This window comes from Streptomyces sp. NPDC002446 (assembly GCF_053595675.1).
The window spans coordinates 1-57,218 of sequence record NZ_JBSFYC010000009.1 but is presented as its reverse complement, the minus strand read 5'-3'; the positions used below and the strand labels follow the sequence as shown (position 1 = coordinate 57,218).

Here is a 57,218-nt window from a genome sequence, read left to right as displayed (position 1 = left end):
CAGCGCCGCCAACTGCTCGATGGCCGGGGCGAGTACGGGGTGCGGGCTGATCTCCACGACGTGGGTGACGCCGTCGTCGAAGACCTTGTCCAGCGCGTCGGCGAACATCACCGGGCGGCGCAGGTTGTCCACCCAGTAGCGGGCGTCCAGCTCCGGGCCGCGCAGTCCGGCCAGCCGCACCGTCGACATCAGCTCGATCTCGCCCTCGCGGGGCCGGACCGGCCCCAGCGCCGCCAGCAGGTCCTCCTCCAGCTCGTCCATCTGCGGGCTGTGCGAGGCGTAGTCCACGTTCACCAGGCGGCAGAACGTGCCGTCCGCCTCCAGGATCTCCTTGAGGACCTCGATCAGTTCGCTGTCGCCGGACAGCACACACGAGCTGGGGCCGTTGTTCACCGCGAGCGACACCCCGTGCTCGAAGCCGGCGATGGCCGCCTTGGCACCCTCGACGTCCAGGTCCACGGCGAGCATCAGGCCCTTGCCGGAGGTACGGCGGGCGATCGCGCTGCGCCGGGCCATGACCAGGGCGGCGTCCTCGTACGAGAGGGCCCCGGCCACCGTCGCGGCGGTGACCTCGCCCTGGCTGTGGCCGATCACCACGTCCGGGCTGACGCCCGCCTGGCGCCACACCTCGGCCAGGCCGACGGAGACCGCCCACAGGGTCGGCTGCAGCATGTCGATACGGGTCAGCCACTCCTCACCGGCCTCACCCGACACGATCTTGACGAGGTCCCAGGGGAAGTGCGGCTCCAGTGCCTTGGCGCAGCGGTGGATCACCGCCGCGAACGTCGGGTCGCAGGCGAGCAGTTCGCGTCCCATGTCGGCCCACTGCGAGCCCTGCCCGGGGAAGACGAACGCGGTACGGCCACGGGCCCCGGCGGCCCGGCCGGTGACCACGCCCGGTATCTCCTCCTCGGGGTCCGCCGTGAACCGCGTGAGCCGGTCGCGCACCGCGTCGGCGTCGGCGCCGGTGACGGCCGCCCGGAAGGGGAAGTGGTCGCGCTGCCAGGCCAGGGTGCCCGCCAGGGCGGTCAGCGGCGCGGCGCCGTCGGCGAGGACGTCCGCCACCTCGCGGGCCCGCTGCTCAAGGGCCGCCTGCGAGTGCGCGGACAGCGGCAGCAGCACGGGCCCCTCGGCGTCCGCGGCCTGCGGGGTCCGGCCGGTCGCCGGTTCGGGCCCGGCGGCGGGCGGCGCGCTCATCACCGACACATGCGCGTTGGTGCCGCCCCACCCGAACGAGCTGACACCCGCGAACATCCGGTCGTCGTCCGGCAGCCGCAGCGTCTCGCGCACCACGTGCAGATTCAGCCCGTCGAAGTCGATGGCGGGGTTGAGCTCCCGGGAGTGCAGGCTCGGCGGGACCACGCGGTGCTTGAGCACCAGCATCGCCTTGACCAGGCCCGCCATGCCCGCGCAGGCCTCCAGGTGGCCGATGTTGGTCTTGACCGACCCGATGGGCAGCGGCCCCTTGGCGCGGTCGCGCGGCTGCCCCAGCACACGGCCGATGACGCCGGCCTCGATGGGGTCGCCGCGCTTGGTGCCGGTGCCGTGGGCCTCCATGTAGGCGACCTCGTCGACGGGGATGTCCAGCCGCTCGTACACGCTGCGCAGCAGGTCTTCCTGGCCGGCCGGGTTCGGCGTCACCAGGCTCTCCCCGCCGCCGTCGTTGTTCACGGCCGTACCGGCGATGACGCCGTGGATGCGGTCGCCGTCCTCGATCGCCCGGGCGAGGGTCTTCACGTACAGCGCCACGACGCCCTCGCCGCGGACGAAGCCGTTGGCGGCGGCGGAGAAGGTCTGGGAGCGGCCGTCGGGGGAGAGCCCGCCGAAGTGCGTCAGGCCGATCATGACCTCGGGCGTCAGCATCAGATTGACGCCGCCCACGATCGCCGCGTCGATCTCGCCCTGGCGCAGGGCCTGCCCGGCCAGGTGCAGCGCCACCAGCGAGGACGAGCAGGCGGTCTCCACGGCCATGCTCGGCCCGATCAGGCTGAGGAAGTAGGACACGCGGGCCGCGATGACGTCCAGGGCGGCGCCGACCGCGCTGTGCTGGGTGGTGCCCGCGCCGCGGTTCCTGCGCAGGATCTCGTAGTCGTGCCACTGGGCGCCGACGTAGACGCCGGTGCGCGATCCGGCCAGTGAGCCGGCGGGGACTCCGGCGTCCTCCAGAGCCAGCCAGGTCTGCTCCAGCATCAGCCGCTGCTGCGGGTCCAGCGCCTCGGCCTCGCGTGGGGAGATCCCGAAGAAGGTGGCGTCGAACGCGTCGATGTCCTCAAGGAAGCCGCCGACCGCCTGGATGCGCTTCTCGGGGTCCAACTGGGCGGTGGCGTCCCAGCGTTCGGCGGGTACGGGCCCGATCGCGTCATGCCCGTCGAGCAGCCGCTGCCAGAAGCGGTCGATGTTCTCAGCTCCCGGAAAACGCCCGGCCATACCGACGACGGCGAGGAGCCGGGACGGGTCCTGAGTCACTTGGTCTGCGTGCATTTCCTCTTCCTCGGCTATCGCGCTGGGCCGTCCCGGGGCGGCGGCGGCCTCGCTCGGCTCACGCGGCGCACGGCGGTGTCCGGGTGGGCGCGGGACGTGCGGGTCCTCGGCCGCGGGGCAGCGGGCGGCCGCCGGTGCGCAGCCGCCTCGGCTCGGAGTGCGTCCGGAACCGCTCCGCCCGGCGTCGGTGTGCGGACGGGACGGACCGTCCGCACACCGGACATGCGCGGAGAGATGGGTGATGGGGGGTGACAGCAGGTGCGGCACCTGCTGGACAGAAGGCGGCGCGGCACATCGGCCAGGCGCCTCGGACAGGCTCACAGAAGAATCCGGTGGCCGACCCGGACGTTGCCCGACCCGGAAGTGGCCGACCGGGGCCGGCGGCCGCCTCGAAGAATTCCTAAGGCGCCGTACGGCCGGCCCGGAATCCGCTTATGCGCGCCGGGGTGCCGGCACAACGGAATCCCGGCGGCGGAGAGCCGGAGGCCGCCTCATCAAACACCACATCATCCCCCTCGTTTTAGTGGTCAACAACTCCGAAGCCGTACGCGAATTCAGGAGTGAGCGGGACAAGGGGCGGGCGAAGCCCGGCACCCCCGTCTCGGTCACCCGCGTCGGAATTCGGTCAGCCGGTACGCAGGTGGCCACTCGCGCTCGCCATCGAGCATGCCTGGCAATCCGAGCACTGACAACTGCGAAACGATCAAACCGAGTTGGCCGCGGAGCGCCTGCCGCGTGGTCGTCGCTTGATGGCGCCGCTATCCCGACTTCCGCTGTGCAACTATCCACTGTGGTCAGTTGAACAGTTCGCCCGAAGTCGCCCGGACACCGGTGAAAACGCCTGCCCAAGAGGTAGGCCATCGGCCGTGAAAAGAGAGAAGGAAATAAGCCGTTCCCCACGGGCCGTCAGGGCCACCGGCTCCGCCCTTGCCCGCAGGACTTGCCCCCCGGTTCCGGCGCCGCTGGTATTGTCCTCCGCCGGAATTTCCCCTTCTTCCGGACGGGAAGCACAGTTTGTTCTCCCGTCACCTCGATGTGATGTCACCTCGATGTGACGGGAGAACAAGGGGAGAGCGGCCATGGCGCGGACGCCGCTCACCTGCCTTCCGGAGCCCCTTTGATGAGGGTGGCCAGGAGCGCCCCGGCCACCGCGATACCGCCGCCGACGGTGAAGGCCAGCCCCATTCCGGAGAGGAAGACGTCGTGCGCGAGGGAGGTCACCTTCTCCGCGAGGGCGGCCGAGGAGTGCGGCAGCACGGGGACGTTGCCCACCGCCACCGTGTCGCCCGCCTGCTTCAGCTGCTGGTGCGACAGCGGCGGCAGACCCGCCGAGGCCCACCTCTGGGGGAGTGAGCCGTCCACCCGCATGGCCATGACGGCGCCCAGGACGGCGGTGCCCAGGCTGCCGCCGAGCTGCAGGGCGGCCTGCTGCAGACCGCTGGCGACGCCGGACAGCTCCAGCGGGGCGTTGCCGACGATGACACCGGTCGCACCGACGATGACCGGGGCCAGTCCCAGGCCCAGCAGGCCGAACCAGACGGAGGTGGCGACGGCCGAGGAGCCGGTGCCGAGGAGGGACATGCCGAACATGCCGGCGGCGGTGAGCAGCATGCCGCACACCATCGGGACGCGTGGCCCGAACCTGGTGATCAGCGTGCCCGCGAGCGGCGAGGCGACGATCATCACCCCCGTCAGCGGGAGGAGGCGCAGACCGCTGGCCGCCGGGCCCATGCCATGCACGTTCTGCAGATAGAAGGTGATGAAGAACAGCCCGCCGACCAGCGCGAAGGCCATCAGCATCACCAGGATCGTGCCGGCCGTGAGCGGCACGGAGCCGAAGATCCGCAGCGGGAGAAGCGGTTCGCGGACCTTGGACTCCACGACCGCGAACGCCGTGAGCAGGGCCGCGGCGGCGACCACGAAGAGCCAGGTCCCCCCATCGCCCCGGCGCAGGCCCTCGGCGTTGATCAGCGACCAGAGCAGGCAGAACATCGCTGCCGACAGCAGAACCATGCCCGGGACGTCGAAGGACCGGGGTGCCTTCTCGGCGCGGTGGTCCTTGAGGACGGCCAGACCGAGGGCCAGGGTCAGCACGCTGACCGGGACGTTGACGAAGAACGCCGACTGCCAGTTGACGTGCTCCACGAGCAGACCGCCGACCATCGGCCCGACCGCCGTGGAGGCGCCGATGACCATGCCGTAGATGCCGATCGCCGTCGTGAGCTTCTCGGGCGGGAAGGAGGCCCGCAGCAGAGCGAGCGCGGCGGGCATCAGCAGCGCGCCGCACAGGCCCTGCAGCGCACGGAAGAAGATGATCAGGCCTATCTGGCCGGACAGCCCGATCGCGGCCGAGCAGAGCGCGAAACCGGTCACCCCGACGAGGAAGACCTGGCGGTGACCGAAGCGGTCGCCGAGCTTGCCCGCCGGGATCAAGGAGATGGCCAGGGCGAGCAGATAGCCGTTGGTGACCCACTGGATGCTCGCGAACGAAGCGCCCAACTCCTGTTTGATCACGGGGTTGGCGACCGCGACGATCGTCATGTTCAGGTCCGTCATCATCACGCCGAGCCCGACGACCAGCAGCGTCAGCCAGGGGTGTCCACGCAGCTTCGGCAGGGACTGCGGGGTCTGGGGACCTAAGTCGGCCTTTCCGGCGGTCCCTGCGGACGGACGAGCACTCATGGCGCGCTCTGCCTCCTTCGTTCTGCGTGCGGCCGGCGCCGGGCTGCCCGCCGGCGAGCGGAGACCAGGGCGCCACGGGGTACCTTGAGACCCGAAGTCCGCAACTCCGGCCTTGGAGCCGGGACTTGGGACACCGTATTCGGAATATGGGGAGGCGGCCAGCGTGACCGGCCACAGGGCCACGGGCACCGGGCTGTCCCGGCGGCGCCGGTTCTCGGACGAGGAGACCGCGGAGCGGATGCTGCGCGCCGCGATGGACATGGTCAACAACACCGGGCTCACCGTGAGCCTGGAACACATCAGCTTCGAGGACGTCATCCGCGACGCGGGCGTCTCACGCAGCGCCGTCTACCGTCGCTGGCCCTACAAGGACCTCTTCTTCAGCGACCTGATCGAGGAACTCGCCAGGGGAGCCAGCCCGGCCCTCTCCGGGAGCAACCCCCGCGCGGTCGCCGCCACCAAGCGCGTCATCCTGCAGCACCTGGACTGGCTGCGGGACCCCGGCCGGCGCCCCGCACTCGTCGCGGAGGTCCTGCGCCAGGGAGCTCTCAAAGAGCTGCAGATCCACTGCGGTTCGGCCGAGTGGCGGACCTACATAGCGCTGCACGCCACATTCCTCAGCCTGCCCGACGGTGAACTGCGCACCCGCGTCCAGACATTGCTGGAGGAGTCCGAACGCGACCGCGCCGCCATGCTCGCGGACGCCCACCGGGACGTCACCGAGCTGCTGGGCTGCAGGCTGCGCCCCGAACTCAACGCCGGCTTCGCCGACATCGCCCGGCTGACCAGTGCCACCATGCGCGGCATGGTCATCATGGCCCCCGCCAGCCCGAGCCTGGCCACCCACACCGTCCACGCCAACCCGTTCGGTGCCCCGCGGCCCGCCGACTGGTCCCAGCCCGCCCTGGCGGTGGCCGGGATCGTCACGACCTTCATCGAGGCCGACCCTGCCGTCGAGTTCGACGACGAGCGCATCGCGTCGGTCCGCGCCGCCCTCACCTCGCACACCACGGGACCGTGCCAGTGAGCCGGATAAGGCACCCGGTCTCCGCCGTGTTCAACTGCTCATAACGGCCGGTTGCACACGCGCCCATGACCACTCGCGAGGAGCGGCTGGACAGCGGCCGGATCTGACGCTTTCATCAATTCCCAAACCGCCGGGTCGATGACACGGATCTTCGCGCGGCAGGTGCTGTGTTCCACGAGAGGCTGCTCAGTGAAATGAGCCGGCGCACGGAGGGAAACAACATGGCTGAAATCAAAGTCGTTCTGGTCGGTGGTCCGTCCTACTTCCCCGATGACCAACGGGTGCAGTACACGGCAACGCTCACGGAGACCTTCAAGAAGCGTTTCCGCAACGGCTATGAACACTTCGTGCACCAAGGCTCCTTCCACACCGTGGACGGTGAGGAGATCCCGGCCCTGGAATGGACGGCCCGCACCGCCATCGCCGAATAACCCGGCGCGGTACGATGAGGCGCATGGCAGACCAAGATCTTGCGTTGGAAAACGCCTCTCGGAAGCCCGCGGTCGAGAGAGTGGTGGACGTCCGACTGCCCACAGAATACGGAGATTTTCTGGCCATTGGCTACCTGGACCATCTCTCCGGGTACGAGCAGATGGTGCTGGTCTACGGGGACGCGGCGGAGAACGCGGCGCTGACCCGGGTCCATTCGGAGTGTCTGACCGGCGATGTCTTCTCCTCCAAGCACTGTGAGTGCGGCGACCAGCTCTCCGCGGCCCTGCGGGCCATCGTCGCGGAGGGCGCCGGAATCCTCATCTACATTCAGGGCCATGAAGGGCGCGGAATCGGTCTGCTGGCGAAGCTGAAGGCGCTGAAGCTCCAGAACGAGGGGCTCGACACCGTCGAAGCCAACCTGGCCCTGGGACTCCCCGTCGATGCCCGGGACTTCCGCCTGGCCGCCGAAATCCTGCACGACTTGGGCGTACGTTCCGTCCGCCTGCTCTCCAACAACCCCAGGAAGCGCGAGGCGTTGGAGGAGCACGGCATCAAAATCACCGAGCGGGTCCCGCTGCTGGCGCATCCCAACGAGGAGAACCTCCGCTATCTGCTGACAAAGCGAGAGCGCCTGAACCACCATCTGCCCCACCTGGACGGCCTGGTGGGCTAGCCCACCGCAGGTCGTACGACGCGGCGCCAGGGTCGGCGGTGTCGAGGATCTCGGCCTGGAGCCGCTGCAGATCCCCCGAGGGCTTCAAGCCCAACTCCCGCTTGAGAATGCCGTAGAGGTTCTGATACGCCTGCAGAGCCTCGCTGCGCCTACCCGAGTGGTACAGCGCCGCGATGAGCTGGCCGTGAAACCACTCGTTGAGCGGGTAGTCCACGACCAGTGTGCGCAGTTCCGGAAGGTGTTCGCGCTGTCTGCCCCGTCGGTTCGCTATCTCGATGCGCAGTTGCAGCGCGCGGATCCGCCATTCTTCGACCCGGCCGATCCTCCCCGCCAGCACACTGCCCACCGGGACATTGCTGAGAATCGTTCCCCGCCATAACTCCAACGCCCTGCCGGTCATTTCAGCGGCCTCGTCCAGTGCGCCCGCGTCGAGATTCCGCTGCGCCTGCTGCACAAACCGCTCCAGGTCCAGGAAATCGACCTCGGTATCGGCCACTTCGACGCGGTAACCTGGCGGGTCGGTCACCACAATGCGCCGGTCGTCGTTGGTGACCCGCTCATCGGAGAACATCTTGCGCGCGTGGTAAACGTGCGTCTGCAATGTCCTCAAGGCACCCCCCGGCGGGCTCTCCCCCCACAGTTCCCGGATCAGCGTATCCGTCGCCACCGTCTCCCGGGGGGTGAGCGCCAGCAAAGCGACCAGCTGCGAGACTTTCGGCGCTTTGGGCGTGTACACCCGGCCGTCGTCCGTGATGATTTCGAACGGCCCGATCAGATGGAATCGCACTGCGCATACTCCCGTTCTGGCGGAGGGAAGGAGAGCCGGCGACCGCGTGGTGCGGCGCACTGGGGCCCCGATTCTGCCCCCGTACGCCGCAACTTGTAACGCGCAAAGCAGTGTTCAACAACCCGCCAGGCCAAAACCGTTGCCGCCCGCCACACCGCAATTGACGGTACGCCGTATATCGCGGACCGCGCCGGCCGGTGGCGGTCCGGCCCCCGGCACAACGCGGCTGATACCTCCGTCAACCAGCCATGGCGGGCGCGTGCAGAGCCGCCGTCACGGTCCTGGCCACCTCCCGTAGACGGTGGTCGAGGTAGAAGTGACCGCCGTCGAAGACCTTCACGTCCGTGGCCGCCGTCGTCAACGCGCTCCACGCGGACGCCCGCGCCACGCTCGCCACCGGGTCGCTGACGCCGAGCATCACCGTGAACGGAACGCTCAGCGGCTCCCCCTCGCGCCACCGGTACGAGCCGATCGCGCGGTAGTCGGCACGCAGCGCGGGCATCGCCAGCTCCAGCAGCGCCGGGTCCTCCAGGATCGCCGAGACGGTGCCGCCGAGCCTGCGCACGGTGGCCAGCACATCGGCGTCGTCGTGCATCTGCTCGTTCCTGCTCGGCGTGGACGACGGTGCGTTCCTGCCGGACAGGAAGAGCCGTACGGGGCCGCGCTCACCCCGCTCCTGGAGCCGGCGCGCGACCTCGTACGCCAGGACGGCACCCATGCTGTGCCCGAAGAAGGCACAGGGCCGCTCGTCCAGGCCGAGCACCTCCTCGGTGAGGGCGTCGGCCAGCTCGGCGATGTCCGCGACGGGCCGCTCCCGCAGCCGGTTCTGCCGGCCGGGGTACTGCACGGCCAGTACGTCGATCGCGGGCGCCAGCGCACGGGACAACGGGAGATAGGTGCTTGCCGCTCCGCCCGCGTGCGGGAAGGCGATCAGCCGCATGCGCTCTCCGGCCCCTGAAGCCTGGCCGTCGGCAGGGCTGAACCTGAAGAACCACTGGCTGAGCACACCGTCCCCCGTTCGTCGTCCGCACAGCACACCGCCCCCGGCGGAATCGCTCACCATCGTGCGGGCCGTCACTCAAATCCCGCCCAAAGCACGCACAAACCTGACCGCTCTCGAAGCAAAGCACCTGGTCACAGCCCCGCACTGTGCAACTGACCATCGAGGAGGCGCCCACCCGCCAGCTGTGTCCGCACCGGCGTCCACGCGCCGTCAGCGGACCAAATCCGCAGCCGGTTGAACGCGCCCGGCCACATTCCCGTACTTCCCCGGCAGGTGGCCCCCCGGCCCCGGCGTCCCGTCAGGAAGGAACGGCCCGAACCGTGCCCACTGCACATCAGCCGACGGCATACCCAGACCACCGCGTCCGGACTCAGCGTGCAACCGAAGGATGGACCTTCTTGGCTGAATCCATAAGGAACCATCGCACGGTCGGTTCCATCGCCCCCAGCAGTAAGTCGCTGGCCAACCTGCTGGCTGACCCATTGCTGGAACGAGCGCCGCGGAATTCGGACGTCCTGGAAGTAGGTGCGGGTACCGGCTCGGTCACGCGGGTCCTGCTCCCCTGGATGCCTCGGGGAAGCCGACTGGACATCGTAGAAGCCAACGCCCATTTCGCCGCACACCTGCGTCGCCTGGTCCGCGGTCACCCGAACCTGCTGGAAAAGCAGGAGCAAGTGCGCGTCCATGACGTATTCGTCGAACAGCTCGCCACTGACCGCCGCTATGACGTGATCGTCTCTGGCCTGCCGTTCGCCAACTTCTCCCCCCGGCAGGTCGAGGACATCATGGGGCGTTACTTGGAACTGCTCCGCCCCGGGGGCACTCTCACCTACTTTTCCTATTGCGGAAGTCGCTGGGTCCGCACCTTGCTGGCATCCCGCCCAGAGGCCCGCCGCCAACGCGGCGTCAAAGATCTCTTGAACCAATATCACCAGAAGTACGCGGTCGGCTGTTGGACCGTATGGGGAAATCTGCCACCCGCGAAGGTGTGGCAACTGCGCCGACCGGTCGACGCTGTCAGCGCCTCCGGCGTGTTGACCGTCCAGCCGGAAATATCGCGGTGAATACCCTCACCGGTCCGCTGCTCGCGAAGACAGCGCTGCGCGGCCGGCCTCACTGACTACTTGCCGACGGATGGCCCCGGCTTCGCCCGGAGCTCGTCGAGCCGCAGAAAGGCCACCGCGCGGCGCATCAGATCGACGAGTTCCTCGGGCTCGTCCTGCCAGGCCCAGTGCTCCATGGTGACGGTGAACGCATCCAGCACCGCGGTGGTCAGCAGGCGCACTTCGAGGCTGTCGACAGGGGCGTCCATGCGGGACGCCAGCGCGGGCGCGAGCCGTTCCTGCATCTCCCGCCCCGCGGCGAGCCAGCGCATCTTCAGGACGGGGACGGTCCCCAGGACCCGGACCAGCCGACGGGCCCGGTCGGCGTCCTCAAGGCGCCGCTCGGCCGTCGCCGTTCCGAAGGACGCCTCGATGGCGGCGCTGAGCGGTTCTTCGGCCGGATGTTCCGCGAGGACGTCCACGAGCTGGCCGACGCTGGAGGAGAAGAGGGGGGTGAGGGCGTCCTCCTTCGCCGGGCAGTAGCGGTAGAAGGTGCGCAGGGAGATGCCCGCGGCCGAGGCGATGTCCTCGACCGTCGTCGTGTCGTAACCGCGGTCCGCGAACAGGGTCGCCGCGGCCTCCGCGATCTCCAGCCGGGTCTGAAGGCGCCGATGGTCCGTCAGGGACGGACGGCCCCGCGCTGCCGCCATTGTGTGCTCCTTGCCGTGCTTCACCTCGGCCTTCATTGTCACAGACATAATTTTTGGCACGTCATGCCAAAAAAGCGTATGTTGATCAACGACTGATCGCGAGCCGATCGGCCAGTGGTCGATTCGCCCGCTACGCCCGTGCCATGGCGCTCTCTCTGCATGCCCGCGTACCGGTGGGGCCCAGGCCGTGATCAGTGACCGGTGAACGTACAGCGTCAACGAAGGAGCCGACCGTGTCCCGCACTTACCTCATCACCGGAGCTGCCTCCGGCATCGGCAAGGTGACCGCCGCCCGGCTCAAGGAGCAGGGGCACACGGTCATCGGAGCCGACATCAAGGACGCCGATATCGTTGCGGACCTCGCCACCCCCGACGGCCGGGCCCATCTCGTCGAGCGCGCAGGCGAGTTGAGCGGTGGGCGGCTCGACGCCGTGATCGCGGGCGCCGGCCTCGCCGGTTTCGACCCGCGCGCCGTCAGCGTCAACTACTTCGGCGCGGTCGCCACCTTGGAAGGGCTGCGCCCCCTGCTGGCCGCCGGTGCGGACCCGCGCGCCGTCGTCATCGCCTCGGTCGCCTCCGTCCACCCTCATGACACGGCCATCGTCGACGCGGCGCTCGCCGGTGACGAGGAAGCGGCGCTGGCCGCCGCCCGGGCAGCGGTCGACCGGGGAGAGGGCTATGCGATCTACGGTTCGACCAAGGCCGCCGTCGCCCGATGGATACGCCGCACCGCTGTCACCGCCGACTGGGCGGGCGCCGGTATCCCCCTCAACGCCATCGCTCCCGGAACCGTCGTCACCCCCATGACCGAACCCATGCTGGCCAGCCCCGAGGTGCGCAAGATCGTCGACGCGACCGTGCCCATGCCGCTGCACGGCCACGCCCAGCCCGCACAGATCGCGCCCCTCCTGGCCTGGCTCACCTCTCCCGAGAACGAACTGGTCACCGGCCAGGTCGTCTTCATCGACGGCGGCGCCGACGCCGTACTGCGCGGTGACGGCACGTGGTGAACCGCCGAGGGGAGCGACCGGTCACAGACAACCCGCAGCCATCGCAGTCCGCAGCCATCGGAGGCGCCTCCATGCACACGCTCAGCCGTACGACCGTGGTCACCGCCGACCCCGATACCGTCTGGCAGATCATCGGCACGTTCGGCGGCCTCGCCGACTGGCACCCCCTGCTGCCGCCGTCGGTGATCGAGGACGGCGCCGATCCCGAGACGCCCGGGGCGGTGCAGGCGTTCTCCCTCAACGGCCAAGTGCTCATTCGGGAACGCCTCCTGGAGAAGGACGACTCGCGCCGGATGCTCCGTTACACCATCCATGAATCCGCCGTCCCCGTCTCCGACTATGTCTCCACGCTGTCCGTGCACCCGCACGACGCGGGCGCCGAGATCCGCTGGGCCGCGACATACGAGGCCGCCGACGAACTCGTCCCCGAGATCGAGCAGCACTTCGGCGACCGCATCTACGCCACCGGCCTGGACGCCCTCAAGGAACGCTTCGCCCGGCCCTGACCCATCGGACGGGCCCCGGGTTCCGTTCCGTCTGGCGGGTTGCCGAAATCCCAGAAGTTCATGTCGGCATATTCAGGGGGATTTCGGTAGCTCGGGGTGCCGCTTTCAACACGTTCAACAAGTCGGTCCACCGCCTGTTCTTGCCTGCCGCGAACTGCCGGCCCTTTGCTGAAAAGGGCCGCATCGTGGCGCTCAAGAATGGGGTGAACGGCGGATGGCATACGGATTCGTCCAGGATGACCGAGCCGTGGCGATCGTGGGGGCGGCCTGCCGACTGGCCGGTGGGATCAATTCACTCGACGGGTTCTGGCGCGCTTTGGCGGCGTGGCAGGACCTGGTCGGTGAGGTTCCGCCCGATCGCTTCGATCCCGCCGAGTTCGTCGATCCCGACCGGGAGCGTCCCGGGAAGACCTACACCGCGGCCGGTGCGTTCCTGGACGATGTCGCCGGATTTGACGCGGACTACTTCGGGCTGTCGCCGCGCGAGGCGTCCCGCATGGACCCGCAGCACCGCCTGCTGCTGGAGACGGCCGTGGAGGCCCTGGACGACGCCGGACTGGCCCGGGACGAGCTGGCCGGCTCGAACACGGGGGTGTTCGTGGGGGTTTCGGGCCACGACTACGAGCAGTTGCAGCTCGCGCGGCCCGAAACCGTGAACAACTACTCGATGTTCGGCGTGGGTACGACCAGCGCGGCGAACCGCATCTCGCACGTCATGGACTGGCACGGGGAGAGCGTGGCGCTGGACACGGCGTGTTCGTCCTCGCTGACGGCGCTGCACCACGCCTACGAGTATGTGCGCGACGGCCGGGGCCCGGTGGCGCTGTCCGGTGGGGTGCACCTCGTGCTGGGCCCGTTCGAGTACACGGGACTGGCGGCGGCGTCGATGCTCTCTCCGACGGGGCGCTGCCGCGCGTTCTCGGCGGATGCCGACGGGTTCGTACGGTCCGAGGGCGCCGGCATGCTGGTGCTCAAGCCGCTGGACCAGGCCGTCGCGGACGGCGACCGGATCCACGCGGTGATCGTGGGCTCGGCGGTGAACAACGACGGCCACACGGCGGGACTGGCGCTCCCCAACACCCGTGCGCAGGAAGCCCTGCTGCTGGACGCCTACGGCCGCGCCGGGGTGGAGCCGGACCAGATCGGATACCTGGAGGCGCACGGCACCGGCACCTCCGCCGGAGACCCCCAGGAATGCGGCGCCATCGGGCGCGGTCTGGCGCGCAAGCGCACCGTGGGGCCGTTGCCGATCGGGTCGGTCAAGACCAACATCGGCCACCTGGAGGCCGCGGCCGGGGTGACCGGCGTGGCCAAGGCCCTGCTGATCCTGCGGCACCGCCGGATTCCCGCCACGCTGCACACACACCCGCGCAACCCGGACATCGACTTCGCCGGGCTGAACCTGCGGGTGACCGACGAGCCCGAGCCGCTGCCGGACCCCCGTGCGGTGATCGGGGTGAGCTCGTTCGGGTACGGCGGTTCCAACGCCCACGTCATCCTGGGCCCGGCACCCGAAAGGACGTCGAATCCGGTGCGGGAGCCCGAACGCGGGTGCTGGCCCCTCGTGGTGTCGGGGCAGGGGGAGGCCGCCGCCCGGGGCGCCGCCCTGCGCCTGGCCGACCGGCTCGCGGCCGCCGACCCGGCGGAGCTTCCCGACATCGCCTATACCGCCTGCCGCCGACGCGGCCGGCGGGAGCACCGTGTCGCGGTGCTGGCCGAGAGCACGGACGACGCCGCGCGCAGGCTGCGGGACGCCGCCGTCGGGGCGGACTCCGCCACGGCCGGTGTGCTCGCACCCGGCGTGCGCAACGGCCGGGTGGGCTTCGTCTTCAGCGGCAACGGCTCCCAGTGGGCCGGTATGGGCGCGGACCTGCTGCGCCGCGAACCCGCCTTCGCCGCGGCGGTCGGCCGGGCGGACGCCGCGCTGGAACCGTTTCTGGGCTGGTCGGTGGCGCGGCGACTGGCGGATCTGGGCGAGGACGACATCGCCGACACCGAGGTCGCCCAGCCGGCGCTGTTCGCCGTCCAGGTCGGGCTGGTCGCCCTGCTCGGCGCATACGGAGTGCGTCCGTCGGCGGTGACGGGCCACAGCGTCGGGGAGACCGTGGCGGCGTACGTCTCGGGTGCCCTGTCGCTGGAGCAGGCCGCGCGGGTGGTGGCCGCGCGCAGCCGCGCCCAGGGCGCGACCGCGGGGGCCGGGCGGATGGCCGCCGTGGGACTGTCCGAGGAGCAGGTACGCAAGGAACTGGCGGACGGCGCCGTGCCCGTGGAGATCGCCGCGGTCAACAGCGCCTCGGACGTCACCGTCGCCGGGGCCGCCGATGCCGTGGGCGATCTGGTCCGGATGTGGGAGCAGCGCGGCGTGTTCGCCCGCGAGCTCAAGCTGGACTACGCCTTCCACACCGAGGCGATGGCACCGGTGGAACAGGCGTTGCGGACCGCCCTCGACGGGCTCCGCCCCGGCACGGGCGAGGGCACGTACTACTCCACGGTGACCGGTGGCGGCCTGGACGGCACGGAGCTCACCGCCGGGTACTGGTGGCGCAACGCGCGCCGGCCGGTGCGCTTCGCCGACGCCGTCGAGGCGATGCTGGACGACGGTGTCGACGTGGTGGTCGAGGTCGGGCCGCACCCGGTGCTCAGGCCGTACCTCACACGCATCGCCGCGGGCCGGGACGAGCGGGTGGCGGTGATCCCGACCTGTTCCCGGCGCGGCGACGGGCCGGTGGACCTTCGCCGCACCGTGGCGCACCTGCTGGCCTGCGGTGCCCGCATCGACTGGCGCACGTGGTTCCCCGAAGCGGGCCGGGTGGTGGACCTGCCGGCCTATCCATGGCAGCGCGAACGGCACTGGAACGGCGATCCGTCCTGGTGGGAACGCGGCAGCCGGAACGGGACCGACAGCGGACATCCGCTGCTGGGCAAGCGTCTGGCCGCCAGTGTGCCCACGTGGTCCGCCGATCTCGACCGGGCCTCGCTGGCCTGGCTGGCCGACCACCGCGTGGGCGGTGCGGCGGTGCTGCCCGGCGCCGCGCTCGTGGAGCTCGGACTGGCCGCGGCCCGGCACCTCGGCGACGGGCCGGTGGAACTGCGCCGGCTCGCCGTCGAGCGGGCGCTGCCCACAGACCGGGACCGGCTCCCCGCCGAGGTGCAGACCACGCTGTCGGCCGAGGACGGCAGACTGACCGTCACCAGCCGTGCCGACGAGGACACCGAGTGGCAGGAGCACGCCCGCGGGCACGCCCGGCGCCTGCTCGCCGACGCTCCGGAGCCCGTCGACCTGGACGCGCTGCGGATCCGCGCCGCCACCCCGGTCGACGTCGAGGAGCACTACGCCCGGCTGGCCCGGTGCGGCCTGGACTACGGGCCCGCCTTCCGGCTGCTCACCGAGATCCGCGTCGGCGGCGGAGAGGCCGTCGCCGCATACACCGCCGGCCAGGACGGCGACGGCTACCTGGTGCATCCCACCGTGCTCGACACCGCCGCGCAGGCCGGGGCGGCCCTGCTGCCTCTCGCGGACGGCAGCGCCTACCTGCCCGTGGAGGTCGCCGCCGCCCAGTGGTGGCGGCCGCCGCCGGAGCGAGGCTGGATTCATGTCCGCCGCCGTGCCGCCGCCGCGTGGGAGGCGTGCTGGGACGTGACCCTCGTCGACGCGCAGGGCGGTGTGGCACTGCGACTGCACAAGATCCGGCTCACCCGGTTCGAGGCCGCCGGCCGTGTCCCGCTCCGCTCCTACGAGACCGTCCTCCGCGCCGCGGCGCACCCGCAGGAACCCGTACGGGACAGTGTGCTCCCCGCGCCCGGCGATCTGCTCACCCCGGCCCCGCTCACCGCACGGACCCGGCGCGACCACGACCTGATCGAGCGGTACCAGGACCTCAGCGCACACTTCACCACGGCCGCGCTCCCTCAACTGCTGGGAGAATCAGACGAGTTCACGCTTACCGACCTGCTCCGGGCCGGCGTACAGAAGAAGCATCTGCCGCTGATGCGCGTCCTGCTGGCCGGCGCCTGCGACCGCGGCCTGCTGGAACGGGCCGTCGACGGCTGGCGCGTCGCGGCGTCGCCCCACCCGCGGGAGCGGTTCCAGTCGGTACTCCGCGACTTCCCGGAGTACGTCTTCCAGACGACGGTGACGGGCCGGTGCGGACTCCACCTCCCCGAGGTCCTGCGGGGTGCGCGTGATCCGCTTGAGCTGTTGTTCGGCGACGCGGACCGGCACCTCGTCGAACGGATCTACACCGGCCTCGTCGGCAGTCATGCCGCCCTGCGCGCGGCGCGGGAGACGCTGCGCTCCGCCGTCGCGGCGTGGCCGGCCGACCGTCCGCTGCGGGTGCTGGAGGTCGGCGCCGGCACCGGCGGCACCACCGCCCACCTCCTCGACGTACTGCCGCCCGAACGCACGCACTACGTCTACAGCGACATCACCGCCGCGTTCTTCCCAGAGGCCCGTGCCCGGTTCGCCGCGTACGACTTCCTCCACTACCAGACCTTCGACCTGGAACACGACCCCGCCGAGCAGGGCCTCCCGGAGGCGGGCTTCGACCTCGTGATCGCCAGCAACGTCGTGCACGCCACGTCCGACCTCGCCGCCACGGCGGGCCGGCTGCACCGGCTGCTCGCCCCGGCCGGGCAGCTCATGGCGGTGGAATGCCACCACACCCCGTCCCTGGCGCCCGTCTTCGGACTGCTGGACGGATTCTGGGCCTTCACCGACACCGAACTGCGCACCGATTCACCGCTGCTCCCCCCGGCGACCTGGCGCTCCTTCCTGGATTCCTGCGGATTCACCGACGTCCACGTCAGCGGTGACGAGACCGACGACCACGACGCGACCTGCTCGCTGGTACTGGCCACGCGCCCCGGCACCTCCGACGGCACCGCGCCGCCCCCGGTCATCCCCGCCGACGACGCTCCGGCCTGGTGGTGCGTCGTGGCCGAAGACACCGGCGGCGACCTCGCACGGTCGCTGGCCGCCGGCCTCCGCGCGCACGGCCACCTGGTGGAGCTGTGTTCGCCGGACTCCGAACCGGACCCACCGGCTCCCGGCCACGCCGTGCGCGCGGTGTTCCTGCTGGACCGTCAGGACGACTCCGCCCCGGACGCCGTGACCGAACGGGCCATCCGGCGCATCGCCACCTGCACCGCCCTGGCCGCGGTCTGCGCGGCCGCGGACGCCGCCGGGCGCCCCGGCCTGTGGCTGGTGACCCGGCCCAGCGGCGCCCTGCCCGCCCCGGAGACGCCGGACCATCCCGAGGACGCCGCGGTATGGGGCGCGGCTCGCTGCCTGGCCAACGAGCACCCCGGGATCACGGTGCGCCGGATCAGCCTGGACCGTACCGGCGCGCCGGCACACGCGGCCGCGCGGCTGCTGCGAGAACTGCTGGCGCCCACGGCCGAGGACGAAGTCGTGCTGACGGAACACGGCCGCTTCGTCGCCCGGTTCACCACCTGCCCGGCGCTTCCGCCGACCGCGACCGCCGACCCGGACGAGGGCTACGCCCTCGAAGTCCGCAACCCCGGCCTGACCCCGGACCTGGCCTGGGCCCCGCAGACCGGACCCGAGCCCGCCGCAGGGGAGATCCGCATCGCGGTCCGCGCCGCCGGCCTGAACTACCACGACGTACTCCAGGCCGGCGGAATGCTGGCGTGCGAGCCCGGATCCGGCACCGGCCATCGGCTGGGCCTGGAATGCGTCGGCACGGTCACCGCCGTCGGATCGGCCGACACCGGATTCCGGCCCGGAGACCGCGTACTCGCCCTCGCCGCCCACGGCGCCCTGGCCTCGCACGTCGTGGTTCCCGCAGCACAGGCCGCACGCGTTCCCGCGCAGGTGCGCGACACGGACGCCGCCACCCTTCCGCTGGCGTACTTCACCGTCAGCCACGCGCTCGACACGCTCGCCCGGCTGGCACCCGGGGAGACCGTGCTCATCCACGCAGGCACGGGCGGCATCGGCCTGACCGCGCTGCACCTCGCGCGCGCCCGCGGCGCGCGGGTGATCGCCACGGCCGGCACCCCGGCCAAACGCGACCTCCTGCGCCTGTACGGGGTCCAGGACGTGCTGGATTCGCGCAGCCTGACCTTCGCCGAGGAGGTGCTGCGGCGCACCGGCGGCCGCGGGGTGGACGTGGTGCTCAACTCGCTGGCCGGTGAGTCCCTGACCCGCAGCCTGGAACTGCTGGCACCCGGCGGGCGGTTCGTCGAGCTCGGCAAGCGGGACATCGAGGCCGACAGCGCGCTGCCGATGCGGCCGCTGGCGGACAACATCAGCGTGTTCGCCGTGGACGCCATCCCCCTGATGTCGGACGCCGGCACCGTCCGCGGCCACCTGACCGCCCTCACCACCGGCCTGGCGAACGGGGACCTCCACCCGCTGCCGCACCACACCTACCCGGCGCCCCGCCTGACCGACGCGTTCCGTTCCCTCCAGCACGCCCGGCACATGGGCAAGGTCGTCATCACTTTCGACGACGCACCCGCCCTCACCCGCACCCCCACGCCCCGGCTCGACCCCGAGGCCACCTACCTCATCACCGGCGGCCTGTCCGGACTGGGCGCGGCCACCGCACGACACCTCGGCGACCTCGGCGCCCGGCACCTGGCGCTGCTGGGCCGGCGCGGCGCGGACACGCCCGAGGCACCCGCGCTGCTGGACGATCTGCGCGCCCGCGGCATCCAGGCCGTGCCGTACGCCGTCGACGTCACCGACAGCGCCGCCCTGCGCGCGCTCATCGCCGCCGTCGACGCCGGCGACCACCCCCTCAAGGGCGTCATCCACGCGGCCATGGTGCTCGACGACGACGCACTCACCGAACTCACCGCTGACCGCATCCGCACCGCCCTGGCCCCGAAAATGACCGGCGGGCTCCTCCTCGACAGCCTCACCCGCCACCACGACCTGGACTTCTTCGTCACCTACTCGTCGATCGTGGCCTCCATCGGCCTCTACCGCCAGGGCAACTACGTCGCCGGGAACCTGGCACTGGAGGCGCTGACCCGGGCCCGCCGCCGGCACGACCGCCCCGCCGTCACCCCTGCCTGGGGCCGCATCGGCGACATCGGCTATGTCGCCCGCAACCTCGGCGACACCATGAGCGGCTTCGGCGCCTACCCGATGACCCCCGCCGAAGCCGGCGCCGTCCATGACGCACTGCTGACCGGCACCGTCCCGGTCGCGGTGGTCGGCCGGTTCGACTTCTACCGAACCCGCGGCATGCTGCCCGCCTGGAACACGCCGCGCCTCAACCAGATCACCCCGGACGACGAAACCGCCGCGGCGACCGCACCCGACCTGTTCCGCCGGTCGCTGGCGACCGCCGACGACTCCGAGGCCCTGCCCCTGGCCGTCGAGGCCGTCACCCACATCGCCGCCCAGGTCCTGCAGGCCGACCCCGAACGCCTGGACCCCACCCGCAGCCTCGACCAGCTCGGCATGGACTCCCTGCTCAGCACCGAACTGGCCGTCGCCCTGCGCAACCGCCTCGACTGCGACCTGGCCGCCCTCGAAATCACCAGCGCCACCAGCCTCACCGACCTCGCCCGCCGCGTACTCATCCGCCTCAACGCCAACGCCGCCCACCCTGCCGAACAGCCCGCGACCACCCCCTGAAGCGCCTTCAGGAGAATCCGATGGACCGACAGCCCTGCCCGTACACGATCGACCCCACCGGCCGCGACATCTACGCCGAGGCCGCCGGCATCCGCGAACGAGGCCCGATAACGCAGGTGGAACTCCCAGGCGGAGTGGTCGCGTGGGCAGTGACCGGCCACCATCTGCTCAAGCGGCTGCTGAGCGACTCACGGGTCTCCAAGGACGCCCGGCAGCACTGGCCGGCCTTCATCAACGGTGACATCACCGAAGAGTGGCCCATGTACGTCTACGTCTCGGTGACGAGCATGTTCACCGCCTACGGCAGCGAGCACCGGCGGTTGCGCTCGCTCATGTCCAAGGCCTTCACCCCACCCCGGGTCGCCGAACTCCGCCCCGCCGTCGAGCAGATCACCGCAGAACTGCTCGACGACCTCGCCCTGACCCCACCCGGTGACGAGACAGATCTCCGCAAGAAATACGCCTACCCGCTGCCGGTCGAGGTGATCTGCCAGCTGTTCGGCGTCCCCGACGCCGCACGCCCAGTCCTGCGCCAGTGCGTCGACGGCATCGTCAACACCGCCGCCACTCCGGAAGAAGCCGCAGCCAATCGGCAGACCCTGTACGACGGCCTGACCGAACTCGTCGCCGCCAAACGGAAGACACCCGGCGACGACATGGCCAGCGCGCTCATCGCCGCCCGCGACGACGACGGTTCCCGGCTCGAAGAGAGCGAGTTGGTGGACACCCTGTTGCTGATGCTCGCGGCAGGTCACGAAACCTCGGCCAATCTCATCGACCACGCCGTCACGGCACTGCTCACCCACCCCGACCAGCTCGCCCTCGTCCGGGACGGCGGCAGCTCCTGGAACGACGTGGTCGAAGAGACGCTGCGCTGGCAGGCACCCATCGTGAACCTGCCGCTGCGGTACGCCGTCGAGGACATCGAGATCGACGACGTGGTCATTCGGAAAGGCGAAGCGATCGTCGCCTCCTACGGTGCCGCCGGCCGCGACCCCGCCGCGCACGGCGAGAACGCCGAACACTTCGACATCACCCGTCCCAACAAGGACCACATCTCCTTCGGTTACGGGGCCCACTACTGCTTCGGCGCCCCCCTGGCCCGGCTGGAAGCCCTGGTCGCCCTCCCCGCCCTGTTCGCCCGCTTCCCCGATCTCCGCCTGTCCGTCCAGCCGTCCGAGCTGCGGCCGGTACAGTCCTTCGTCACCAACGGCCACCGGGCGCTACCGGTCGTGCTGCAACCGGCGGGATAGGCACACGGGCCCACACGCCACGGCGGGCACCGACAGGACACCCCACCGACAGGACACCCACCCCGAGCGACCCGTTCATCCGAATATCCCTCTATTGAAAGATATCGCCTTCGTAGTTTCCCTGAATAAGGAGCCGGGAAATCTCGATCCGTGAGCCCGGCAGGGCAAAACGAATACGAGACCGAAGGGGTGGGGTTTCTTATGGTGGACCGGTTTATCGAGGGTGATCTGCTGGAGCGCAAGATCGACGTCTGTTTCGGACATGTGGACGTCGACGGAGACGGATTCTTCGACGAGGCCGATGTGCTGGCAATGGCGGCCAGGATCATCGCGCACCAGAACATTCCCATCGATTCGGAACCGGCGGTGGGCCTCTTCAAGAGCTACCAGGAGTTCATGCACAGCATCCTGCCGCATCTCGATATCGACGGCGACGGAAGGATCAACCCCGGGGAATGGCGCAAGGGCATCATCGGTGTGTTCGGTGACCACCCCGAGCGGTTCGACGCCCTGTTCCGTCCGCTGGCCGAGGCCATCTGGCGTGTCTGCGACCGCGACGGCGACGGCACCGTCAGCGCCGAGGAATTCCTCTGCTTCCAGAAGGCCATGGGAAGTTCACCGGAAAACCGGCGGCTCGCCTTCGAGAAACTCGACGTCAACGGCGACGGATCGCTGTCCGTCGACGAAATCCTGAGCGCCTACCGGGAGTACTACACCAGCCGCGACCCACAGGCCCGCGGCAACTGGCTGTACGGCGACGTGTGGGAGACCGAAGTCCCGGGGGCGGCGGCGAAGGCCGGTCTGTGAGCTCTGAGTTCATCGGGCGGAGCGCCCTGGCCCGGTCGTCCGGGGGTGAGGCCGGGCGGTGCACCACCGTCGCGGTGAGCCACGGGACCCTCGAGCCGTTTCTGCACGCCGCCTTCGAAGCGTACGAGGGGTGCTCGCCCGCCGAGCCCCCCTCGTCCTTCGCCCTCCTCACGGGCACCCTCCGCAACGGCCGGGCGCTGATCGCCGCGACGGAGTTCGCGCGCAACGTCCGGTCCGCGGACCGGACAGCCACGGAAGAGTTCCGCACGACGATCGCCCCGCGTTTCGGAACGGCCTACGACAACATCCACCGCGGATTCTGGTGCGATTCGCGCGATCTGCTGCGCATCCACCGCCAGGCGGCCGAACAGGGCCTGGAGGTGCTCGGTTCGATCCATCTGCATCCCGACTGGCACCGAATCGGCCCACCGAGCGAGCGCGGCCTGCAGATCAGCGAAGCACCGACGCCCATGGACGCCTATATGTTCGCCAGCACCGGCTGGCTGGTGAACATGATCTGCTACGTGGAGCGCCAAGAGGGGCTGCTCTGCTACACGCTGGGAGCCTGGGGCCCGGCGGGCAGCCCCGACACGACGGCCTGCGTGCCACTGCGCATCCAGCTCCACGAGCACCGCGAGAGGGGCGTTCCGGCATGACCGCGGCCGATGCCGACATGCCGGAGGTGCGGTCCGCTTTCGCGGCCCTGGAGAGGGCGTGGGCCCAGTCCGACGCCGATGCCTTCGCCCGGGTCTTCTCCGCCGACGCGGATTTCACCTCCGTACGCGCCGACCACTACTGCGGCAGCGCGCAGATCGCGGCGGCGCACCGGCGCCTGTTCGCCACGGTCTATGCGGGAACCCGTCTGACGGTCACCGTTCTGCGGGTGACCCGCCTCCGACCGGATATCGCCGTGGCGCGGCTGGAGAACAAGGTGCACGCTCAGGAATCGGACGCCGCGCTCGTTCTGCACGCCCAGGCGGTATTGGAGCGCCGACCGGAGAACTGGAACATCGTCGCCTTCATCAACATGCTGCCGATCGCCAGTAGTGGCGAATAGCGGCGAATAGGGGCGAATAGCAGCAGACGCAGTAGACGACAGACACACAAGGCCGACCGAAGTCGACGACGACAGGCACACAAGGCCGACCGGCATCGGCAAAGAACCGACATCGGCAAAGAAAGGAACACCCTCTCGTGCCTCGGCCTAGAATTCGTCATCTGGCCCTGTACGCCCGCCAGCCCGCAGAACTGGCGCGCTTCTATGGCGAGCGCTTCGGCATGGAACTACTCGCCACCGACCAGGCAGGCAATCATTTCCTCCACGACGGCTATCTCACCCTGGCCCTGCTCAAACTCGATATGGGCGGCGAGGCTCCCGCCGGAATAAACCACTTCGGATTCCACGTCGAAGACATCGGCCGACTCTGTACGGAACTGGCGAACGAACCCGTCGAGCAACCCGAGCGCCGGGCATCCCCGCGCCCGTACGCCGAATTCCGGGCCATCGATCCCGAGGGAAACTGGTTCGACCTGTCCGAGCACGGCTACGGGGTTGACTAGGGCGAGACGGAACTCGCGCCCGGCGACGCCCAGTAAGGCCGCTCCGCCCACCTTGGCAGGTCCGCCAACCCAACCCTGACCGGATACGGCGCGGCGGTCCTTCCTGAGCCCCGGACAGATCGCCACGTCACCGGGAGGTGATGGGATGGGGATCATGATGAGGACTCACACAATCGTGGTGCCGGGACTGTACGTCGGCTATCCCGGGGTGGCCTTCGGCGGCTACGTCGCCGGCGTACTGGCAGAGCGGTCCGAGGCGAAGACGGTACGGGTGGACTTCCGCGGGCCGGTGCCGACGGACGTGCCCGTGCGGATCGCCGAAACGGCAGGAGGGGGCGTGGAGCTGGGCGAGGCCGAGAGGCCCCTCGCCGCTGCGCGCCCCGCCGAGCTGCTGCTCGACGCACCGGCCGCGCCCTCCTGGGACGAGGCGGTTGCCGCGGCCGAGGCCTTCCGGGCGGCGCCGCCGTCGGGTGTGGTCGACTGCTTCGGCTGCGGTCTGCGCACCGCTGACCGTGGCCTGCGTATGCACTGCATGCCGGTGCCGGGTCGCGACCTTGTGGCCTCCGCCTGGATCCCGTCCCCCGCTTTCGCCGACCCGGACGGCCACCTCCCGGCTCGACTGGTCTGGGGCGCCCTGGACTGCCCGGGAAACTGGGCGGGCCGCCTTCTCGGCACCCAACGTCCGGGCGCGGTCACCGCAGCCCTCACGGGCACCATCCTGCGGCCAGTCACCGCAGGTGAGCCGTACATCGTGTACGCGTGGCTGCTGTCGGAGTCCGGCCGTAAGCACATGATGGGTGTGGCGCTCACCACGGCGGAGGGCGAACTGTCCGCCGTCTCCGAGGCGCTGTGGATTGATCCCAGGCCCGCGCCCTGAACAAAGGCGCCGTCGACGCCGTACGGGGACGGGGACAGCACGTCGCGAGCACCTGACCACCCGACCCGGGACGCGGCTCCCCGGGTGACGGACTCCGGCCCGGCGGAGACGGGCTGAACCACGCGGCCTAGCCGCCAAGTCTCTGGGGGAGGGGCGGCATACGCGGCCCCTCCGCCCGACCACGAACGACGCGTCCGGCTAGTGAGGGGGCCCGGCCCCGTGATCGGACGATGCACTGTCCGCGCTGGGAGAACCCAGTGATGGTCACCGGGTGGTGAAGTGCGTGCCGCCGTGTCAGTCCGTCCGCCTACCCTGCTGAGATGTACGGCTGGAGGGCCACACGAACCGGGTTGGGCATCTCCTTCTTGCTGCCCGACGCAGTATCGACAAACACGTGTCGCACTTCGCCTTCCGCGATGAGCCGTTCACCGACCTTGAATACCGGGCGCACGATCATGCTCGTCGTTCCGAGATGGGTGAGGAGCATCTCAATGTCGAGCAGCTCATCGAAGCGCGCCCCCAGACGGTAGAGCAGCCGCGCTTCAGCCACGACCAGGTCGGTTCCACCCTCGACCGTGGACGCGTAGTCTCCGATGACTTCTCGCCACAGCTCGGTCAAAGCAACGTCGTAATAGAAAAGGTAGTGACCGTTGAACACCACGCCCTGCTGGTCACACTCGCTGTAGCGCACTCGCAATCGGTGCGTGAATAACTTGGCCATGGCGAGATCATAGTGACGCCCCCAGTGATGTCCGAGGCTGCAGGAGAGCACGCAGCTCCGGAAGCTTCCGCGGGAAGTCATCTGGCCTGGCATCGGGTCGTCGGCCGGGGCGCAAGCGTGGCTGCTTTTCAGAACATGCCATGCACAACGGTGTGTTGAGGCGGCGTTTGCCGACTCGGCAGAGGGGGCTCTGGAACGGAGCCACTGTCAGCGGCGTTCGGTACGGTTCCGCGCATGCCTGCACCCCGTGAAAGCTACGACTCGACCCGTCACCCCGATCTCCTGGCGTGGCTGACCGAACGGCAGACCGGCTTTGAACACTGGGCCCACGAAGCCGGAGGCGTCACCCCGTTCGACTTCTCCAACGCCTCCCTGGACGCACTGGAAGACCTGGTGAGGGAGGCGTACACGAAGACGGAGGAGATCACTCAGCAGCGCCGTACCCCCTTCATCCAAGGCGCTGTGTGGTACATCGGCGAAGTCGTGTGCCGCCGCAAGGGGTGGGTATGGAAGTTCGAGCCGGACTTCGACACAGGCGAAGTACCGCCGTTCTACGGCGAGACGGAAGCGCCGGGACTCCTGGACACCCCCTGCGTGGGCGCACCCGAGGCCGGTCCCTGAGCACTGGTTCCCCCTGAACGCGCTACGCCGCCTGCTCGCCGAGCACGACGAGGTGGGCAATCCGATTGATGAACGGCTCGTCGGGATGGTCGAAGGCTGGTACGACGGCGACTACGAAGAAGACGACGAGGACGAGGACGACGAGGACCAGTAGGACAACGAGCGCTGGTGCCGCGCACAGCCGGGAGGGGGCCGCCCTCATCGCCGTCGCCGCTCTCGACCTCATAGGCCTCATGGGCCTCGTGGGCCTCATCCTGGTCGGGCTCGCGGTGCGGCCTGATTCGACTTCGACGTCTGACCAGCGGCGGAACTCAGTTTGGTCAGTTTGGTGCATCCGTGGTTCATGGTGATACTCCGGCATGAGCAGAATCGCTGAAGTCATCGTGCTGGCGCAGGAAGCAGACGAGGTCATGGAGCCGCTGACGCGGCGTGACGACACACGCACCTGGGGCGGCACCTTCTTCGAGATGCGGCCAGGCGGAAACTGGGGGTTCGGCTGGGGCGCAGAGTTCGTACGGATGGGCAGCAGATCCGGGCTGCTGAGACACCTGGAGTCCCTGCCATGGCCCCGGCCGGAGACGGTGCAGGTGCTGATCCATGACGAGGAGGACGACTGCTTTGGGTTGTGGATGATCCACGACGGCAAGCTGGGAGAGATACCGCTTCCACGTACCCGGCGGGCCTACTGGAGCGGGCCGCACAACGACGAGTTCCCGCCCGACCCCGGGATCCTCAACAGGACGGACATCCGCCCCATCGACTGGCCGGAGGAGATCGAGGGTGGCGACCAGTCTCGGCCGCTGGCCTGGTGAGGGCGCTCAGCGAGCGCCTTGACCCGCACCGCCTCCACTCCACTCCGCTCCACTCCGCCTGCGGCCAGCGCCCTAATTAAGCCCCCTCCTCGACCCACCTCTCGCGTGGTGTGCGCAATGCGCCCATCTGTGGCTCACCTCACCCCGTCAGACTCCGTTAGACCTGTTGTACGGCCTCGTATAACAGGGCTAGCCTCGTCTTGTACGGCACCGTACAAGACGAGAGGGGACACCTCATGTCATTTGGTTTCGTTGCCTTCCACTACCCGGCCGCCGAGCACGTCGAGGAGTTCGTTGCCGAGTGCCACCAGGTCGCCGAGGCGGCGCGGCGGCAGCCGGGCTTTGTGTCCGTCGGGGTCTGGGTCACGCCGGCCGGCGACGCCGTCGTCACCACCGGCGCTTTCGAGTCCGAGGAGGCATTCCGGGCGGCGGCCGACGTCGGCCGCGAGATGGGCGCGACCCCCGACGGGTTGAGCGACCTGGAAGTCAGGCCCCGTGAGGTCCACTTCCTTGTCTCGCGCTGACGATCTCGGTGAGGCCAACTCTCCCGTTGGGGTATGAGCTTTGGCGGGAGTAGTGGTGATGCCTAAGCTTCTGACGGTGGAGTTGACGCCTGAGTAGCAGATTGAGCTGCGGCATCGGCTAACTGGCTGGCTAGGATCGGAGGTGCCCGTTTGCGGCTGGCACATCGCGGGTGCCGTACATCGAGGCGCACCTTGAGGAATTGCTCCGCGTGGCGGATGTCGCGACTCAACGGAATTCGACGACCGCCACGCGTGCCGCAGTTGCGGCGCTCTCCGTCACGGATTCCCCGAGATTTGTCGCCCACCATCCCCTCTGATGCCGTTGCCAGCCTCAGGCCTCCATCTCCCAGAGGAGTGCCGCCGGACACGCGGGCACCGTGGCCCGGCCTCCGACGGCGGTGCCGATGATGATGGCGGCGAATCCGATGATGGCGGCGTATAAGGCCGCTTTCCCCTATGGCCGCTTTCTTCTCGCCCATGATCCCCCCCCGGGTGTGGCGCGTGACGGGAGGCTATCGGGTGTGGGGTGGCCAGCGGGATGAACCGCCAAGCCAAGCGCCGGCGCGAGGAAGCCATCTGGGTCTACCCGGACAGGAAGACCCGGCGCGATGAATGGCACACCTGCAGGGCGGGCGGCGAACCGTCGGCGAGACGTCGGAGTGAACTCAGAGCCAAGCATCGTGTGGACCGATTGCTAACGACTTTTCGGTGAGGCTCCGGGATCCTTGATACACACGGAGCCCGACGAAATGGGGCGTCGAAACAACCCACGACACAGGGGGATTTCCTTGCAGATGCGACTCACTGCCACAACGATGAAGCGCGCTATTGCCACTGCGGCCGTATGTGTTGCTGCGTTCACCATCCCGATGGCTGTGGCTGGACCAGCCGTGGCAGACAGCACTCAGCCGGTTGTGGCGGGCGACAGCCACCAGCCGGTCGCGGCGGGCGACAGCCACCAGCCGGTTGTGGCGGGCGACAAGCACGCGCCGGTCGCGGCAGGTGACAACCACACGCCGTGACGGTGATCAAGCTGCGTTGGCGGCTGACGGTCGACCGGCGGAGCAGGAGACGCTGACTGACCCGGCCGCCGGCTGCCCCAACGAGCCGGTGGAGGCCGTCACCGCGGATTGACCAACTGGCCGTTCCCCCCGCCCGGATCCGAGGCAGGGGGAACGGCCAGTCTGCTGCGTCTGCGGCCGGCCGTGTCAGCTGTCGGCGTCGTCGTCGGCGTCAATGTACTTCCGCCAAGAGCCGCCCCTCGACGAAGCGAAGCGCGTATCTCTCAACCCGCGCGACGGAACAGCTTGTGCGGCGCGAGGGTCCAGTAGACGCGTGAACCCACCAGACTCACCTTGGGGCGGGTACGGCGAAACTCCACCGGGGCTTGCCGCCCGCCCACACCTATGATCCGGCCATAGACGACGTCTGAGCCAGCATCAGCCGCGGTCCGACCGGATTCAGCAGCCGGCTGCCCGTGCTCGCGGACGGAAAAGGTCACCTCGATACGACTGATGCGGCCGTCGCTCGGCACCGTCCGGCGCGCGGATATCTGACGGACAAGCAGTGGGCGTTGCTGAAACCGCTGGGCCCAGGAGTAGGAGGCCCGGCCGTCCGCCGCGGCGAAGGATGCTTCGCTGCCCAGCCGGCCGGGGTTGTCGCCGGCAGCCGTCAGCAGTGCGGCGGCAGTGTCCGGGCCTACTCCGTCGACGTTCAACAGCTTGGGTGCGTAAGCGTCGGTCGCGGTGGTGATTCTGGCTGTGAGGTCGGCGATCTCCTCGGTGAGATGCATGACCCGCCGGGCCAAGAGCCGGAGCGTGTGGCGCGTAGCCGCCTCCGGGCTGGCGTCCTGCGCGGCATTCAGTTCCGAAAGCTGGCGGATGGACTTGAGATTTCTCAGGCCGGCCAGCGACTCGCGCAGGGCCGGCTCTGCGGCGACCGGGACAGCCTTCAACTGGTCGATCGCCTGCGAGCGCGACGTGACCGCAGCTGTCTTGGCCTCTTGAACAGCGGTTCCAGGCGATTCCCGCGCAGATCGCCCAGGCGATCCGTGGCAGGACGTCCTGGGTCGTGGACAGCCACGCGGACGAGATCAGAGACTGGGACCAGCGGTCCAGGGTCGTCTTTCAGGCACGCGCCGCCGCCCCGAGCGGTAATGGCGAGGTGTGGCAGAAGCGCCGTGAATCTGACCGGAACGGGGCCGCCCCACCGCTTGCCGACGTGGTGGCCGGCGTAGAAGGTGACGCGTGCCTCGTCTCCGAATCCATGGGCGTCAAAGGTGAAGTGGACGTTGTCGCCCGGCTGGCGCTTGAGCTTGGCCGACCCCTTAAGCAGCGGTTCCTCAAGCAGCGGTTCCTCGACGGTGTGCCGGGCGGCATGCGCCCCGGTCGCGGCGGGGGCTCCGGCAGTGGACTCGGCCGCAGTGGCCGCGCCCGTGGCGCCCAGGGCGAGTACGGTCGCCGCACCGGCGGTGAGTGCCGTGGCAGCGACGATAAATGGGTGCCGAACGCGGGCGCGGGTGCGGGTGCGGGCGCGGGTGCGGAGCATTGCTCCCTCCAACGGAAGTCAGGTCGACCACTGGATGCCGCCCCGCCGAGGTTGATCCCCTGACTGTTCGTCGACGCGGTCGAGGGACCAGACGGTCGTCGCCGCACGGGCCTTTCCGCCGAGCTCACCGCCCTCGTCCGCGCCGCCCGCACCGCCCGCGCATCAATTCGCTGTTCACGGGGCCTCCCGCACACCACAATCAAGGGTCACTACCAGGAGGAACCGAGAGACACATGAGCCAGGCGACCCCGACACTTCAGGAGCTGCTGCCGTCGCAGGAGCTGACGGCCGCCCTCGACGCCGGGCACGTCACCCGCAAACGGCACCCCGAACTGCCGCTGTCCATCTACACGTACACCAGGACGGCCCAGTACGAGCGCGTGTGGAACCGGGTGACCATGCGCTGCCGCGGCCTGGTCGCCGACGACGCCACCGGAGAGATCGTCGCGCTGCCGCTGCCCAAGTTCTTCAACGTCGGTGAGCACGAGGCCGGTCAGCCGTACGCACCCGCTCTCCCGGAAGAGCCGTTCGAGGTGTACGACAAGGTCGACGGCAGCCTCGCCGTGGTCTTCCACTACGCCGACCGGTGGCACGTCGCGTCCAAGGGCTCGTTCGTCAGCACCCAGGCGACCTGGGCCCAGCGGCTGCTCGACGGCAAAAACACCTCCGCGCTGGTACCCGGAATCACCTATCTCGCCGAGATCCTCTACCCGCAGAACCGCATCGTCGTCGACTACGGCGACCGCCGGGACCTGGTGCTCCTCGCCGCCCTCGCCAAGGACGGCACGGAGATACCCCTGGCCGACGCCGCGGCGTGCTGGCACGGCATCGGCTCGGTCGTCACCGTCTGGCCCGGTATGCCGCTCGCCGAACTGCTCGCCCTGACCGAGGCCAACCGGCTGCCCGGTGGCGGCGCCGCCACCGGTACGAACGCCGAGGGCTTCGTGCTGCGCTTCGCCTCGGGCGTACGGGCCAAGGCCAAGCTCGCCGAGTACATACGGCTGCACAAGGTGCTCACCGGCGTGACGGAGCGGGACATCTGGCGCGGCCACGGCATCCAGCGCTTCGCCGGTCTGCCCGCCAAGCAGGTGGCCCAGGCGCTGGGCTGCTCGGCGGCCGACATCGAGGCGTCCGGCGGTCGGCCCCTGGACGCGCTGCTGGAGCAGGTGCCCGACGAGTTCGACGCCTGGGTGCACGAGGTGATCGCGCGGATCGAGAAGAACGTGGCCGACCGCGAGCACGCGATCGACGAGGCGTACCGGTCCCTGGCCCACCTCGCCGGTGACCGCGGCGCCTTCGCCCGCGCCGCGAAGGCGCTGCCCGACGCCGCCGTCCGCCCCGCCATGTTCCAGCGCCTGGATGGGCGTCCCACCGAACTGGTGACGTACCGTTCCTTCCGGCCGGAGGCATCCGACCCTTTCAAGAACGACGAGGAGAACTGACCGTGCCCGAAGTACACGTCATGACGGGGCTGCCGGCCTCGGGCAAGACGACCGCCGCGCGCAAGCTGCAGGCGGAGTCCGAGGGCCGGATGCGCCGGGTGAACCTCGACGACCTGCGGAACATGCTCGACATCCCGGCCCCCGAGCGCCGGTCGTATGCGCACGAGCAGACCGTGCTCGCGATCCAGGACGCGGCGGTTCGGGCCGCCGTCGACGACGGCTTCGACGTTGTCGTGGACAACACACACCTGACGCCCCACATCCCCAAGCGCCTCAAGGCCGCCGTGGCCGGACAGGCCGCCTTCGTCGTGCACGACTTCACCGACGTCCCGGTCGAGGAGTGCATACGCCGCGACGCCGAGCGCGACCGCACGGCCGGTGAGGACATCATCCGGCTCCTGGCCGACAAGCACGCGAAGGCCAGGCAGGGCGGCTGGCGGCTCACCGCGGAGTGGCTCAACGACGAGGTGCCGGTCGAGCCGTACGCCGCCGACCCGGCCCTCCCGGCGGCGGTGCTGTGCGACATCGACGGCACGCTCGCCATCAGGGGCGACCGCGGCCCCTACGACTTCTCCCGCTGCGGCGAGGACCTGCTCAACGTCTCGGTGCGCGACGCCCTGCGCTCCTTCCAGCGCGCCGACGACGACGTCGTCGTCCTGCTGTCGGGGCGCGGCGAGGAGCACCGCGAGCGGACCGAGGAGTGGCTGCGCCGGCACGACGTCCCCTACGACGAGCTGTGGATGCGCGCCGCCGGCGACGGCCGACGTGACGACGTGGTGAAGGCCGAACTCTTCGACCGTCATGTCCGCCACCGCTTCGCGGTGCGCGTCTCCCTGGACGACCGCGACCGCGTCGTCGCCGTCTGGCGCCGGATGGGCCTGCCGACCTGGCAGGTCAACTACGGCAACTTCTGAGGGGAACGCCGCGATGTGCGGGCCGGACGCCGCAGGCCACGGAGATCGAAGAGACACGCCCTGGTGATCTGAGTCAGAGATTCGTCGTTGATCCGGCATGAGTCGTCCGGGTCCGAAGATTCCGCCGTTGTAGGTCACTGATGCCCAGCGGAGGGTGCTGTAGGGCTGGTTGCGTCGCCGTACGACGGCCCAGGCTTTGGTTCAGCGGTCGCGGATCGTGCTGGAGTGCGTTGAAGGCCACTCGATCATGGAGGTGTCCCGCCGGCTGCGGATCGCTCCGGACACGGTCCGCACCTGGCGGCGCCGCTTCATCGAGCGGGGTCTGGACGGCTTGTGCGACGACCCGCGGCCCGGCGTCCCCCGAAAGATCACCGATGCCGACGTCGAGCAGCGGGTCATCGCCAAGACGCTGGAGGAGACACCGAAGAACGCCACACACTGGTCGACGAGGTGGATGGCCGCGGCCACGGGAATGTCGCAGTCGACGGTCTCGCGGCTCTGGCGGGAGTTCGCGCTGGCGCCGTACGCCCCTCTTCGTCGCCCTTGAGGTCGCCACCGGCAAGGTCATCGGCTCCCTTCACCGCTGCCACCGGGCAGCGGAGTTCAAGAAGTTCCTCTCAAAGCTGGACAAGGAAGTTCCGGCCGATCTGCAGGTTCATCTGATCCTGCACAACTACGCGACCCACAAGACGCCCGACATCAAGCGGTGGCTGCTGGCCCACCCACGCTTCCACCTGCACTTCACGCCCACCAGCGCGTCCCGGCTGAACCTGGCCGAACGGTGGTTCGCCGAGCTGACGCAGAAGAAGCTCAAACGCGGCATCCACCGCTCCGTCCAAGCCCTCGAACGCGACATCCGTGCCTGGCTCGCCGACTGGAACGAACACCCCAGACCGTTCGTCTGGACGAAGACAGCCGACGAGATCCTCGACAAAGTCGCCGCCTACTGCCACCGAATCTCCGGTCCGGATCGGTAGCCCTTCGCGAGTTCTTCACCCGCGCCTTCGGTCAGCGAAGCGATTCGGGCCGGGCGACGAAGCGGGCGAGCTCCTCGGCAGCGCCGCGGGGCAGGCTGGCCACTACTGCCTCCGGCAAGGCCGTGATCACGGTGCGCAACCGCGCCCCGAGGTCCGGGAACAGGGACCAGGCCGAAGTAGGGACGTTCACAGCGGCAAGCAACAGGTCACCCTCGTAGAAGTAGGCGTCAAGCAGCGGCTCCTCAAGCAGCAAGCGCACTGCGAGCGGAAGAACGTACGGCAGTGCCACCTGTTGAGAGATGAGGGTGCGCAGATCCGCCGGACCGAGTTCGCCCAGCGGAACCCGCCGCAACTCATACACCTTGCGGACCAAACGGGTCGCGTCAGAGGCAGGAGGCGCCCAGCGAGGTGGGTCCAGCTCATCGAGCGTGCGGTCGAGGTGCAGCGGATGGTCCATAGGGTTCATTGTCGCCAGAGAGGAAGGGAATCTCAGACCCAGGTCACTAGCCCGCCCGCCGCACGCAGAAGCCCCGCCGGAAGCATGGGCGCATTCCAGCGGGGCTTCCTCGTGCACGGATGCCCCCTATGACGGGCCCTGCGGGTGCGGGACTCCCGTCATAGGCAGGAAGAGTGTTGCGTCGTCGCTGCGCAGGAACCCCCGCCGGCAAGCCGACGGGGGTTCCTCACTTCTCACGCTGCCTCTATGACGGGGGCATGGTGGTGAGAGGCCTGACCAGGCTGAAGACCTCTCGGGCAACGTAGCGTTTGAGGCATCGGACGAACTCACGCCGGGTCTTGCCCTCCTGGATGCCCCGCTCATAGCAGTCACGTGTGCGCGGATCGAAGCGCAGACGGGTCTGCGCGATCCGGTGCAGGGCGGCGTTGGCCTGCTGGTCGCCGCCGCGGTTGAGCCGACGGTACTGCCGACTTTCCTACGAGCGCTCGACGGGGCTGACACCGCACAACGCGGCGAAGGACGCCTCGCCGCCCAGGCGCTCCGGGTTGTCCCCCATCGTGATCAGCATGGTGACGGCGGTGTCCGGGCCGATGCCCACCGAGGCGAGCAGATGCGGGAAGTGATGTTCGACGAGCCGGGCCAGACGCTGTTCCAGGTCCTGGATCTGCCCGGTCAACTGCTCGATGCGCCGGGCCGGCAGGCACAGCGTGATCCGGGTGGCCTGCAGCACCGAGTCGGCGCCGCCCCCGTCTTCGCCTCCGTATTGTCGGCGAGCCGCGCGCAGGTGCGGATCAGTGCCGGGTTGTTCAGCCCGGCCAGTCCCTCCCGCAGGACCGGTCGGCGGTAACTAGGACGGCTTTGAGCTGGTTGATCGCCTGGGTGCGGGCCTTGACCGCTGAGCCCTTGGCGAGTTCGAACATCCTCACGATCTGTACCGGCCCGTCACCTGACTTGGCCCGGGCGCGCGCCCGCCCGCTCAGCACCGCCCGAGCCGCGTTTCACACCTCGACCGGGTCCGACTTCCCGCGCCGGCGGCGGTCCGACCGGTCGGACCGGTTCAGATCGAACACTTCCCCGCCCTGGGCCAGCAGGTAGCGGGACAGTGCTGCTCCGAAGGAGCGTCGTATGGTGCTTCGGGGCATGCGCTCTCCTTGCCCTGGGCCGTGGTGGGGCGCACTACCAGGTCACAGCCGTGAGGGTCGTGCATCGCCGCGTCGGCTGGCCGAGCCCCTTTGCCGGCAGCCGCCCGCTCGGCCGCACTACCGGTCACAGCGGGCGACAGCGCCATGCCCCGCCGCAGGGACGGCGGGGCATGGACGGACGCTCAACTCGTCCGCGTGCGCCTCAACTTGACTGTGTATGCGTCAACTGATCTGGGTGCGTGTCCGCTTGCGGTGGGCGCGGAACCCGAACGTACCGCCCGCCAGGGCGAGCGCGAACGCTCCCGAGGCGCCGAGCAGCATCGGTGTCGAAGACGGGGCGGTCGGTGTCGAGGGAGCGGCGCTGTGCGCCGGAGTGGCAAGCTTGTACCCGCCGGCCAGGCCCTTGCGGTCGTACGCCGACCCCGGCAGCTTGTCGGCGTACCGGCCGTGCACCAGCTTCTGGTATGCGGTGAGCGACATCGTCCGCTTACCACCGAGGCTGGAGACCGCTTCGTGGTTGAGGGGTTGGACCGCACCGTTCTTGAGCCTGTACCAGGCGTGGATCTGCGGCTCGCTGAACACCCTCGAATCCGATGTGGCCTGTTTGGCATAGCCGAGGTCGGCGTTGCCGTCCTGAATTCCGGCCAGATGCCATTTCCGACCCGTGGAGGGGGATGCGTGGCCGGCGAGCAGAGCGGTGGCACGATCGCCGTTGGCGCCGTTGACCTCGGACGCCAGGTACGACAGCCGTAGCGCGCTGGCCGGGGTGGGCTTCGCCTTTCCGGTGACGAAATCGGAGGTGATCTCGTACATCGCGACCGGATCCTTCAGGCTGAAGGCTTGCGGGGCGTCGTGTGCCCCGGAGGTCAGTGGCGCTTCGGCGTCCCTCCCGCCGTCCGCCCCTGAACTCCCGCCGGAATTCGTGGCGTTGAGGAATCGGTTGACGGTGTCGTGGACCTGTGGTGACTGCAGCACCTGGCGTGCGCCGTCGTAGTCGGGTACGCCCGCCGGGCCGTCGGCAGCCTGTGCCTGGGTGCAGAGGAATGCCGACGCGCAGAGCGTCGCACCTAGGGTCATGCCTGCAAAACGAGCAGCACCCCGGCTTGTGGAAAGTTTCTCGCTGCGCATTGCTGCCCGTCCTACTTGTGAATGCCGATACGGGAATGGGTCCACTGGAACGACGAGTTGTTGACGTATTCGTCGTAGTTCCACCAGGTGTAAGTCTTCGTGGACTGCCAGGGATCGCCGACCGCGATGGTGTTTGACGATCGGTCGTACCCGTAGATGACATTCATATGGCCGCCGCCGGAATTCCATCCGATGCGTACCGCGAACGGTCGGCCGCCGCTGATCTCGTTGCCTGTCTCCGAGAAGGACGCGTTGCGGGACAGGCCGTTTCCGGTGTTGGAGAAGCCCATGCCGGACCAGGCATTGGCCATGTCGTCGAGCGTGGCGGGCTGGTTGTCGCAGCTGAGGTAGCTGTTGTGGGCGGCGAGCCGGCAGAAGTCTTCCTGGCTGTACTGGTTGTACCCCCAGTACTTGGCGATGGTCAGGCCGGAGGCATCCCAGCACCACTGGTCCTGGACCTGCTTCTGCATGGAGATGTTGAGGGTGACCCGTCCCTTGGCGGCGGAAGAGGAGCAGTCCGGCAGGCGGTCGGTGTTCTCCTTGATGAACGCGTGGGCTATGTAGAAGGATCCTGAGCTGGACCGGATCCAGCGGGAGTCGCCTTTGACGGAGTCACCCTGCACCTGGCAGATCATGGAGACCGTGCTGCCGACGCGGGCCTTTCCCACGACTCGGGCGGAGAGGTTGGGTGCTTGGCGTTTGTTGATGGTGCTGTAGCCGCCCTGACCATCGGTGATGGTTCCGGTGGTGGAGCCCGCCTGGGCGAGGCTTCCGACATTGAGGAGGAGTCCGGCGGCGGCCACGGCTGCCGCGGCCGCCGTTAAGGCTCTTCTTCGCTTGAAGGATCGGCGAAAGCGCATATCTCAATCTTTCGTGTGGGGGATGCCCAGGGCATGCCACGGGCGCCTTCGCAGTTGAATGCGATACAGAGTAGGGAAGCGCACGTCTTTGCCTTGAGGCAGTGAATTCCTACAACACTTGAAGCCCCTATGGCAATGACGCTCCATCAAACAGGCTTGCGCTACCAGGGAGTAGTGCTGGACTAGACATTACGCCGCCGTATTGATTACCCACGCACGGTGATCAACGCGGCGGCTTAGTACCCGATTTGTGATCGGTTACTGGGTGGTATTTCTGGGGTTCCTTCAGCTGTGATCAACAGGCTTGCAGGAGGCTTGATTCAGATGGTCGCTGCGTTGAGATGAAGTCCGGCGAGGTAACTCTCGGATGCTTCGTCGTAGCTGATGGCGACGCCTCGCCCATGCCTTCATCCTGTTGACGGCGCGCTGAACCGCGTTGCGGTCACGGTAAAGGTCGGCGAAGTGGGTGACGGGCCGGCCGCCCTACTTCCTGCGGTTGGCGACCCGGTCCTCCGTATGGCCGGCCGGGTCGTGGCGTCACAGGCCGGGGCCGCGTCTCGACAGATGGATGAGCCTAGAGCGGACGGTCTGCCATCTGTTTGCGTGACCACTGGGCGGCAATCCAGGAGGTAGCGAACATATGGTGTCTGTGGAGAGCATTCTCGCGTTCGCGGCGATGTGGCTGCTGGTGATCGTGATTCCGGGGCCGAGCGTGCTGTTCGTGATCGGCAGGGCCCTCGCGCACGGCCACCGCACAGCGCTCGCAACGGTCCTCGGCGACCTGGTCGGTTCGTACGTCCTGGTGATCGCTGTGGCCTGGGGCCTCGGCGCGCTGGTGGAGAGTTTCGGCAGCGGTGTTCCTGGGCGTGAAGCCGGCGGGAGCGGCGTATCTCGTCTACCTCGGCGTGCAGGCGTTCCGGCACCGCAAAGAGATGCGCGTGGCGGACATGGAGGCCCCGGCGGGTAAGTGGCGCGGCGATCTGCGCACGATCCTGGACGGGATCTTCGTGGGCGTCACCAACCCGAAGGGCGTCGTCGTCTTCGCGGCGGTGCTGCCGCAGTGCGTGAACCACTCGACGGGCCATGTCCCCCTCCAGGTGATGGTGTTGGGGCTGCTCCCAGTCGCCATCGGCCTGGTATCGGACACCCTGTGGGGCCTCGGTGCCTCGGCGGCCCGTTCCTGGTTCGCCCGCTCGGACCGCCGCCTGTGGATGGTCGGCGGGGCGGGCGGCTTCGCGATGATCGGCCTGGGCGTGACCGTGGCAACGACGGGCCGCGCCGACCAGTCCGACGGGAAGATCCGCGACGGTGCGTGGGTGACCGAGCTCGACGGCGACGGCCTGAAGGGCCGGCCGGGTGGGATGCGGCTGACCGTGCGCGAGAAGCGCCGCATCCAGGCGCTCAGTTGCCGTTCACCGACGCCGACGGGATGCGCCTGACCTGCTTGCCCACCAACAGCACACACGAGCCTGTCGCCGCCCTCGAACTGCGGAACCGCCGGCGCGCCCGCACCGAAGACCGCATCGTGCCCCCGTGCCGCCGGCCTGCGTAACCTGCCCCCGCGCGACGCCGCGCAGAACCGGCTCTGGTTGGAGATCGTCCAGATCGCCCCGGATCTGCTGACCTGGATGCCGATGCTCGCTCCGACCGGCACGGCCCGCCGGTGGGAGCCCTGCCCCGGCGACTGAGGCTGTTCTCCGCCGCCGCCCAGCTCATCGTCACCGGGCGCCGCCGCTACCTCTGCCCCGCCCGCCACTCACCCTGAACGCACGTGATCACGGACGCCTTGGACCGGATCGACGCCCAGCCGAGCCCTGGCTGGCCATTTGCAACGTTCTGTCCCGCAACCCGCACCCCAGTCCGGAGCCGTGGAACCCGGCGCCCGCCCGATGCAACAGGCGGGTCCGCAGCATGCCCACCACCAGCTCTTCAACTCGAAACGGCCCGCCAAATGAACTGACGAGCCGTCACGAAAGACTGAGGCCAGCAATACCATCCAGTAACCAATGCCAAATCGGGTTCTAAGCCGCCGTATTGATTACCGAGCGTGGGTAATCAATACAGCGGCGTAACGTACGCTCCAGCCCTACTCCCCGGTAAGTCAAGGCTGTTGACAGAGCATCATTGCCATAGGGTCTACAAGTGCTGTAAGAATTCCCTACCTCAGGGCATAGTCGTGTCCTTCCCCATCCTGCATCGTCTTCACCTGCGAAGGCGCCCGTGGCATGCCCTGGATATCCCCCACACGAAAGAGTTGAGAAATGCGCTTTCCCCGAGCCTTCATACCGAGGAGAGCCTTAGCGGCAGCCGCGGTCACCGCCGGGTACCGCGAAGCACTGATCACGGGGCGGAACACCGTCAAGGAGGGCTGCTCGTGAAACATGCACGGAGGAAACCCCGCAGCCGTGTGCGGGCCCGGGTCGCCGGTACCACGGGGGCGCTGGCCGTTTTCCTGAGCGCCGGGATCGGCTCGGCCGCCGCTGCAGGCAAGGCCGCCGCGGCCCCTACGGCCAAGGCGGCGCCCCTGGACAAGGCGAATGCCCCTGGTGAGCTGGCGCTTCCCGCCCCGACCGGGCGCTACGGGGTCGGGACGGTCGACCTCCACCTGGTCGATCCGCACCGCACGGATCCTTGGCTGCCGGGCAGTCGGCCGCGCGAGCTGATGGTTTCGCTGTGGTATCCGGCCACGCACACCGCCCGCTACCCCGCCGCACCCTATATGCAGCCTGCGGCTGCCGCGCACCTCCTGGCCGCCATGCAGGTGCCTCCGGGCTCGGTGTCCCTGCCCACCACCGCCGGGCACATCGGCGCACCGGTTGCTCACAAGGCCGGAAAGTTGCCGGTCGTGCTGTACTCGCCCGGGCGGGGCTCGGACCGCGCGACGGGCACCGCGATCGCCGAAGATCTGGCCAGCCGCGGCTACCTGGTCGTCACCCTCGACGACACCCACGAGAGCAGCGAAGTGCAGTTCCCCGACGGACGGCTGGAGTTGAGCACCATGCCGCCGACCACCCCCGCATCGCGCGTGATCGACGCTCGGGTCGCCGACACCCGTTTCGTCATCGACCAGTTGGCCGCGATCACCCGAGGCCACAACCCGGACGTGGACCACGCGCCGCTTCCTCGAGGTCTGTCCCACGCGATAGACACAAAGCGCATCGGAATGTTCGGCCCGTCTCTCGGCGGAGCAGTGGTGCCGGCGGCCATGCAGGCGGACGACAGAATCGACGCCGGTGCGAACCTGGACGGCCAATTCTTCGGCCCGGCGAAAGCCCAGGACCTCGACCGCCCGTTCCTGCTGTTCAGTTCCCAAAACCACAACCGCGACACTGACCGGAGCTGGGATAGGTTCTGGAAGCACCTGCACGGAGAGCGGTACAACCTGAAGCTGCGCGGCGCCGAGCACCTCTCCTTCTTGGACTGGGAAACCTTCTTCCCCCAGGCGCCCGGCCCCTTCAAGCAAACTCCCGCCACACTCGTCCAAACGCTCGGCACGATCGCCCCCGACCGCGCCATCGCAATCCAACGCACCTACCTCGCCGCCTTCTTCGACAAGCACCTGCGCCACGAGCACAGCCACCTGCTCGACGGCCCGTCCCGGCACTACCCGGAGATCGACTTCATAGGACACCCCCACCACCAGGCCGTTCAACGGAGCGCATCCGACAGAGCAGATCACCGCCCTGCCCACCCCGCGCGATAGCCGCCATGACGACGGAAACGCGCCGAACCGCCGCGCGCCAGATCCCCGCCTGGGCCCACACCGTCGGGCGCGGCTGGGCCGCCCTGCTCGAACTGCTCCACCATGACCTGCTCACCCTTGCCGCCTACGAAGCGGTGGCTGAGTCTGCGGTAGCCGGACAGCCAGGAGAGGGTGCGTTCGATGACCCAACGGTGTCGTCCCAAGCGCTTGCTGGACTCGATGCCTTTGCGTGCGATGCGGACACCGATGCGCTTGCCACGTAGTCATTTCCGCAGGTGAGGTGCGTCGTATGCCTTGTCCGCGGGCAGGCGTTGAGGCTTGAAACACCGGCCGCGATGGGGGCCGTGTCTCGTTTGGTGACTGGCCACCATCGGCTTCAATCCTTCGCTGTCGTGGACGTTGGCAGCGGAGACGCCGGCGACGAGGGGCAGTCCGTTCGCGTCCGACAGGATGTGCATCTTGGAACCCGGCTTGCCCCTGTCCACGGGGCTCGGACTACCCCATCCGCTCGGCCTGGCGCTTACCCGGCGATCCTCGCCCCCTGCCGCCCGCCGACGCCATTGCGGTCGCCCCGGACACGTTCAACACGATCAACAAGTGGGCCGCCGAGATCTCCGACACCCTGGCCCTGGGCATCCTGTGCGAGGCGTAAGGCTTCGGTATTCCGACCGCCGTCTTGCCGCACCTGAACTCGGCCCAGGTCGCCAACCCCGCGTACCGGCAGAGTCTGGACCGGCTGCGCGAGATGGGCGTCCTGATCGGGGCGTACGAGCCTCACCGGCCCAAGGCCGGCGGCGGGGCCGACCGCTTCCGGTGGGAGGAGGCGCTGGAACTGCTCACGCCCCAGCTGCCCAGCCGGACGTGATCAGCGCCGCCGCCCTCGTGACGGGTGCGATGACGGAGCGGCCACTGCCCGGTGGATCGGAGCAGCGGTGGGCCGGCGTGTGGTGCTCTGGATCTTGGCCGCCTGCGCCAGGGGGCCGGGGGCGGGGCGTTGGCCGAGGCGCTGGATGCGCCAGGTCAGTGCGCGGGCGGGGTTGCGGGCGTCGTCCAGGGTGCGCTGGCCCAGAGCCTGGTCGAGGACGGTGGCTGCGTCGTGCCCGCTGGCCTCTGCGAGCACGGTAGCGAGCGCATCCCAGGTACGGTCCTGCAGGATCCGCTCGCCCAGGTGCCGGCGCCCCCCGCCGGCCGGTGCCGGGGCACGTCGGTGGCTACCTGCCCACTCCAGCCCGAGCTCCGCCAGTTGCCGGAGCGGGTCTGCGGTGAGTTCGGTGGGTCGCGATGTAATCAGGCGCCGACCGGGCGCGTCATCGTGGTGTTATGCGTGGGTGAACTGGCAGAGCCATCCTGCGTCAGGGTCGCCGACCACGTAGTAGAGGCGCAGGCTTTTTCCTTCCTTCTTGACGCTCATGGCCCAGGTGTAGGTGGTCGGAGAATTTTTCTGTTCTGTTGGGGCAGTGTTGGACCCATCCATCTGTTCCCGCCCGATCTTCACGGGGCGCGGCGTTCCTTTCTTGATGGTCAGTTTCACCATTTTGCCGTCGGCTACGGTTCGGCCGCCTTTGTAAGAATCGCTCACCTCCCAAAAACCTTTTCCGGAGAGGCTCCAGTGGTCATCGAAGTCCATCTCTTGGCCTCGGATTCGCACTGCTGTCAGTTCCCCGGTCTTGGTCAGAGAGAGGCGGGCACCTTCAGGGCCGTGCCACTCGCCCGCCAGGGCACTTGCTGTGAAGTGAGGTGCTGGCGGTAGTGGCTCGTACGCCGTCGAGCAGGAAGCCGCCAAGAGGGCGAAGGGGGCGAGTCCCAATGATAGGAGTTTTCTGTAGCGCATTGCAGTTGGTTGGCCTTCTGATCGACATGTAGAAACGGCCAGAACCCCGACTCGTTCTGAGAATTCCACGTCGTCGAGGAGGAGATGGGCTTGGTACGCCACAGCTCGACCTCTCTCTTACTGCAGGAGGCGGACCAGGTCTTACGGACCACGAACTCCGCCGAAAGGATCGACTTCCCGGCGAAAGCCGAGACCGGAACCTGGTAGAAGAGGCGCTTGGTGTCGTTCGGCTGGCAGTAGTTCCAGTCGCAATAGCCCATCCCGGCGTCGTGATCACCGTTGAACTTCCACGGCGGGGACGAGGCCCAGTACTTCGACGCCATAGTCCAGGCCGTCGCCCTGGGGGTGGACCACTGCGGGTCGATGAAGACGGGGTAGACAGTGCCCTTGCCCTTGAGGACATCGGCGTCAGGTTTGAGGACGACCTGGTCCTGGCCTGCCGGGACGTCCACCCCTACCGGCGCGAGCTTCCCCGACTCACCGGCCGAGGGCTCACCGCCGTCGGCACCGCCCGCGGCCGCGGCGGCACGGCCCGCCTTTCCCGTCGCAGCCCGGGAGGCGAGCCCCTTCTGGAGAGTCCCGGCAGCGGGGCCCGTGCTGGAGTCCCACATCAGCGGTGTCGGCGCCTCGAACACCGGCGATCCGGCGCCCCGGCCCACCGCGCTCAGCCCGCCGGCGGCCGTCTCCTTGATATCCACGCCGTCCGCAGCCAGCTTCAGCCGCAGCTGCACCAGCTCCGAACTGCTCGCTGCCTGAGCCGACTTGACGATCAGCAGCTGGGTGAAACCATCAGCCTGCGCACCCATCCTCAAGTCCACGCCGGGCAGTACGTCGCGGTATGTGGCCTGTGCACCGTCGAGTACGGGCGCGGGCAGCGCCTTCGGCCAGGACAGCGCCAGCTTGCGCCCCGCCTTGCGCATCGTCACCAACGGCGCGTCACCACCACCCGAGAACGCCAGGCCGACAGCCGCCGCCTTCGGTGCCACCGTCCCATTGCTCTGCGCGGCAAGGTCGGTGTCGATGTCCTTCCACTGCCCCGACACCCTCGTCCGGACAGGGCGCAGGTACTGCCGGGCCTGAAGCCTGCCCTCCGCAGTAGCCACGACATCGACCGACTCACCGCGCAGGGAAGCGACTTCAACTTCCCGGCCGGTGCGTTTGGCCTGCTCCAGGGCGGCGTCCTCGGTAGGAGCCGGGGCATCCGACTCCTGTGCCGCGGCGGTGGTCGTGACGCGCTCCGGCGGGCGAGGCGCGGCCGAAGCGAACGGCCCGAGGACCGCGGGCAGGAGACCTGCCGTCAGGAGCCCGCCCATCCCCGCCGACAGCACCCGATGAACGCGTCTTCGACGCACCGAGACAGGCATCCCCGTCATCCCCCGCCCACAAAATGAAGATTTTATGAAGAAGTTGTGGGCGGGAACGTATATCCAAGCCGGTTTGCCTGGGTACCTCCATGAAACGTCATCCATGGAGTGGAACCGACATTCCGGGTAGCGGAGGTGCGTGATGCCTGTCACCACGCTCAGGGGTTGTACGGTTTCAAGCCGTATCCGCCGCGAGAACACGCCAGCGGAGCACTGCCGTTGGACAAACGGGCGATGGCGAGGCCGCTGTCGGCGCAGGCGTCGCCTGACCTCATCCCTGCCCTTGTCGCCACCGGCGTCCGATCAGTCCTGGGAAGCGGATGTCGAACTCCGCCGGCGGCCGGTTGGCGCGCTTGGCGCCCTCGTCGCGCTGCTCGACGAGGCCCGCCCCGCGCAGCATGGCGAAGCGGTGGCTGACGGGCGCGCGCCTCCCCGATGGGAACGTCGAAGCTGCCGCAGGCTCGCGACCACTCGGGTAAGCCCGCCAACTCCCGGCAATGAGGTTCTCGACCTCATCGGTGTGTCGTGGCCGAGTGTGGACGAGGACGACTACCGCGAGATGGCGACGGCCATGCGGGAGTTCGCCGACGACATCGACGAGGGTCATCGCCCCCGACGGCCGCAGCTGGAACTACTGTTATGACGCCGTCGGCCGCCTGATTTCCGAGACCGACTTCGGCGGCCGCACCCTCACTTACCCCCGCGATGCCGCAGGCCAGCTCACCTCGCGTATCAACGGCGCGGGCCAGACCCTGATCTACACACGCGACCCACTCGGCCGCGTCACCCACCTCACCGCCGACGACGGACAGCAGTCCACCTCCGCGTACGCACCCACCGGAGCGCTGACCGAAGCGGCCAACGCCGACGCGAGCCTCGGGCGAACAGGAGCCAGCGTGCGGAGGTGGGAAATCCCTAGTGGGGCGGCGTGATGGTGCTGGATGCTGTGGGTTGTGGCGTTCAGTGGGGTCGGCCCGCGGTACGGTCGCGAGTGCTCTGATCTGCTGCCGATGGGGATACCGAAGACGGCAATGTTCTGCTGTCGAGGTGCAGTGCCCGGTGTGTGGCCGGTGCTGGACGATGGGCGTCGAGCGGGGCCAGTCGGCCGTCCGTCTACTGCTCGTCGAGGTGCCGGTCTGTAGCGGCCGGTCCGGCCGGGACTGGGTTTTGCCCCGTCCCGGCTGGCTGCCAGGGCGGGGCGAGGGGCGAGTGGGGTCGGGTTCAGCCGGTGCTTGCGCGCCGGTGCCGACGGAGGGCGACGGCCCCGCCTGCAAGGGCGAGTGCCGCGCCGGTACCGGCGAGCAGCGGGGTGGAGGACGATGCCTCGTCCGCCTTGTGCTGGGGGCTGTAGCCGCTGGAGTAGCCCTTGGTGTCGTACTCCGAGCCGGGCAGCTTGTCGGCGTAGCGGGCATTGACCAGCTTCTGGTACTCGCTGAGCGACATCGACGCCTGGCCGCCCAGTCCCTGCCGGGCCTGGTCGTTGAGCGGCTCGACGGTGTTGAGCTTGAGTTGGTACCAGCCGCGGATCTGCGGCTCGGTGAAGACGAGCGTGCCCGCGGTGGCCTTGCTGGCGTATGCGGCGTCGCTGTCGCCGTCGCGCACGGCCGCAAGGTGCCAGCCGCCGCCCTGGGTGGGGGCGAGCATGACGGTGGCGTTGCGGCCGTTGACGGTGGTGCTCAGCGAGGAGACCAACTGCGTCAGCTTGATCGCCTCGGTGGGCAGTGGCAGGGAGGTGCCCGCGACGAACCCGGGGGTGATCTCGTTCAGTGCCACCGGGTCCTTGATCGTGAAGGCCGGGAGGCCCTGGCACGGCTCGGCCGTTTCGGGGATCGTCTGCACCGATCCGCTGGCGCCGCCGGTGGGCACCGGAGTGCTCAGGAAGCGGCAGACGGTGTTGCGGACGGCGGTGGACTTCACCGCGTCGAGGGCGGCCTGGTAGTCGGGGATGTCGGCCGGGAGTGGGTCCTTGGCCGGCGCCGCGTGGGCCGGGCCGGCGACGGACAGCAGTGCGGATGCGCTCAGTGCGATGACGATGGACAGGCGGGAGAAGCGAGAGCCGGCCCGCTTGCTGGACGTTCTGGTGCCGCTGGTGTCGCGCATGTCGCCTGCCTTAGCGGGAGATGCCGATGCGGGAGTGGGTCCACTTGGACGAGCTGTTGCTCACGTAGTCGTTGTAGTTCCACCACGTGTACGTGGCGGTGTCCGGCCACGGGTCGGCCACAGCGATGGTGTTGTTCGACGTGTCGAAGCCGTAGACGACGTTCATGTGGCCACCACCGGATGTCCACCCGATGCGGACAGCGACCGGCCGGGCCGCCTTGACCTCGGTGTACACCTGGTTGAACGTGGCCGCGCTGCTCAGGCCCGAGCCGGGGCGGGTCATGCCGAGGCTGCCCCAGGCCCTGGCCATGTCGTCGAGCGTGGCGGGCTGGTTGTTGCAGCCGTAGTAGGGCTGGGCCCGGTTGCAGAAGTCCGTCTGCGTGGAGCCCAAGCCCTGGAACTTGGCGATGGTCAGCCCGGAGGCGACCCAGCACCACTGGGTCTTCTCCTGCTTGTACATGCCGATGTTGTCCTGACCCGCTTCCGCGTGAGCCGTGCCTCCCGCGGCTACCAGCAATCCCGAGGCGGCCAGCACGATGGCCGACGCCGCGGTTCCGTACCTGAATCTGCCCATGTTCCTGCCTTCCCCTGATGGGTGCGACGAGACGAGCGGGGCGATCTGGCACAGATATGACAGCGCACCATGTCAAAGACATACAGGCACCTTGCGGGAATTTAACCCCTACTGATTACTTCCCGGTTAATCGTAAGTTCAGGTGATATCCCGGATGGGCGGATGTCCGACCAGCCGGGCGGCGACTGGATCTGTGACGGGCACAGACCACTCGTTGGTCGGCGGGTGAAGTGTTCGGATTGAGTCCGGAGGACGCCGCGCCCCAAAGGAGCGAAGCCGTGGCAGTGGGAGGCGGCGTCGAAGGACGGCGCTCCTCGCGGGCTGTCACGCTCGGTTGCTGTGCCCGCTTCATGTCGGAGGCCGGGAGTGACGGGCGCGCCGTCGTTGGCGGACTGCTCGAGAGGGCGGACTGCTCGAGAGGAAGGGGGATCCACCGTGCCAGTAGTAAGTCCGTCCCCAGATTCTGCCCAGGGATGGATGATGGCGGCGGATTCCCTGGCTTGTGCGGGTTTGGATTTAATTGTGGATTGTAAGGTCGCTGGGTCGGATAGCCTGGGAAAATGTTGACCGAAGTCATGGCGACCCGCTATGTCACGCCGTTGCGTGAGGGTGGATCGCTTCCGGGAATCGTCGAGGGGGACGATCTCGGTACATACATCATGAAGTTCACCGGTGCCGGGCAGGGGCGTAAGACCCTGGTCGCCGAGGTCATCTGCGGGCAGTTGGGGCGTCGGCTCGGGCTGCGGGTGCCGGATCTGGTGCGGATGCAGCTCGACCCCGTCATCGGTCTCGGCGAGCCCGATCAGGAGGTTCAGGAGCTGCTCAAGGCCAGCGGCGGGCTGAATCTGGGGATGGACTACCTCCCCGGGTCGCTGGGCTTCGATCCGCTCGCCTTCGAGGTGAGCGCCCGTGAGGCGGGGCGTGTGGTGTGGTTCGACGCGCTGATCAACAACGTCGACCGGTCCTGGCGCAACCCCAACCTGCTGGTCTGGCACGGCGAGCTGTGGCTGATCGACCACGGTGCCGCGATGATCTGGCACCACAACTGGCCGAGTGCGGAGAAGGCCGCGGCCCGGCCCTACGACGCCTCCGACCATGTGCTCGCCACCTTCGGCCCGGACGTCGCGGCGGCTGCCGGGGAGTTCGCGCCGCAGATCACCGAGGAGCTGCTCACCGCGATCGTGGCGGACGTTCCGGACGAATGGCTGGTGGACGAGCCCGGCTTCGACTCGCCGGACCTGCTGCGCCAGGCGTACGTCCGGACGCTGCTGGCCCGCGCCCGGACGATCAGTGATCAGATCACCATCGGGGAGCCCACCAAGGACAAGCCCTCGCAGGCCCCGGAATGGCTGGCCGGAAAGTTGCCACGGAGGGCAGTGAAGTGACCGGTCTGCACAACGGACGCGATGTTTTCGAGTACGCGCTGCTGAAGGTCGTGCCCCGGGTGGAGCGCGGCGAGATGATCAATGCGGGGGTGGTCGTGTACTGCCACGCCCGGCGCTTCGTCGAGGCCCGGACCCATCTCGACGAGGCCCGGCTGCTGGCCCTGGACCCCACGGCCGATGTGGCCGGCGTACGGGCCGCGCTCGGCGCCGTCGAGGGCATCTGCCAGGGCGGCGAGCGGGCCGGGCAGGCGGCCGGGGAGGATGCGGGGCGCCGTTTCCGCTGGCTGATCGCGCCGCGCAGCACGATCGTGCAGCCGGGGCCGGTGCACACCGGCCTGACCGCCGACCCCGCGGCGGAGGCGGAGCGGCTGCTGGAGCTGCTGGTGCGCTGACCCGCCGGTCGCCTTGTTACGGGCGCCCGGTCCGCTGTTCGGCGGGCCGGGCGCCCTTCCGTATGGCGTGGCCACGCCGCCTGGCGGCTCGCTCCGCAGGTGAGGTCGGCAACGGCGCGGTGGTGGGGCGTTGACAGCGGGTTGCCGGGCTTCTAGCGTCAGCCCTGCTCAGGGTACTAAGCGGTTGCTCACCCAAGGGATCGGTGCGGCGGCCGCCTGTCGAGGTTTCGAGGGTGAGGAGAACCCGCATGTCCACCACCGAGCAGCGCGTCGCCATCGTGACGGGCGCGGCCCGCGGTATCGGCGCGGCCACCGCCGTACGCCTGGCCGCCGAGGGCCGCGCAGTCGCCGTACTCGACCTCGACGAGGCGGCCTGCAAGGACACCGTCGAGAAGATCACCGCGGCCGGCGGCAAGGCCGTCGCGGTCGGCTGTGACGTCTCGGACGCGGAGCAGGTGGAGGCGGCGGTCGCCCGGGTCGCCTCCGAGCTCGGCGCGCCGACGGTCCTGGTCAACAACGCCGGTGTGCTCCGCGACAACCTGCTGTTCAAGATGAGCGAGACCGACTGGGACACGGTCATGAACGTGCATCTGCGGGGCGCGTTCCTGATGTCCCGCGCCTGTCAGAAGCACATGGTGGACGCGAAGTTCGGCCGGATCGTCAACCTCTCCTCCAGTTCGGCGCTCGGCAACCGCGGCCAGGTCAACTACTCGGCGGCCAAGGCCGGTCTCCAGGGCTTCACCAAGACGCTCGCCATCGAGCTCGGCAAGTTCGGTGTCACCGCCAACGCCGTCGCCCCCGGCTTCATCGTCACCGACATGACCGCCGCCACCGCCGAGCGCGTCGGTATGGGCTTCGAGGAGTTCCAGGCCGCGGCCGCCACCCAGATCCCGGTCCAGCGGGTCGGCCGGCCGGAGGACATCGCCAACGCGATCGCCTTCTTCACCGGTGACGCCGCCGGCTTCGTTTCCGGCCAGGTCATGTACGTCGCCGGCGGCCCGCTCAACTGACCGCCCCACCGACCCCAGGAGTACGAGACATGACCGAGCAGGACCACGGGCTCCCCGAGCCCTCCGGCAAGGTGGCGCTGGTCACCGGCGCCAGCCGCGGTATCGGCTACGGCATCGCCGAGGCCCTGGTGGCCCGCGGCGACCGGGTCGTCATCACCGGGCGCAACGAGGAAGCCCTCAAGGAGGCCGCCGAGCGGCTCGGCGCGGACCGGGTGATCGGCGTCGCCGGCAAGGCGCACGACGAGGCGCATCAGGCCGTCGCCGTCGAGCGGGCGATGGAGGCCTTCGGCCGCGTCGACTACCTCGTCAACAACGCGGGGACGAACCCCGTCTTCGGCCCGATCGCCGACCTCGACCTCAATGTCGCCCGCAAGGTCTTCGAGACCAATGTCATCTCGGCGCTCGGCTTCGCCCAGCGCACCTGGCACGCCTGGCAGAAGGACAACGGCGGGGCGATCGTCAACATCGCCTCGATCGCCGGCCTCAACGCCTCGCCGTTCATCGGCGCGTACGGCATGAGCAAGGCCGCGATGGTCAATCTGACGATGCAGCTCGCCCATGAGTACGCGCCCGTGGTGCGGGTCAACTCCATCGCGCCCGCGGTGATCAAGACCAAGTTCGCGGCCGCGCTCTACGAGAACCGCGAGGAGGAGGCGGCGGCCGGCTACCCGATGGCACGGCTCGGCGTCCCGGAGGACATCGGCGGGGCGGCGGCCTTCCTGCTGTCCGACGCCTCGGGGTGGGTCACCGGCCAGACGCTGGTCGTCGACGGCGGGCTGTTCCTCAACGCCGGGGTCTGATGGGCGGGCGGTCCGGACGGTCCGTGGTGTCGCGGTCCGGACGGTCCGTGGTGCCGCGGTCCCTACGGTCCGTCGTGCCGGTCCCGACGTCCGTGGTGCCGGTCCCGGCGGTCCGTGGTGCCGGTCCCCCTGGGGCCGGCACCGGCCGCGTCGGCGGTGATCAAGGGCCGCAACCGTCCGCGGGCCCGGGAAACCGGCCCGTGGACGGCGTTGTCAGTGGTCGCCGGTAGGTTCTCTGAGGAGAACGCAACACACACCGGAGGTTGTTGACGTGGTGACCGACATGCTGCCCGAGTCCTGGCGCGGGGTACTCGGCGAGGAGTTGGCGAAGCCCTACTTCAAGGAGCTCACCGACTTCGTCGAGCAGGAGCGGGCCGGCGGCCCGGTCTATCCGCCCCGCGAGCAGGTCTTCGCGGCGCTGGAGGCGACGCCCTACGACCAGGTGAAGGTGCTCATCCTCGGCCAGGACCCGTACCACGGCGCGGGCCAGGGCCACGGCCTGTGCTTCTCCGTGCAGCCCGGTGTCAAGACGCCGCCGTCGCTGCGGAACATCTACAAGGAGATGCAGGAGGAGCTGGGCCACCCGATCCCGGACAACGGTTATCTGATGCCCTGGGCCCAGCAGGGCGTGCTGCTGCTGAACGCCGTCCTGACGGTGCGCGAGGGCGAGGCCAATTCGCACAAGGGCAAGGGATGGGAGAAGGTCACCGACGCGGTGATCCGCGCCGTGGCCTCGCGGCCCGACCCCGCGGTCTTCGTGCTGTGGGGGAACTACGCCAAGAAGAAGCTGCCGCTGATCGACGAGGAACGGCATGCGGTGGTGCAGGGCGCGCACCCCTCCCCGCTGTCGGCGAAGAAGTTCTTCGGCTCCCGCCCCTTCACCCAGATCAACGCCGCGATCGCCGCGCAGGGCCATGCCCCGATCGACTGGCGGATCCCTGACCTGGGCTGAGACCTGGGCTGAGTCGCGGGCGCCGGTCCGGGGCCCGTCCGCATGATCCGCCGGGCGGGCCCGGCCACCCGGCGCGTCGCGCACACCGCGCGAAGGTTTCCACCGGCGGTTAGCGTCGAGGCAACGGCAGTGACGGTGGTGAGCGAACCCCGGGAGTGCGCGGTGATGGACAAGCGGCGGGCGGCCACGCCCGAGGACGGCGTGCTGACCCGGATCGGTCAGGCGATCATGCTGCATCGCGCCGGAGACCGGGAGGAGGCCCGCAACCGCCTCTCGGCGCTGTGGCACGAGATCGGGCCGCAGGGCGACGCCTTCCACCGCTGCACCCTCGCCCACTACATGGCCGACACCCAGGACGACCCCCGGGACGAGCTCGACTGGGACCTGAGAGCCCTGGAGGCGGCCGAGGGCTTCGTCACCGAACGCCTCGACGAGCCCGGAGGCGCCCCCGGGGAGCCGGGCGTCGCCGACGGCCCCGGCCCCCGTCACCCCCTCGTCGCGCTGCGCGCCTTCTTCCCCTCCCTGCACATCAACATCGCGGCCGACTACGCCGCCCTCGACCGGACGGCCGACGCCCGCGCCCAGCTGCTGCGCGCCCGCGCGTCGGTCAACGCGCTCGCCGACGGCGAGTACCGCCAGGGCCTCAGGGACGCGATCGACCGCCTGGAGCTGCGGATCGACCGCGCGGCGGGGCGTACGGCGTAGCCGGGGACGGCAGCTACCCGGGACGCCTCCAGGGCGCCCTATCGCCGCGGCATTCCATCCAGGAGTTCCGCGCACGAGGTGTGCACCGCCGCCTCCCGTTCGGCCAGCCGGCGTACCGCCGCCTCCAGCAGGGCCGCCCGGGTGCGCGCGGGATTCGACATCGAGCCCTGCGGCAGCCCGGCCGCCTCGTCCACGGCCCGGTGGGTCAGCCCGCGCATACCGCGCTCGGCCAGCAGAGCGCGGGCCGTATCGGCGATCAGTCCGAGACGGGAGGCGGGGGCGGGACGGGGAGGAACATCGCCGCCTGGCGGCCGCCGCCCGCCACGTATGCTGCCGGGGCGCCGGGCACCCGGGCCGCGGCGCTACCCAAGGAGCACCAGTGAAGGTCGGCTGCATCGGACTCGGTGACATCGCCCAGAAGGCGTACCTGCCCGTACTGGCGGTGCAGCCGGGCCTCGAACTGCATCTGCACACCCGCACCCCGGCCACCCTGCAACGGGTCGGCGCCGCCCACCGCCTGGCCGGCGAACAGCTCCACACCGATCTGGACTCGCTGCTCGCCACGGGCCTGGACGCGGCCTTCGTGCACGCGGCGACCTCCGCCCACCCCGAGATCGTGACCCGGCTGATAGCGGCGGGCGTACCGACGTACGTCGACAAGCCGATCTCCTACGAACTGGCCGAGACCCAGCGGATCGTCGCGCTCGCCGAGGACCGGGGCGTCGGCCTCACCGTCGGCTTCAACCGCCGCTTCGCGCCCGCCTACGCCCAGTGCCGTGAGCACGCCCGCGATCTGATCCTGATGCAGAAGAACCGCGTCGGGCTGCCGGAGGACCCGCGCACGATGGTGCTGGACGACTTCATCCATGTCGTCGACACCCTGCGGTTCCTCGTCCCGGGCGAGATCGACCACATCGACGTCCGGGCCAGGATCCGGGACGGGCTGATGCAGCATGTGGTGCTGCAGCTGTCCGGCGACGGCTTCACCGCCATCGGCACCATGAACCGCCTCAGCGGCTCCGCGGAGGAGATCCTCGACGTCTCCGGCCAGGACACCAAGCGCCAGGTGGTCAACCTCGCCGAGGTCATCGACCACAAGGGGCAGCCGAGCGTCCGCCGGCGCGGCGACTGGGTGCCGGTCGCCCGCCAGCGCGGCATCGAGCAGATCGTGCAGGCGTTCCTGGACGACGTACGGGCCGGCCGGCAGCCGTCCGCCCAGGACGCGCTGCGCACCCACGAACTGTGCGAGCGGGTGGTCACCGACGCTCTGGCGCAGGCCGTCCGCTGAGCGCGCGGAGCGCCGCGTACCCGCCGACAAGCACCAGCGCGCCCACCGCCGCGTACACGGCCCAGTCGCCGAACCGGGCGTACGGGCTGGTGCCCTCGGCCAGCGGCAGGTCGTAGACCGCGGCCGCGCTGCGGTCGGTGCCGAGCTGCTCGCCGATCCGCTCGCCCTTTGGGCCGTACACCGCGCTGACGCCGGTGAGCGTGGCGTGCACCATCGGCCGCCAGGTCTCGGCGGCGCGCAGCGCGCCCAGCGAGGCGTGCTGCCGCGGCGCCCAGCTGTCCTGGAACGTCGAGGTCGAGGACTGCGCGACCAGCACCTGCGCACCGCTGCGCACCAGATGGCGGCTCATGTCGGGGAAGGCCGTCTCGAAGCACACCAGCGGCCCGATCCGCGGCCCGTCCGCGCCGGCGAACGGCATCACCACCGGGCGGCTGCCGCGTATCCGGTCGGTCGCGGCCGCCTTGCCGACCTTCGTCGCCCAGCCCAGCACGGACCGCAGCGGTATGTACTCCCCGAACGGCACCAGCCGCATCTTGGCGTAGCGGTCGCCGGTCGGCCCTTCCGGCCCGATGAGGACCGCGCTCTTGTAGATGCCCGGCCCGCCGTTGCGCGGCGCATCGGCGTTGACCAGCAGCTCGGCGCCCGTCTGCCGGGACAGCGCGGCGAGCCGGGCGGCGAGGTCCGGGCGGTCCACCGGGTCCCGGTAGAGGCTGCTCTCGCCCCAGACGACCAGCTGGACGCCGCGGCCCGCCAGCGAGCGGGTGAGCGCTTCGCTGCGCGCCAGCCGCTCGGTGGGGGTGCCGGTCAGGCCCGGCTGGACGACCGCGATGCGCACCGTACCCGCGGGGCGGGGCAGCGGCGCCCAGTACCAGGCCGCGGTGGCGGCCAGGGCGCACACCAGCAGTCCGGCGACGGCCGGCAGCCGAACCGCCGGGCGGGCGATCAGCTCGGCCACCGCGGTGTTCACCGCCACGATCAGCAGGCTGACCAGCCACACCCCGCCGATCGACGCCAGCCGCAGCGCGGGCGCCACCTGCCACTGGCTGGCGCCCAGCAGCCCCCAGGGGCCGCCCAAGTACTCCCAGGAGCGGACCAGTTCGACCATCAGCCAGCCCGACGGCACCAGCACCAGCGCCCCGGCCAGGCGGGCGGCGCCGGGCGTGCCGCCCAGCAGCGACCGCACCAGGAGCCCCCAGGGCAGCCACAGCGCACCCAGCAGCAGCGCGAGCACGAGGATGAAGACATGCAGGCTCGGCACCAGCCAGTGGTGCACGGCCAGTATGAAGCCGGCGCCGCCCAGCCAGCCGTCCAGCGCGGCCCGGCCGTACGTCGGCGCGGTCCGCACCAGCAGCAGCCAGGGCACCAGCGCGACATACGCCAGCCACCACCACGACGGCGCGGGGAAGGTGAGCGCCGGCAGCGCCCCGGCGAGTGCCGCGGCCGCTCCGCGCCCCCAGGGGGAGCGCAGCCACCACGCCCGGCGGGCGGGTGCTCTGTCCATACGGTCTCCCTGGTGCCGGTGTCCGCCGGTCGGACGGCCAGTGTGCGCGGGCCGGCCGATCAAGGAAAGGGTCAGTCGTCCCCGGCGCGCACTTCCCGCCACTTCTCGTGTACGACGACGCCGGTCAGCCGCCAGCCGTCCGCGGTACGGCGGGCGGTGAAGTCATAGCGCCCGGCGCAGGTGTAATTGGGGGCGGAGGGGCCGCCCCCGGTGTCCGACGCGGAACCGGCGAGCCGCATCGGATTGAGGTAGTCGGCCTGGACGGTCGCGGTGTCGCCCGGTGCGCCGTCCCGCCTCGCCAGGGTGATGCGGCGGTTGACGATCAGATGCTGGCGTATCGCGAAGTGCTTCAGCATCTCGGCGAGCCAGGCCGCGACCTCCTCGGTGCCGCCCTCGATGCCGCCCGCGGAGCGGTAGTCCGCGCGGCCGTCCGGGGTGAACAGGGCCAGGTAGCCGGGCCAGTCGCCGTCGTCCACGGCGATCGCGTAGCCCGTGACCAGATCGTCGATGGCCAGGCGGTCCATGACCTTGGTGTGTTCCGCGCGCTGCGTCATCTCCTCAGTTTTCGGTACGCGCGAGGCCCCCGCCAAGGGGAGGCGGGGGCCTTTAGGGCCGGTCCGGTACATCGGGGCGGGTCACGCCCTGGGGGCGGGCGTCAGTTCACCAGTGCCGATTCCACCAGATCAGCGGCCGGCTCGGCCTCCGGGCCGGCCTTTCGCACCGCGTCCGAGTCCGAGTCCGTGAACTGCGTCCGGTACAGCTCCGCGTACCGCCCGTCCGCCGCCAGCAGCGCCTCGTGCGTCCCGCGCTCGACGATCCGCCCGCCCTCGACGACCAGGATCAGATCCGCGGCCCGTACGGTCGACAGGCGGTGCGCGATGACCAGCGCCGTACGGCCCTCCAGCGCCTCGGTGAGGGCCTCCTGCACCGCCGCCTCGGAGGTGTTGTCCAGATGGGCGGTGGCCTCGTCCAGGATCACCACCCGGGGGTGGGCCAGCAGCAGCCGGGCGATGGTCAGCCGCTGCCGTTCACCGCCCGACAGGCGGTAGCCGCGCTCACCGACGACGGTGTCCAGGCCGTCCGGCAGGGTGGCGATCAGAGCCTCCAGACGGGCCCTGCGCAGGGCGTCCCACAGCTCCTCCTCGGTCGCCTCCGGCCGTGCCAGCAGCAGGTTCTCGCGGATCGAGTCATGGAAGAGGTGCCCGTCCTGGGTGACCATGCCGAGGGTGTCGCGCAGCGAGGCGGCGGTCAGCTCGCGGACGTCCACCCCGGACAGCCGCACCGCGCCGGCGTCGGCGTCGTACAGCCGCGGCAGCAGCTGGGCCACCGTCGACTTCCCGGCGCCCGACGAGCCGACCAGGGCGACCATCTGGCCGGGTTCGGCGCGGAAGGAGATGCCGTGCAGCACCTCTTCGCCGCCCCGGGTGTCGAGGGTGGCGACCTCCTCCAGGGAGGCCAGCGAGACCTTGTCGGCGGACGGGTAGCCGAAGCGTACGGAGTCGAACTCGACCGACACCGGGCCGTCCGGCACCGCGCGGGCGTCCGGCTTCTCGCTGATCAGCGGCTTGAGGTCGAGCACCTCGAAGACCCGCTCGAAGCTGACCAGCGCGCTCATCACCTCGATGTGGGCGCCGGAGAGCGCGGTCAGCGGGGCGTAGAGCCGGGTGAGCAGCAGGGCGAGGGAGACGATGGCGCCGGCCTCCAGCTGACCGCGCAGCGCGAGGAACCCGCCCAGGCCGTAGACGACCGCCAGCGCCAGTGCGGAGACCAGGGTGAGGGCGGTGACGAAGTACGTCTGGACCATGGCCGAGCGGACGCCGATGTCGCGGACCCGGCGGGCCCGGGTGGCGAACTCCGCGGACTCGTGGGACGGGCGGCCCATCAGCTTGACGAGGGTGGCGCCCGGCGCGGAGAACCGCTCGGTCATCTGCGTGCCCATCGCCGCGTTGTGGTCGGCGCCCTCCCGGCGCAGATCCGCCAGCCGCCGGCCGACCCGCCGTGCGGGCAGCACGAACACCGGCAGCAGCACCAGTGCGATCAGGGTGATCTGCCAGGACAGGCTGAGCATCACTGCGAGGGTGAGCAGCAGCGTCACGATGTTGCTGACCACGCCCGACAGGGTGTCGCTGAACGCCCGCTGGGCCCCGATCACGTCATTGTTCAGGCGGCTGACCAGCGCGCCGGTCCGGGTGCGGGTGAAGAAGGCGATGGGCATCCGCTGGACGTGGTCGTACACCGTCGTCCGCAGATCCAGGATCAGCCCCTCGCCGATGCTCGCCGACAGCCAGCGGGTCAGCAGGCCCAGGCCCGCCTCGGCGACGGCGATGACGGCGATCAGTCCGGACAGTCCGAGGACGAGGGCGGACGAGTCGCCGCCCACGATCGCGTCCACCACCCGGCCCGCGAGCAGCGGGGTGGCCACCGCGAGCATCGCGGTCACCGTGCTCAGCACGAGGAACCACACCAGGTACTTCCGGTGCGGTCGGGCGAACGCCGTGATCCGGCGCAGCGTCCCGCGCGAGAACCGTCGCCGGCCCTGCTGCGCGGTCATCGTGCTGTGCAGTGAATGCCAGGCGGTGACTTCCATGTCCATGGGGGCCTCCAGAGTGCCGGGGTCGTCACGGGATCGCCGTGCGTGACCGGCGACATGAAAGAACGCTAGAACCTCAACCAATCTTTAGGTCAAGTGATTCCCGCGCGGTCACCCTTAGGGGCGCTCGGGGAGCCGGGCGTGGGTGTGGAGGGTAGGGCTCGGGTTGCCCCCCGCGTCAAAGGGGGCGTTCCCAGACCGCGGGCCCGTCGGCGGTGTCGGGGGTGGCCACCGTCAGGCGTACGGCGGGGCGGCCGTCGGCGAGGGAGGCGGCGGCGTTGACCGTGATCTCGACGCGGGTCGGCGGGGCCGCCGCCAGCGCGGTGCGCAGCGCGGTCAGCAGTTCGCGGCCGGACGCGTCGTACGCCTGACGGTGGCCACCCCCGACACCGCCGACGGGCCCGCGGTCTGGGAA

General features: G+C 69.6%; 47 protein-coding genes and 11 pseudogenes (1 of these 58 running past the window's edge). 33 read left to right on the top strand and 25 right to left on the bottom strand.

Annotated elements, in window-relative coordinates:
- Window positions 1–2,481, bottom strand: the beginning of a protein-coding gene (locus tag ACWD6P_RS07860) for an SDR family NAD(P)-dependent oxidoreductase (RefSeq protein WP_451443152.1). The gene continues 3,774 nt to the left of window position 1, outside the view; 2,481 of the gene's 6,255 nt are visible here — the first part of the coding sequence; it begins with the start codon at window positions 2,479–2,481; its stop codon lies off the left edge, out of view.
- Between the two features lie 1,095 nt (window positions 2,482–3,576).
- Window positions 3,577–5,040 carry an MFS transporter gene (locus tag ACWD6P_RS07855; RefSeq protein WP_451443215.1) on the bottom strand — a complete coding sequence of 488 codons (1,464 nt, stop codon included), beginning with the start codon at window positions 5,038–5,040 and terminating at the stop codon, window positions 3,577–3,579.
- A gap of 286 nt (window positions 5,041–5,326) precedes the next feature.
- Between ACWD6P_RS07855 and ACWD6P_RS07850 the strand changes: the two genes are divergently transcribed.
- The 3 genes from ACWD6P_RS07850 to ribA all read left to right on the top strand — a co-directional run bounded on the left by ACWD6P_RS07850 (window position 5,327) and on the right by ribA (window position 7,295).
- Window positions 5,327–6,190, top strand: a complete 864-nt coding sequence (locus tag ACWD6P_RS07850) for a TetR/AcrR family transcriptional regulator (RefSeq protein ID WP_451443151.1) — start codon at window positions 5,327–5,329, stop codon at window positions 6,188–6,190.
- A gap of 221 nt (window positions 6,191–6,411) precedes the next feature.
- The gene (locus ACWD6P_RS07845; RefSeq protein WP_451443150.1) at window positions 6,412–6,621 is read left to right on the top strand and encodes a DUF5988 family protein; all 210 of its coding nucleotides are present in this window, start codon (window positions 6,412–6,414) and stop codon (window positions 6,619–6,621) included.
- A gap of 23 nt (window positions 6,622–6,644) precedes the next feature.
- Window positions 6,645–7,295, top strand: a complete 651-nt coding sequence (gene ribA, locus ACWD6P_RS07840; protein WP_451443149.1) for a GTP cyclohydrolase II — start codon at window positions 6,645–6,647, stop codon at window positions 7,293–7,295.
- Here the strand turns inward: ribA and ACWD6P_RS07835 are convergent.
- Window positions 7,180–8,082, bottom strand: coding sequence for an AfsR/SARP family transcriptional regulator (locus ACWD6P_RS07835; RefSeq protein ID WP_451443148.1), 903 nt, complete (start codon window positions 8,080–8,082; stop codon window positions 7,180–7,182). The two genes, ribA and ACWD6P_RS07835, sit on opposite strands and share 116 nt — an antisense overlap.
- A 238-nt stretch (window positions 8,083–8,320) precedes the next feature.
- Window positions 8,321–9,022, bottom strand: a complete 702-nt coding sequence (locus ACWD6P_RS07830; RefSeq protein WP_451443147.1) for a thioesterase II family protein — start codon at window positions 9,020–9,022, stop codon at window positions 8,321–8,323.
- A gap of 461 nt (window positions 9,023–9,483) precedes the next feature.
- Here ACWD6P_RS07830 and ACWD6P_RS07825 point away from each other — a divergent pair, with 461 nt between their 5' ends.
- On the top strand, window positions 9,484–10,149 hold the full coding sequence (locus ACWD6P_RS07825; RefSeq protein WP_451443146.1) for a class I SAM-dependent methyltransferase: 666 nt from the start codon (window positions 9,484–9,486) through the stop codon (window positions 10,147–10,149).
- 56 nt (window positions 10,150–10,205) lie between these two features.
- Here the strand turns inward: ACWD6P_RS07825 and ACWD6P_RS07820 are convergent, their stop codons facing one another.
- Window positions 10,206–10,838: a TetR/AcrR family transcriptional regulator gene (locus ACWD6P_RS07820; protein ID WP_451443145.1), complete on the bottom strand. Its 633-nt coding sequence runs from the start codon at window positions 10,836–10,838 to the stop codon at window positions 10,206–10,208.
- Window positions 10,839–11,071: 233 nt separating this feature from the next.
- On the opposite strand from ACWD6P_RS07820, the gene ACWD6P_RS07815 reads away from it, so the two are divergent.
- The 9 genes from ACWD6P_RS07815 to ACWD6P_RS07775 all read left to right on the top strand — a co-directional run bounded on the left by ACWD6P_RS07815 (window position 11,072) and on the right by ACWD6P_RS07775 (window position 24,463).
- Window positions 11,072–11,848 carry an SDR family oxidoreductase gene (locus tag ACWD6P_RS07815; protein WP_451443144.1) on the top strand — a complete coding sequence of 259 codons (777 nt, stop codon included), beginning with the start codon at window positions 11,072–11,074 and terminating at the stop codon, window positions 11,846–11,848.
- Between the two features lie 71 nt (window positions 11,849–11,919).
- On the top strand, window positions 11,920–12,354 hold the full coding sequence (locus tag ACWD6P_RS07810; RefSeq protein WP_451443143.1) for an SRPBCC family protein: 435 nt from the start codon (window positions 11,920–11,922) through the stop codon (window positions 12,352–12,354).
- 247 nt (window positions 12,355–12,601) lie between these two features.
- The gene (locus ACWD6P_RS07805; protein WP_451443142.1) at window positions 12,602–19,966 is read left to right on the top strand and encodes an SDR family NAD(P)-dependent oxidoreductase; all 7,365 of its coding nucleotides are present in this window, start codon (window positions 12,602–12,604) and stop codon (window positions 19,964–19,966) included.
- A 20-nt stretch (window positions 19,967–19,986) separates the two neighbouring features.
- Entirely contained in the window at window positions 19,987–21,219 is a 1,233-nt protein-coding gene (locus ACWD6P_RS07800) for a cytochrome P450 family protein (RefSeq protein ID WP_451443141.1), read from the top strand.
- A 150-nt stretch (window positions 21,220–21,369) separates the two neighbouring features.
- Window positions 21,370–22,026, top strand: coding sequence for an EF-hand domain-containing protein (locus tag ACWD6P_RS07795; RefSeq protein ID WP_451443140.1), 657 nt, complete (start codon window positions 21,370–21,372; stop codon window positions 22,024–22,026).
- A gap of 74 nt (window positions 22,027–22,100) precedes the next feature.
- Window positions 22,101–22,682 carry a hypothetical protein gene (locus ACWD6P_RS07790; protein WP_451443139.1) on the top strand — a complete coding sequence of 194 codons (582 nt, stop codon included), beginning with the start codon at window positions 22,101–22,103 and terminating at the stop codon, window positions 22,680–22,682.
- Window positions 22,679–23,083, top strand: coding sequence for an SgcJ/EcaC family oxidoreductase (locus ACWD6P_RS07785; protein WP_451443138.1), 405 nt, complete (start codon window positions 22,679–22,681; stop codon window positions 23,081–23,083). The genes ACWD6P_RS07790 and ACWD6P_RS07785 overlap by 4 nt, the downstream gene beginning before the upstream one ends.
- 137 nt (window positions 23,084–23,220) lie before the next feature.
- Window positions 23,221–23,586, top strand: coding sequence for a VOC family protein (locus tag ACWD6P_RS07780; RefSeq protein ID WP_451443137.1), 366 nt, complete (start codon window positions 23,221–23,223; stop codon window positions 23,584–23,586).
- A 175-nt stretch (window positions 23,587–23,761) separates the two neighbouring features.
- Entirely contained in the window at window positions 23,762–24,463 is a 702-nt protein-coding gene (locus tag ACWD6P_RS07775; protein WP_451443136.1) for a hypothetical protein, read from the top strand.
- A 307-nt stretch (window positions 24,464–24,770) separates the two neighbouring features.
- On the opposite strand, the gene ACWD6P_RS07770 is transcribed toward ACWD6P_RS07775, so the two are convergent.
- The gene (locus ACWD6P_RS07770) at window positions 24,771–25,184 is read right to left on the bottom strand and encodes an acyl-CoA thioesterase (RefSeq protein WP_451443135.1); all 414 of its coding nucleotides are present in this window, start codon (window positions 25,182–25,184) and stop codon (window positions 24,771–24,773) included.
- 234 nt (window positions 25,185–25,418) lie between these two features.
- Between ACWD6P_RS07770 and ACWD6P_RS07765 the strand changes: the two genes are divergently transcribed.
- From ACWD6P_RS07765 to ACWD6P_RS07750, 4 genes are all read left to right on the top strand, one after another.
- Complete coding sequence (locus ACWD6P_RS07765; protein ID WP_451443134.1) at window positions 25,419–25,805, top strand: hypothetical protein; 387 nt, start codon at window positions 25,419–25,421, stop codon at window positions 25,803–25,805.
- A gap of 359 nt (window positions 25,806–26,164) precedes the next feature.
- Window positions 26,165–26,617: a hypothetical protein gene (locus ACWD6P_RS07760; RefSeq protein ID WP_451443133.1), complete on the top strand. Its 453-nt coding sequence runs from the start codon at window positions 26,165–26,167 to the stop codon at window positions 26,615–26,617.
- 236 nt (window positions 26,618–26,853) lie between these two features.
- Complete coding sequence (locus tag ACWD6P_RS07755) at window positions 26,854–27,141, top strand: antibiotic biosynthesis monooxygenase (RefSeq protein WP_451443132.1); 288 nt, start codon at window positions 26,854–26,856, stop codon at window positions 27,139–27,141.
- An 890-nt stretch (window positions 27,142–28,031) separates the two neighbouring features.
- The gene (locus ACWD6P_RS07750) at window positions 28,032–28,163 is read left to right on the top strand and encodes a hypothetical protein (protein ID WP_451443131.1); all 132 of its coding nucleotides are present in this window, start codon (window positions 28,032–28,034) and stop codon (window positions 28,161–28,163) included.
- A 263-nt stretch (window positions 28,164–28,426) separates the two neighbouring features.
- Here ACWD6P_RS07750 and ACWD6P_RS07745 read toward each other — a convergent pair whose 3' ends face one another.
- Window positions 28,427–29,095 carry a hypothetical protein gene (locus ACWD6P_RS07745; protein ID WP_451443130.1) on the bottom strand — a complete coding sequence of 223 codons (669 nt, stop codon included), beginning with the start codon at window positions 29,093–29,095 and terminating at the stop codon, window positions 28,427–28,429.
- Window positions 29,096–29,211: 116 nt separating this feature from the next.
- On the opposite strand from ACWD6P_RS07745, the gene ACWD6P_RS07740 reads away from it, so the two are divergent.
- The 4 genes and pseudogenes from ACWD6P_RS07740 to ACWD6P_RS07725 form a co-directional block, all read left to right on the top strand.
- A complete protein-coding gene (locus tag ACWD6P_RS07740; RefSeq protein ID WP_451443129.1) occupies window positions 29,212–29,751 on the top strand; it encodes a hypothetical protein in 540 nt (179 codons plus the stop codon).
- 170 nt (window positions 29,752–29,921) lie between these two features.
- The gene (locus tag ACWD6P_RS07735) at window positions 29,922–31,130 is read left to right on the top strand and encodes an RNA ligase (RefSeq protein ID WP_451443128.1); all 1,209 of its coding nucleotides are present in this window, start codon (window positions 29,922–29,924) and stop codon (window positions 31,128–31,130) included.
- 2 nt (window positions 31,131–31,132) lie between these two features.
- Entirely contained in the window at window positions 31,133–32,044 is a 912-nt protein-coding gene (locus tag ACWD6P_RS07730) for a phosphatase domain-containing protein (protein WP_451443127.1), read from the top strand.
- Window positions 32,045–32,207: 163 nt separating this feature from the next.
- A pseudogene (locus tag ACWD6P_RS07725) lies at window positions 32,208–33,021 on the top strand (helix-turn-helix domain-containing protein); the annotation flags it as partial.
- Between the two features lie 31 nt (window positions 33,022–33,052).
- Here ACWD6P_RS07725 and ACWD6P_RS07720 read toward each other — a convergent pair.
- From ACWD6P_RS07720 to ACWD6P_RS07695, 6 genes and pseudogenes are all read right to left on the bottom strand, one after another.
- A complete protein-coding gene (locus ACWD6P_RS07720; RefSeq protein WP_451443126.1) occupies window positions 33,053–33,478 on the bottom strand; it encodes a contact-dependent growth inhibition system immunity protein in 426 nt (141 codons plus the stop codon).
- A gap of 475 nt (window positions 33,479–33,953) precedes the next feature.
- The gene (locus ACWD6P_RS07715) at window positions 33,954–34,208 is read right to left on the bottom strand and encodes a transposase (protein WP_451443125.1); all 255 of its coding nucleotides are present in this window, start codon (window positions 34,206–34,208) and stop codon (window positions 33,954–33,956) included.
- A gap of 268 nt (window positions 34,209–34,476) precedes the next feature.
- Window positions 34,477–34,620 carry a hypothetical protein gene (locus ACWD6P_RS07710; protein ID WP_451443124.1) on the bottom strand — a complete coding sequence of 48 codons (144 nt, stop codon included), beginning with the start codon at window positions 34,618–34,620 and terminating at the stop codon, window positions 34,477–34,479.
- Window positions 34,621–34,842: 222 nt separating this feature from the next.
- Window positions 34,843–35,697, bottom strand: coding sequence for a hypothetical protein (locus tag ACWD6P_RS07705; protein WP_451443123.1), 855 nt, complete (start codon window positions 35,695–35,697; stop codon window positions 34,843–34,845).
- 62 nt (window positions 35,698–35,759) lie between these two features.
- On the bottom strand, window positions 35,760–36,608 hold the full coding sequence (locus ACWD6P_RS07700; protein ID WP_451443122.1) for a papain-like cysteine protease family protein: 849 nt from the start codon (window positions 36,606–36,608) through the stop codon (window positions 35,760–35,762).
- Between the two features lie 320 nt (window positions 36,609–36,928).
- A pseudogene (locus ACWD6P_RS07695) lies at window positions 36,929–37,091 on the bottom strand (IS5/IS1182 family transposase); the annotation flags it as partial.
- A 157-nt stretch (window positions 37,092–37,248) separates the two neighbouring features.
- On the opposite strand from ACWD6P_RS07695, the pseudogene ACWD6P_RS07690 reads away from it, so the two are divergent.
- The 3 genes and pseudogenes from ACWD6P_RS07690 to ACWD6P_RS07680 form a co-directional block, all read left to right on the top strand.
- A pseudogene (locus ACWD6P_RS07690) lies at window positions 37,249–37,891 on the top strand (LysE family translocator); the annotation flags it as partial.
- Window positions 37,886–38,373 (top strand): annotated as a pseudogene (locus ACWD6P_RS07685) (transposase); the annotation flags it as partial. The pseudogenes ACWD6P_RS07690 and ACWD6P_RS07685, both read left to right, overlap by 6 nt.
- A 609-nt stretch (window positions 38,374–38,982) precedes the next feature.
- Window positions 38,983–40,311, top strand: a complete 1,329-nt coding sequence (locus ACWD6P_RS07680) for an alpha/beta hydrolase family protein (protein WP_451443121.1) — start codon at window positions 38,983–38,985, stop codon at window positions 40,309–40,311.
- A gap of 128 nt (window positions 40,312–40,439) precedes the next feature.
- Here ACWD6P_RS07680 and ACWD6P_RS07675 read toward each other — a convergent pair.
- Window positions 40,440–40,805 (bottom strand): annotated as a pseudogene (locus ACWD6P_RS07675) (transposase); the annotation flags it as partial.
- A 2-nt stretch (window positions 40,806–40,807) separates the two neighbouring features.
- On the opposite strand from ACWD6P_RS07675, the pseudogene ACWD6P_RS07670 reads away from it, so the two are divergent.
- A pseudogene (locus tag ACWD6P_RS07670) lies at window positions 40,808–41,176 on the top strand (flavoprotein); the annotation flags it as partial.
- Here the strand turns inward: ACWD6P_RS07670 and ACWD6P_RS07665 are convergent.
- The 4 genes and pseudogenes from ACWD6P_RS07665 to ACWD6P_RS07650 all read right to left on the bottom strand — a co-directional run.
- Window positions 41,177–41,473, bottom strand: a pseudogene (locus tag ACWD6P_RS07665) (mobilization protein); the annotation flags it as partial.
- Between the two features lie 156 nt (window positions 41,474–41,629).
- Window positions 41,630–41,938, bottom strand: a complete 309-nt coding sequence (locus ACWD6P_RS07660) for a hypothetical protein (protein WP_451443120.1) — start codon at window positions 41,936–41,938, stop codon at window positions 41,630–41,632.
- 242 nt (window positions 41,939–42,180) lie between these two features.
- Window positions 42,181–43,506: pseudogene (locus tag ACWD6P_RS07655) on the bottom strand (LamG domain-containing protein); the annotation flags it as partial.
- A 271-nt stretch (window positions 43,507–43,777) separates the two neighbouring features.
- Window positions 43,778–44,000, bottom strand: a pseudogene (locus ACWD6P_RS07650) (transcriptional regulator); the annotation flags it as partial.
- 26 nt (window positions 44,001–44,026) lie between these two features.
- Between ACWD6P_RS07650 and ACWD6P_RS07645 the strand changes: the two are divergent.
- On the top strand, window positions 44,027–44,149 hold the full coding sequence (locus ACWD6P_RS07645) for a hypothetical protein (RefSeq protein ID WP_451443119.1): 123 nt from the start codon (window positions 44,027–44,029) through the stop codon (window positions 44,147–44,149).
- A gap of 578 nt (window positions 44,150–44,727) precedes the next feature.
- On the opposite strand, the gene ACWD6P_RS07640 is transcribed toward ACWD6P_RS07645, so the two are convergent.
- Window positions 44,728–45,606, bottom strand: coding sequence for a hypothetical protein (locus ACWD6P_RS07640; protein ID WP_451443118.1), 879 nt, complete (start codon window positions 45,604–45,606; stop codon window positions 44,728–44,730).
- A 10-nt stretch (window positions 45,607–45,616) separates the two neighbouring features.
- On the bottom strand, window positions 45,617–46,180 hold the full coding sequence (locus ACWD6P_RS07635) for a papain-like cysteine protease family protein (protein ID WP_451443117.1): 564 nt from the start codon (window positions 46,178–46,180) through the stop codon (window positions 45,617–45,619).
- 560 nt (window positions 46,181–46,740) lie between these two features.
- Between ACWD6P_RS07635 and ACWD6P_RS07630 the strand changes: the two genes are divergently transcribed.
- From ACWD6P_RS07630 to ACWD6P_RS07605, 6 genes are all read left to right on the top strand, one after another.
- Entirely contained in the window at window positions 46,741–47,565 is an 825-nt protein-coding gene (locus ACWD6P_RS07630; protein WP_451443116.1) for a HipA family kinase, read from the top strand.
- Complete coding sequence (locus tag ACWD6P_RS07625; protein WP_451443115.1) at window positions 47,562–47,957, top strand: DUF3037 domain-containing protein; 396 nt, start codon at window positions 47,562–47,564, stop codon at window positions 47,955–47,957. Before ACWD6P_RS07630 ends, ACWD6P_RS07625 begins: the two co-directional genes overlap by 4 nt.
- Before the next feature lie 248 nt (window positions 47,958–48,205).
- Window positions 48,206–48,967 carry a 3-oxoacyl-ACP reductase FabG gene (gene fabG, locus ACWD6P_RS07620; RefSeq protein ID WP_451443114.1) on the top strand — a complete coding sequence of 254 codons (762 nt, stop codon included), beginning with the start codon at window positions 48,206–48,208 and terminating at the stop codon, window positions 48,965–48,967.
- A gap of 29 nt (window positions 48,968–48,996) precedes the next feature.
- Window positions 48,997–49,767 carry an SDR family oxidoreductase gene (locus ACWD6P_RS07615; protein ID WP_451443113.1) on the top strand — a complete coding sequence of 257 codons (771 nt, stop codon included), beginning with the start codon at window positions 48,997–48,999 and terminating at the stop codon, window positions 49,765–49,767.
- 283 nt (window positions 49,768–50,050) lie between these two features.
- The gene (locus ACWD6P_RS07610; protein WP_451443214.1) at window positions 50,051–50,719 is read left to right on the top strand and encodes a uracil-DNA glycosylase; all 669 of its coding nucleotides are present in this window, start codon (window positions 50,051–50,053) and stop codon (window positions 50,717–50,719) included.
- A gap of 165 nt (window positions 50,720–50,884) precedes the next feature.
- A complete protein-coding gene (locus ACWD6P_RS07605; RefSeq protein WP_451443213.1) occupies window positions 50,885–51,424 on the top strand; it encodes a hypothetical protein in 540 nt (179 codons plus the stop codon).
- A gap of 83 nt (window positions 51,425–51,507) precedes the next feature.
- On the opposite strand, the pseudogene ACWD6P_RS07600 reads toward ACWD6P_RS07605, so the two are convergent.
- Window positions 51,508–51,753: pseudogene (locus tag ACWD6P_RS07600) on the bottom strand (TetR family transcriptional regulator); the annotation flags it as partial.
- Window positions 51,754–51,803: 50 nt separating this feature from the next.
- Between ACWD6P_RS07600 and ACWD6P_RS07595 the strand changes: the two are divergent.
- On the top strand, window positions 51,804–52,712 hold the full coding sequence (locus ACWD6P_RS07595) for a Gfo/Idh/MocA family protein (protein ID WP_451443112.1): 909 nt from the start codon (window positions 51,804–51,806) through the stop codon (window positions 52,710–52,712).
- Here the strand turns inward: ACWD6P_RS07595 and lnt are convergent.
- The 4 genes and pseudogenes from lnt to ACWD6P_RS07575 form a co-directional block, all read right to left on the bottom strand.
- On the bottom strand, window positions 52,681–54,213 hold the full coding sequence (gene lnt / locus ACWD6P_RS07590) for an apolipoprotein N-acyltransferase (protein WP_451443111.1): 1,533 nt from the start codon (window positions 54,211–54,213) through the stop codon (window positions 52,681–52,683). The genes ACWD6P_RS07595 and lnt overlap by 32 nt on opposite strands.
- A gap of 71 nt (window positions 54,214–54,284) precedes the next feature.
- On the bottom strand, window positions 54,285–54,767 hold the full coding sequence (locus tag ACWD6P_RS07585; RefSeq protein ID WP_451443110.1) for a nuclear transport factor 2 family protein: 483 nt from the start codon (window positions 54,765–54,767) through the stop codon (window positions 54,285–54,287).
- Between the two features lie 101 nt (window positions 54,768–54,868).
- Complete coding sequence (locus ACWD6P_RS07580; RefSeq protein WP_451443109.1) at window positions 54,869–56,806, bottom strand: ABC transporter ATP-binding protein; 1,938 nt, start codon at window positions 56,804–56,806, stop codon at window positions 54,869–54,871.
- 175 nt (window positions 56,807–56,981) lie between these two features.
- Window positions 56,982–57,218: pseudogene (locus tag ACWD6P_RS07575) on the bottom strand (histidine kinase); the annotation flags it as partial.

What these genes read in the sequence shown, in the direction of transcription:
- ACWD6P_RS07580 (WP_451443109.1), bottom strand. Translation starts at nt 56,806, where the DNA reads ATGGACATGGAAGTCACCGCCTGGCATTCACTGCACAGCACGATGACC.
- ACWD6P_RS07845 (WP_451443150.1), top strand. Translation starts at nt 6,412, where the DNA reads ATGGCTGAAATCAAAGTCGTTCTGGTCGGTGGTCCGTCCTACTTCCCC.
- ACWD6P_RS07810 (WP_451443143.1), top strand. Translation starts at nt 11,920, where the DNA reads ATGCACACGCTCAGCCGTACGACCGTGGTCACCGCCGACCCCGATACC.
- ACWD6P_RS07765 (WP_451443134.1), top strand. Translation starts at nt 25,419, where the DNA reads ATGCCTGCACCCCGTGAAAGCTACGACTCGACCCGTCACCCCGATCTC.
- ACWD6P_RS07700 (WP_451443122.1), bottom strand. Translation starts at nt 36,608, where the DNA reads ATGCGCTTTCGCCGATCCTTCAAGCGAAGAAGAGCCTTAACGGCGGCC.
- ACWD6P_RS07630 (WP_451443116.1), top strand. Translation starts at nt 46,741, where the DNA reads ATGTTGACCGAAGTCATGGCGACCCGCTATGTCACGCCGTTGCGTGAG.
- ACWD6P_RS07640 (WP_451443118.1), bottom strand. Translation starts at nt 45,606, where the DNA reads ATGCGCGACACCAGCGGCACCAGAACGTCCAGCAAGCGGGCCGGCTCT.
- lnt (WP_451443111.1), bottom strand. Translation starts at nt 54,213, where the DNA reads ATGGACAGAGCACCCGCCCGCCGGGCGTGGTGGCTGCGCTCCCCCTGG.
- ACWD6P_RS07755 (WP_451443132.1), top strand. Translation starts at nt 26,854, where the DNA reads ATGTCATTTGGTTTCGTTGCCTTCCACTACCCGGCCGCCGAGCACGTC.
- ACWD6P_RS07610 (WP_451443214.1), top strand. Translation starts at nt 50,051, where the DNA reads ATGCTGCCCGAGTCCTGGCGCGGGGTACTCGGCGAGGAGTTGGCGAAG.
- ACWD6P_RS07770 (WP_451443135.1), bottom strand. Translation starts at nt 25,184, where the DNA reads ATGGCCAAGTTATTCACGCACCGATTGCGAGTGCGCTACAGCGAGTGT.
- ACWD6P_RS07855 (WP_451443215.1), bottom strand. Translation starts at nt 5,040, where the DNA reads ATGATGACGGACCTGAACATGACGATCGTCGCGGTCGCCAACCCCGTG.
- ACWD6P_RS07830 (WP_451443147.1), bottom strand. Translation starts at nt 9,022, where the DNA reads ATGCGGCTGATCGCCTTCCCGCACGCGGGCGGAGCGGCAAGCACCTAT.
- ACWD6P_RS07605 (WP_451443213.1), top strand. Translation starts at nt 50,885, where the DNA reads ATGGACAAGCGGCGGGCGGCCACGCCCGAGGACGGCGTGCTGACCCGG.
- ACWD6P_RS07720 (WP_451443126.1), bottom strand. Translation starts at nt 33,478, where the DNA reads ATGGACCATCCGCTGCACCTCGACCGCACGCTCGATGAGCTGGACCCA.
- fabG (WP_451443114.1), top strand. Translation starts at nt 48,206, where the DNA reads ATGTCCACCACCGAGCAGCGCGTCGCCATCGTGACGGGCGCGGCCCGC.
- ACWD6P_RS07635 (WP_451443117.1), bottom strand. Translation starts at nt 46,180, where the DNA reads ATGGGCAGATTCAGGTACGGAACCGCGGCGTCGGCCATCGTGCTGGCC.
- ACWD6P_RS07760 (WP_451443133.1), top strand. Translation starts at nt 26,165, where the DNA reads ATGAGCAGAATCGCTGAAGTCATCGTGCTGGCGCAGGAAGCAGACGAG.
- ACWD6P_RS07615 (WP_451443113.1), top strand. Translation starts at nt 48,997, where the DNA reads ATGACCGAGCAGGACCACGGGCTCCCCGAGCCCTCCGGCAAGGTGGCG.
- ACWD6P_RS07585 (WP_451443110.1), bottom strand. Translation starts at nt 54,767, where the DNA reads ATGACGCAGCGCGCGGAACACACCAAGGTCATGGACCGCCTGGCCATC.
- ACWD6P_RS07705 (WP_451443123.1), bottom strand. Translation starts at nt 35,697, where the DNA reads ATGACCCTAGGTGCGACGCTCTGCGCGTCGGCATTCCTCTGCACCCAG.
- ACWD6P_RS07735 (WP_451443128.1), top strand. Translation starts at nt 29,922, where the DNA reads ATGAGCCAGGCGACCCCGACACTTCAGGAGCTGCTGCCGTCGCAGGAG.
- ACWD6P_RS07785 (WP_451443138.1), top strand. Translation starts at nt 22,679, where the DNA reads ATGACCGCGGCCGATGCCGACATGCCGGAGGTGCGGTCCGCTTTCGCG.
- ACWD6P_RS07820 (WP_451443145.1), bottom strand. Translation starts at nt 10,838, where the DNA reads ATGGCGGCAGCGCGGGGCCGTCCGTCCCTGACGGACCATCGGCGCCTT.
- ACWD6P_RS07660 (WP_451443120.1), bottom strand. Translation starts at nt 41,938, where the DNA reads ATGGACTTCGATGACCACTGGAGCCTCTCCGGAAAAGGTTTTTGGGAG.
- ACWD6P_RS07710 (WP_451443124.1), bottom strand. Translation starts at nt 34,620, where the DNA reads ATGCCCCGAAGCACCATACGACGCTCCTTCGGAGCAGCACTGTCCCGC.
- ribA (WP_451443149.1), top strand. Translation starts at nt 6,645, where the DNA reads ATGGCAGACCAAGATCTTGCGTTGGAAAACGCCTCTCGGAAGCCCGCG.
- ACWD6P_RS07800 (WP_451443141.1), top strand. Translation starts at nt 19,987, where the DNA reads ATGGACCGACAGCCCTGCCCGTACACGATCGACCCCACCGGCCGCGAC.